Annotated in this window: 63 protein-coding genes (2 of these 63 cut by a window edge); 34 read left to right on the top strand and 29 right to left on the bottom strand. The window is 29.6% G+C overall.

The annotated features are described in order from the left end of the window. A protein-coding gene (locus GYM72_RS09495; protein ID WP_160542934.1) for a 2,3,4,5-tetrahydropyridine-2,6-dicarboxylate N-succinyltransferase crosses the window boundary here: on the top strand, positions 1-584 show its 3' portion. The gene continues 235 nt to the left of window position 1, outside the view; the window shows 584 of its 819 coding nt (coding positions 236-819); its start codon lies off the left edge, out of view; its stop codon occupies positions 582-584. A 14-nt stretch (positions 585-598) separates the two neighbouring features. Further along, on the top strand, positions 599-1,681 hold the full coding sequence (locus GYM72_RS09490; RefSeq protein ID WP_160557758.1) for a glycosyltransferase family 9 protein: 1,083 nt from the start codon (positions 599-601) through the stop codon (positions 1,679-1,681). Here the strand turns inward: GYM72_RS09490 and GYM72_RS09485 are convergent. Next, positions 1,655-2,038, bottom strand: a complete 384-nt coding sequence (locus tag GYM72_RS09485) for a DUF423 domain-containing protein (RefSeq protein WP_160542932.1) — start codon at positions 2,036-2,038, stop codon at positions 1,655-1,657. The genes GYM72_RS09490 and GYM72_RS09485 overlap by 27 nt on opposite strands. 12 nt (positions 2,039-2,050) lie before the next feature. After that, positions 2,051-2,674: an endonuclease III gene (gene nth / locus GYM72_RS09480; RefSeq protein WP_160566196.1), complete on the bottom strand. Its 624-nt coding sequence runs from the start codon at positions 2,672-2,674 to the stop codon at positions 2,051-2,053. A 201-nt stretch (positions 2,675-2,875) separates the two neighbouring features. On the opposite strand from nth, the gene GYM72_RS09475 reads away from it, so the two are divergent. Continuing rightward, positions 2,876-3,361 (top strand): GyrI-like domain-containing protein, encoded by a 486-nt coding sequence (locus tag GYM72_RS09475; RefSeq protein WP_160566199.1) that lies wholly within the window; start codon positions 2,876-2,878, stop codon positions 3,359-3,361. A 32-nt stretch (positions 3,362-3,393) separates the two neighbouring features. Here GYM72_RS09475 and GYM72_RS09470 read toward each other — a convergent pair whose 3' ends face one another. Further along, the gene (locus tag GYM72_RS09470) at positions 3,394-4,263 is read right to left on the bottom strand and encodes an AraC family transcriptional regulator (RefSeq protein WP_220264227.1); all 870 of its coding nucleotides are present in this window, start codon (positions 4,261-4,263) and stop codon (positions 3,394-3,396) included. 171 nt (positions 4,264-4,434) lie between these two features. Between GYM72_RS09470 and hemA the strand changes: the two genes are divergently transcribed. Together hemA and hemC are read left to right on the top strand one after the other, a co-directional pair. Beyond that, positions 4,435-5,688: a glutamyl-tRNA reductase gene (gene hemA / locus GYM72_RS09465; RefSeq protein ID WP_220264226.1), complete on the top strand. Its 1,254-nt coding sequence runs from the start codon at positions 4,435-4,437 to the stop codon at positions 5,686-5,688. Positions 5,689-5,695: 7 nt separating this feature from the next. Then, entirely contained in the window at positions 5,696-6,613 is a 918-nt protein-coding gene (gene hemC, locus GYM72_RS09460; RefSeq protein ID WP_220264225.1) for a hydroxymethylbilane synthase, read from the top strand. A gap of 9 nt (positions 6,614-6,622) precedes the next feature. Here the strand turns inward: hemC and ribH are convergent, their stop codons facing one another. From ribH to GYM72_RS09435, 5 genes are all read right to left on the bottom strand, one after another. Beyond that, entirely contained in the window at positions 6,623-7,102 is a 480-nt protein-coding gene (ribH, locus tag GYM72_RS09455; protein ID WP_220233692.1) for a 6,7-dimethyl-8-ribityllumazine synthase, read from the bottom strand. Next, positions 7,102-7,809 carry a tetratricopeptide repeat protein gene (locus GYM72_RS09450; protein ID WP_160567788.1) on the bottom strand — a complete coding sequence of 236 codons (708 nt, stop codon included), beginning with the start codon at positions 7,807-7,809 and terminating at the stop codon, positions 7,102-7,104. Before GYM72_RS09450 ends, ribH begins: the two co-directional genes overlap by 1 nt. Before the next feature lie 37 nt (positions 7,810-7,846). Further along, complete coding sequence (gene aat / locus GYM72_RS09445; protein ID WP_220264224.1) at positions 7,847-8,509, bottom strand: leucyl/phenylalanyl-tRNA--protein transferase; 663 nt, start codon at positions 8,507-8,509, stop codon at positions 7,847-7,849. 63 nt (positions 8,510-8,572) lie between these two features. Then, entirely contained in the window at positions 8,573-8,962 is a 390-nt protein-coding gene (locus tag GYM72_RS09440) for a DUF3127 domain-containing protein (protein ID WP_105296492.1), read from the bottom strand. Between the two features lie 135 nt (positions 8,963-9,097). Beyond that, positions 9,098-9,934 (bottom strand): flagellar motor protein MotB, encoded by an 837-nt coding sequence (locus GYM72_RS09435; protein ID WP_220264223.1) that lies wholly within the window; start codon positions 9,932-9,934, stop codon positions 9,098-9,100. A gap of 211 nt (positions 9,935-10,145) precedes the next feature. On the opposite strand from GYM72_RS09435, the gene GYM72_RS09430 reads away from it, so the two are divergent. After that, complete coding sequence (locus GYM72_RS09430; RefSeq protein ID WP_220264222.1) at positions 10,146-10,913, top strand: alpha/beta fold hydrolase; 768 nt, start codon at positions 10,146-10,148, stop codon at positions 10,911-10,913. Positions 10,914-11,009: 96 nt separating this feature from the next. Beyond that, positions 11,010-11,339 (top strand): iron-sulfur cluster assembly accessory protein, encoded by a 330-nt coding sequence (locus GYM72_RS09425; protein WP_105296495.1) that lies wholly within the window; start codon positions 11,010-11,012, stop codon positions 11,337-11,339. A 74-nt stretch (positions 11,340-11,413) separates the two neighbouring features. Here the strand turns inward: GYM72_RS09425 and GYM72_RS09420 are convergent, their stop codons facing one another. Next, on the bottom strand, positions 11,414-11,842 hold the full coding sequence (locus tag GYM72_RS09420; RefSeq protein ID WP_160557746.1) for a hypothetical protein: 429 nt from the start codon (positions 11,840-11,842) through the stop codon (positions 11,414-11,416). Between the two features lie 390 nt (positions 11,843-12,232). On the opposite strand from GYM72_RS09420, the gene sufB reads away from it, so the two are divergent. After that, on the top strand, positions 12,233-13,687 hold the full coding sequence (sufB, locus tag GYM72_RS09415) for a Fe-S cluster assembly protein SufB (RefSeq protein WP_220264221.1): 1,455 nt from the start codon (positions 12,233-12,235) through the stop codon (positions 13,685-13,687). 86 nt (positions 13,688-13,773) lie between these two features. On the opposite strand, the gene GYM72_RS09410 is transcribed toward sufB, so the two are convergent. From GYM72_RS09410 to GYM72_RS09400, 3 genes are read right to left on the bottom strand one after another with little or no spacing between them, the layout of a single operon-like run. Next, positions 13,774-14,682, bottom strand: coding sequence for a ferric siderophore ABC transporter substrate-binding protein (locus GYM72_RS09410; protein ID WP_220264220.1), 909 nt, complete (start codon positions 14,680-14,682; stop codon positions 13,774-13,776). A 3-nt stretch (positions 14,683-14,685) separates the two neighbouring features. Next, a complete protein-coding gene (locus tag GYM72_RS09405) occupies positions 14,686-15,090 on the bottom strand; it encodes a biopolymer transporter ExbD (protein WP_160566225.1) in 405 nt (134 codons plus the stop codon). A 3-nt stretch (positions 15,091-15,093) separates the two neighbouring features. Beyond that, complete coding sequence (locus GYM72_RS09400; protein WP_220264219.1) at positions 15,094-15,789, bottom strand: MotA/TolQ/ExbB proton channel family protein; 696 nt, start codon at positions 15,787-15,789, stop codon at positions 15,094-15,096. Positions 15,790-15,923: 134 nt separating this feature from the next. Here GYM72_RS09400 and hisE point away from each other — a divergent pair, with 134 nt between their 5' ends. Then, positions 15,924-16,493 (top strand): phosphoribosyl-ATP diphosphatase, encoded by a 570-nt coding sequence (gene hisE / locus GYM72_RS09395; RefSeq protein ID WP_220264218.1) that lies wholly within the window; start codon positions 15,924-15,926, stop codon positions 16,491-16,493. Here the strand turns inward: hisE and GYM72_RS09390 are convergent. Further along, on the bottom strand, positions 16,490-16,909 hold the full coding sequence (locus GYM72_RS09390) for a dCMP deaminase family protein (protein WP_220264217.1): 420 nt from the start codon (positions 16,907-16,909) through the stop codon (positions 16,490-16,492). The two genes, hisE and GYM72_RS09390, sit on opposite strands and share 4 nt — an antisense overlap. Before the next feature lie 207 nt (positions 16,910-17,116). Between GYM72_RS09390 and GYM72_RS09385 the strand changes: the two genes are divergently transcribed. From GYM72_RS09385 to GYM72_RS09940, 12 genes are all read left to right on the top strand, one after another. Next, positions 17,117-18,433: an OmpA family protein gene (locus tag GYM72_RS09385; RefSeq protein ID WP_220264216.1), complete on the top strand. Its 1,317-nt coding sequence runs from the start codon at positions 17,117-17,119 to the stop codon at positions 18,431-18,433. 553 nt (positions 18,434-18,986) lie between these two features. Beyond that, complete coding sequence (gene trpB / locus GYM72_RS09380) at positions 18,987-20,183, top strand: tryptophan synthase subunit beta (RefSeq protein ID WP_220264215.1); 1,197 nt, start codon at positions 18,987-18,989, stop codon at positions 20,181-20,183. A gap of 3 nt (positions 20,184-20,186) precedes the next feature. Continuing rightward, complete coding sequence (locus tag GYM72_RS09375) at positions 20,187-21,578, top strand: anthranilate synthase component I family protein (protein ID WP_220264214.1); 1,392 nt, start codon at positions 20,187-20,189, stop codon at positions 21,576-21,578. Between the two features lie 6 nt (positions 21,579-21,584). Next, a complete protein-coding gene (locus GYM72_RS09370) occupies positions 21,585-22,136 on the top strand; it encodes a cysteine hydrolase family protein (protein WP_220264213.1) in 552 nt (183 codons plus the stop codon). Between the two features lie 7 nt (positions 22,137-22,143). Then, positions 22,144-22,710 (top strand): aminodeoxychorismate/anthranilate synthase component II, encoded by a 567-nt coding sequence (locus tag GYM72_RS09365; protein WP_160566242.1) that lies wholly within the window; start codon positions 22,144-22,146, stop codon positions 22,708-22,710. Between the two features lie 6 nt (positions 22,711-22,716). Then, positions 22,717-23,715, top strand: a complete 999-nt coding sequence (gene trpD / locus GYM72_RS09360) for an anthranilate phosphoribosyltransferase (RefSeq protein WP_220264212.1) — start codon at positions 22,717-22,719, stop codon at positions 23,713-23,715. Between the two features lie 20 nt (positions 23,716-23,735). Next, a complete protein-coding gene (locus GYM72_RS09355; protein ID WP_220264211.1) occupies positions 23,736-24,167 on the top strand; it encodes a hypothetical protein in 432 nt (143 codons plus the stop codon). A 9-nt stretch (positions 24,168-24,176) separates the two neighbouring features. After that, positions 24,177-24,959, top strand: coding sequence for an indole-3-glycerol phosphate synthase TrpC (gene trpC / locus GYM72_RS09350; protein WP_220264210.1), 783 nt, complete (start codon positions 24,177-24,179; stop codon positions 24,957-24,959). A gap of 16 nt (positions 24,960-24,975) precedes the next feature. After that, a complete protein-coding gene (locus GYM72_RS09345; protein WP_220264209.1) occupies positions 24,976-25,605 on the top strand; it encodes a phosphoribosylanthranilate isomerase in 630 nt (209 codons plus the stop codon). Further along, positions 25,598-26,371 carry a tryptophan synthase subunit alpha gene (trpA, locus tag GYM72_RS09340; protein ID WP_220264208.1) on the top strand — a complete coding sequence of 258 codons (774 nt, stop codon included), beginning with the start codon at positions 25,598-25,600 and terminating at the stop codon, positions 26,369-26,371. Before GYM72_RS09345 ends, trpA begins: the two co-directional genes overlap by 8 nt. 215 nt (positions 26,372-26,586) lie before the next feature. Then, positions 26,587-27,246 (top strand): bifunctional transcriptional activator/DNA repair enzyme AdaA, encoded by a 660-nt coding sequence (locus GYM72_RS09945; RefSeq protein WP_255571496.1) that lies wholly within the window; start codon positions 26,587-26,589, stop codon positions 27,244-27,246. Positions 27,247-27,267: 21 nt separating this feature from the next. After that, positions 27,268-27,642, top strand: a complete 375-nt coding sequence (locus tag GYM72_RS09940; protein WP_303839699.1) for a methylated-DNA--[protein]-cysteine S-methyltransferase — start codon at positions 27,268-27,270, stop codon at positions 27,640-27,642. 52 nt (positions 27,643-27,694) lie between these two features. Here GYM72_RS09940 and rnr read toward each other — a convergent pair whose 3' ends face one another. The 12 genes from rnr to GYM72_RS09275 all read right to left on the bottom strand — a co-directional run bounded on the left by rnr (position 27,695) and on the right by GYM72_RS09275 (position 40,012). Next, entirely contained in the window at positions 27,695-29,848 is a 2,154-nt protein-coding gene (rnr, locus tag GYM72_RS09330; RefSeq protein ID WP_220264207.1) for a ribonuclease R, read from the bottom strand. Positions 29,849-29,960: 112 nt separating this feature from the next. After that, positions 29,961-30,674: an LrgB family protein gene (locus GYM72_RS09325; RefSeq protein ID WP_160542906.1), complete on the bottom strand. Its 714-nt coding sequence runs from the start codon at positions 30,672-30,674 to the stop codon at positions 29,961-29,963. Then, complete coding sequence (locus GYM72_RS09320; RefSeq protein ID WP_160557730.1) at positions 30,671-31,009, bottom strand: CidA/LrgA family protein; 339 nt, start codon at positions 31,007-31,009, stop codon at positions 30,671-30,673. Before GYM72_RS09320 ends, GYM72_RS09325 begins: the two co-directional genes overlap by 4 nt. 180 nt (positions 31,010-31,189) lie before the next feature. Further along, complete coding sequence (locus GYM72_RS09315) at positions 31,190-32,161, bottom strand: Gfo/Idh/MocA family protein (protein ID WP_220264206.1); 972 nt, start codon at positions 32,159-32,161, stop codon at positions 31,190-31,192. Continuing rightward, positions 32,142-33,170 (bottom strand): hypothetical protein, encoded by a 1,029-nt coding sequence (locus tag GYM72_RS09310; protein ID WP_220264205.1) that lies wholly within the window; start codon positions 33,168-33,170, stop codon positions 32,142-32,144. The genes GYM72_RS09315 and GYM72_RS09310 overlap by 20 nt, the downstream gene beginning before the upstream one ends. 14 nt (positions 33,171-33,184) lie before the next feature. Then, complete coding sequence (locus GYM72_RS09305) at positions 33,185-34,852, bottom strand: hypothetical protein (protein WP_220264204.1); 1,668 nt, start codon at positions 34,850-34,852, stop codon at positions 33,185-33,187. A gap of 568 nt (positions 34,853-35,420) precedes the next feature. Beyond that, a complete protein-coding gene (locus GYM72_RS09300) occupies positions 35,421-37,556 on the bottom strand; it encodes a S9 family peptidase (protein WP_220264203.1) in 2,136 nt (711 codons plus the stop codon). Between the two features lie 86 nt (positions 37,557-37,642). Next, complete coding sequence (locus GYM72_RS09295) at positions 37,643-38,125, bottom strand: thioredoxin family protein (protein WP_160567876.1); 483 nt, start codon at positions 38,123-38,125, stop codon at positions 37,643-37,645. Positions 38,126-38,129: 4 nt separating this feature from the next. Further along, positions 38,130-38,498 (bottom strand): DUF4296 domain-containing protein, encoded by a 369-nt coding sequence (locus GYM72_RS09290; RefSeq protein ID WP_220264202.1) that lies wholly within the window; start codon positions 38,496-38,498, stop codon positions 38,130-38,132. After that, entirely contained in the window at positions 38,495-39,220 is a 726-nt protein-coding gene (locus GYM72_RS09285) for a polyprenol monophosphomannose synthase (protein WP_166004943.1), read from the bottom strand. Before GYM72_RS09285 ends, GYM72_RS09290 begins: the two co-directional genes overlap by 4 nt. A 73-nt stretch (positions 39,221-39,293) precedes the next feature. Continuing rightward, positions 39,294-39,569, bottom strand: a complete 276-nt coding sequence (locus GYM72_RS09280; protein WP_220264201.1) for a barstar family protein — start codon at positions 39,567-39,569, stop codon at positions 39,294-39,296. Further along, on the bottom strand, positions 39,566-40,012 hold the full coding sequence (locus GYM72_RS09275; RefSeq protein ID WP_220264200.1) for a ribonuclease domain-containing protein: 447 nt from the start codon (positions 40,010-40,012) through the stop codon (positions 39,566-39,568). Before GYM72_RS09275 ends, GYM72_RS09280 begins: the two co-directional genes overlap by 4 nt. 80 nt (positions 40,013-40,092) lie before the next feature. Here GYM72_RS09275 and GYM72_RS09270 point away from each other — a divergent pair, with 80 nt between their 5' ends. Both GYM72_RS09270 and GYM72_RS09265 read left to right on the top strand, forming a co-directional pair. Further along, positions 40,093-40,878 carry an RNA methyltransferase gene (locus GYM72_RS09270; protein ID WP_220264199.1) on the top strand — a complete coding sequence of 262 codons (786 nt, stop codon included), beginning with the start codon at positions 40,093-40,095 and terminating at the stop codon, positions 40,876-40,878. 218 nt (positions 40,879-41,096) lie between these two features. Next, positions 41,097-41,423 (top strand): YegP family protein, encoded by a 327-nt coding sequence (locus GYM72_RS09265; RefSeq protein ID WP_055425503.1) that lies wholly within the window; start codon positions 41,097-41,099, stop codon positions 41,421-41,423. A 102-nt stretch (positions 41,424-41,525) separates the two neighbouring features. Here the strand turns inward: GYM72_RS09265 and GYM72_RS09260 are convergent, their stop codons facing one another. After that, a complete protein-coding gene (locus GYM72_RS09260; protein WP_220264198.1) occupies positions 41,526-42,710 on the bottom strand; it encodes a pyridoxal phosphate-dependent aminotransferase in 1,185 nt (394 codons plus the stop codon). A 180-nt stretch (positions 42,711-42,890) separates the two neighbouring features. Here GYM72_RS09260 and rlmD point away from each other — a divergent pair, with 180 nt between their 5' ends. The 10 genes from rlmD (at position 42,891) to GYM72_RS09210 (ending at position 52,950) form a co-directional block, all read left to right on the top strand. Further along, complete coding sequence (rlmD, locus tag GYM72_RS09255; protein ID WP_220264197.1) at positions 42,891-44,297, top strand: 23S rRNA (uracil(1939)-C(5))-methyltransferase RlmD; 1,407 nt, start codon at positions 42,891-42,893, stop codon at positions 44,295-44,297. A 2-nt stretch (positions 44,298-44,299) separates the two neighbouring features. Then, a complete protein-coding gene (locus tag GYM72_RS09250) occupies positions 44,300-44,782 on the top strand; it encodes a DUF6452 family protein (RefSeq protein ID WP_220264196.1) in 483 nt (160 codons plus the stop codon). Beyond that, positions 44,748-45,428, top strand: coding sequence for a DUF6048 family protein (locus GYM72_RS09245; RefSeq protein WP_220264195.1), 681 nt, complete (start codon positions 44,748-44,750; stop codon positions 45,426-45,428). The genes GYM72_RS09250 and GYM72_RS09245 overlap by 35 nt, the downstream gene beginning before the upstream one ends. 82 nt (positions 45,429-45,510) lie before the next feature. Then, positions 45,511-46,821 carry a UDP-glucose/GDP-mannose dehydrogenase family protein gene (locus GYM72_RS09240; protein WP_220264194.1) on the top strand — a complete coding sequence of 437 codons (1,311 nt, stop codon included), beginning with the start codon at positions 45,511-45,513 and terminating at the stop codon, positions 46,819-46,821. A gap of 15 nt (positions 46,822-46,836) precedes the next feature. Next, complete coding sequence (gene rfbB / locus GYM72_RS09235; RefSeq protein WP_160566310.1) at positions 46,837-47,889, top strand: dTDP-glucose 4,6-dehydratase; 1,053 nt, start codon at positions 46,837-46,839, stop codon at positions 47,887-47,889. 8 nt (positions 47,890-47,897) lie between these two features. Continuing rightward, a complete protein-coding gene (locus GYM72_RS09230) occupies positions 47,898-48,422 on the top strand; it encodes a hypothetical protein (RefSeq protein ID WP_220264193.1) in 525 nt (174 codons plus the stop codon). A 4-nt stretch (positions 48,423-48,426) separates the two neighbouring features. Beyond that, positions 48,427-49,296, top strand: a complete 870-nt coding sequence (gene rfbA / locus GYM72_RS09225; RefSeq protein ID WP_160557712.1) for a glucose-1-phosphate thymidylyltransferase RfbA — start codon at positions 48,427-48,429, stop codon at positions 49,294-49,296. A gap of 23 nt (positions 49,297-49,319) precedes the next feature. After that, positions 49,320-50,171 (top strand): ABC transporter permease, encoded by an 852-nt coding sequence (locus GYM72_RS09220; protein ID WP_255448843.1) that lies wholly within the window; start codon positions 49,320-49,322, stop codon positions 50,169-50,171. Positions 50,172-50,511: 340 nt separating this feature from the next. Further along, positions 50,512-51,777 carry a polysaccharide ABC transporter ATP-binding protein gene (locus GYM72_RS09215; RefSeq protein WP_220264192.1) on the top strand — a complete coding sequence of 422 codons (1,266 nt, stop codon included), beginning with the start codon at positions 50,512-50,514 and terminating at the stop codon, positions 51,775-51,777. Positions 51,778-51,858: 81 nt separating this feature from the next. Continuing rightward, positions 51,859-52,950, top strand: coding sequence for a glycosyltransferase (locus GYM72_RS09210; RefSeq protein ID WP_220264191.1), 1,092 nt, complete (start codon positions 51,859-51,861; stop codon positions 52,948-52,950). A gap of 20 nt (positions 52,951-52,970) precedes the next feature. Here the strand turns inward: GYM72_RS09210 and GYM72_RS09205 are convergent, their stop codons facing one another. The 3 genes from GYM72_RS09205 to GYM72_RS09195 are packed head-to-tail and all read right to left on the bottom strand — an operon-like array spanning position 52,971 to position 56,349. Continuing rightward, positions 52,971-53,969: a glycosyltransferase family 2 protein gene (locus GYM72_RS09205; RefSeq protein WP_220264190.1), complete on the bottom strand. Its 999-nt coding sequence runs from the start codon at positions 53,967-53,969 to the stop codon at positions 52,971-52,973. 11 nt (positions 53,970-53,980) lie between these two features. Beyond that, complete coding sequence (locus GYM72_RS09200; protein ID WP_220264189.1) at positions 53,981-55,285, bottom strand: nucleotide sugar dehydrogenase; 1,305 nt, start codon at positions 55,283-55,285, stop codon at positions 53,981-53,983. An 11-nt stretch (positions 55,286-55,296) separates the two neighbouring features. Then, complete coding sequence (locus tag GYM72_RS09195) at positions 55,297-56,349, bottom strand: NAD-dependent epimerase (RefSeq protein WP_220264188.1); 1,053 nt, start codon at positions 56,347-56,349, stop codon at positions 55,297-55,299. A gap of 947 nt (positions 56,350-57,296) precedes the next feature. Here GYM72_RS09195 and GYM72_RS09190 point away from each other — a divergent pair. Continuing rightward, positions 57,297-57,671: the beginning of an LTA synthase family protein gene (locus GYM72_RS09190; RefSeq protein ID WP_220264187.1), read on the top strand. 864 nt of this gene lie beyond the right edge of the window; 375 of the gene's 1,239 nt are visible here — the first part of the coding sequence; it begins with the start codon at positions 57,297-57,299; the stop codon falls past the right edge of the window.

Below are 57,671 nucleotides of genomic sequence, written 5' to 3'. Positions count from 1 at the left end.
ATCATGATAAAATTCCTTTAAAAACAGGATATGCTGAAAAAGGAGTTCGTGTAGTACCTCATGCAGTTGCAAGAAAAGGAGCATATATTTCCAGCGGAGCGATCTTAATGCCTTCTTATGTTAATATAGGTGCTTATGTAGATGAAGGTACTATGGTAGATACTTGGGCAACCGTAGGAAGTTGTGCACAGATTGGTAAAAATGTACATTTAAGCGGAGGTGTTGGTATTGGCGGTGTTTTAGAACCTTTACAAGCGGCACCGGTTATTATTGGAAATAATTGCTTTATTGGTTCACGTTGTATTGTTGTAGAGGGTGTACATGTTGATGATGAAGCGGTTTTAGGAGCAAACGTTACCTTAACTTCTTCTACTAAAATAATTGATGTTTCAGGAAGCGAACCTAAAGAATACAGAGGATATGTGCCTCCACGTTCAGTAGTAATTCCCGGGTCTATAACTAAAAAATTCCCTGCAGGAGAATATAACGTAAATTGTGCCTTAATTATAGGAACTAGAAAAGAAAGTACAGACAAGAAAACATCGTTAAATGATGCTCTTAGAGAGCATAACGTATCTGTTTAGATATTAATCATATAGTGAAAGCGCTATTAATACAATATAACAATGTGGGAGAAGTATTACTCTCGAGTGTAATTCCTAATAATCTAAAGAAAATCTATCCGGATATTAAGATAGATTTTCTTTGTTATAAAAAATATATTGGAGTTATACAGAGAAATCCTAATATTGACCGTATAATAGCTATAGATACGGAGCATATACGTTCCGTACTTTTCGTATATAAATATATCCAGTTAGTAAGAAGTGAAAAATACGACATACTTATTGATATGTCGCAGAATTTTAACAGTATCTTGCTAACCTTATTTTCAAAAGCAAAGAAAAAATACAGTTTTTCCAATCCTTTATTGGATAAATTTTATGATAAAACCGTCTCTAAAGTAGAAGAACCAATTACTCAAACGTGTACCTTATTGGAAGATCGTTTAGTAATCTTACAAGAATTTCTAAAAGATAACCCTATACCTATCGATCCATTAGCTAAAATATATCTAGCTGAAGATGAAATTGAGGACGCTAAAGAAAAAATGATAAATGCGGGCATACATTTTAAACGACCGGTTATTATGTTGGGTGTTTTGGGTTCAAACATACATAATACTTGGACGATGGGTAATATGGCAAAACTTATAGATTTTATATGGGCAAATTATAGAGCCGATTTATTATTTACCTATTTGCCTTCGCAGTATAAACAAGTAAACGAACTGCTATCTTTACTAAATTCCAATACCAAAGTATTTGTTCAGCCGGTAGGAAAAACGATACGTGAGTATGCCGCTTTTATGCAAAATTGCACTTTATTTATTGGAAATAGCAGTAGATTTGTAATTACGGCAAAAGCTCTGCAAAAACCTACTTTCACCATTTATCCTCCTTATATCAGTAGAAAAGATATTGCCTGTTATGAAAATACTAACTTACACCAAAGTGTCCATTTACACGACTTTTCTCCCAGGCTATACGAAGACTTTTATCAAAATGAATTAAAAAATGATTCGTCTAAATTTTACTTGATGTTGTCATATGAATTTGTAATAGTAAAAGTTAGAACGTTCTTAAAAGAGCATTTAATTACTTTTAATAAAATAAAATAATAAACAAGCCCACCCTATGATCATAAATGTTCCACCAATAGGAGTTACAGGGCCTAAAAAACGTAAATTGATATTCCAATAATCAGAAAAAGCTAATAGATAAATACTGAAAGAAAATAGAAATGTACCTATAATCATTCCCCATCCGGCCCATTTTTCCAAACCCGAGCTAAACGATAGAGAAAATCCAATAATTAAAAGAGCCAATGCATGATACATTTGATATTTAACACCTGTTTCAAAGCTTACTAATTTTTCAGCTGAAAGCATTTTTTTAAAAGCATGAGCACCGAATGCTCCTAAAATAATGGAAATTAACCCATAAAAAGCCCCTGCAACAAGAACAATATTTTTCATAATTTTAATTAACTAATTTTCTAATAAATATTTGGTTATATAATCTTTTTCTAGATTCCAGCCTCTAGCCGGTGAGTATTCCCGACCGTAAAAAATAATTTGAATGTGTAAGATATTCCATAATTCTTTAGGAAATAATCGTTTAGCATCTTTTTCTGTTTGTTCAACATTTTTTCCGTTGGTTAATTTCCATAATTTCATAAGTCTGTGAATGTGTGTATCAACAGGAAATGCCGGGTGTCCAAAACCTTGGCTCATGACAACGGAAGCCGTTTTATGACCCACGCCGGGTAAGGCTTCTAATTCCTCAAAACTTTCCGGAACTTCACCGTTATATTTTTCTACCAAAATAGTAGAAAGTTTATGGATATTTTTGGATTTAGTGTTCGATAAGCCTATTTCTTTTATATATTCTTTGATTTCCCACTCAGGCAATTCAGCCATTTTAAAAGCATTGGGAGCAACTTTGTAGAGAGCAGGTGTAACTTCATTAACCTTCTTATCCGTTGTTTGAGCAGAAAGTAATACGGAAATTAATAAAGTAAATACATCTTGATAGACTAACGGAGCAATAGGGTTTGGATAGAGCTTGTTTAACTCCGTTATTATGTACTCTACTTTTTCCTTTTGTTTCATTAAAGCATATAAATTATAATCTAAAAATACTAAATTTTAAATTAGGTTGATGTTATAGAGAAATAAAATTTCTATTTGTTTTGAAAATGCAAATAAAAATAAGTCTTATAAGTATATAGTAATTTATTATGTATTTGGATTAAATTAGTTATGATAGAATTAAATTTTCGTACTTATATTAAAATATTTTATCTTTACTATATGGATGTTATACCGAATATTAAAGAAATAGCAGAAAAAAAATTAATAGGCATTTGTAAGTATATGTCTTTGTCTAATAATTTAACCAATGAATTATGGAAAGATTTTATCCTAAGAAAAAAAGAAATAAAAAATATTCATACTGATGAATTAATTTCCATGCAACTATATCCCGTTTCATTTGATTTTAATCCTACAATTAAATTCAAAAAATGGGCTGTTGTTGAAGTATCACAGATTGAGAATATTCCAAAAGATATGGAAAGTTTAATTCTTTCAGGAGGGCTATATGCAATTTTTCATTATAAAGGTTTTAGTGAAGACGATACTATTTTTAGATATATATTCACAAAGTGGCTTCCTCATTCAGAGTATAATGTTGATAATACCCGACCTCATTTTGAGGTATTAGGAAAAAAGTATAAAAATAATGATCCCGATTCGGAAGAAGATATTTATATCCCAATAAAGACAAAAAAAATTTAAAATAAACGGATGTATCAATTATGAAAATATTATTATTTCATCATCCATTGCTTGGGAGTAATTCCATATTTTTTCTTAAAAGCCTCTATAAAATGACTGGGATTTTCATATCCTAAATCATAAGCGATTTCCTGCACCTGTTTAACTTTCAAGTTTAATTTTTCTTTACCAATTTCTAATTTTGTATCCAGTATAAAATGAGAAATAGATTTTCCGTATATTTTTTTAAAACCTTCTTTAATTTTATACTCACTTAAATTAGTAGTTTCAGAAAGTTCTTTTAAAGTAGGTGGAGAAGCTATATTCTCCATTAAGACCTCTTTAATTTCATAAATCTTACGAATGAATTTTTCATCTTTTATAGGTAAATGGTATGAAGAAGTAGAGGAATTTGAAGAAAAATAATAAAGTAAGAATTCATGTAATTTCAATGTCAAATAATGATTTTCAAATTCTTGATCTAAAGTAAAATCTTCAAGTTGTGAAATAATTAACTTTTCTTGGATGCTTAAAGGCTTTTCATGATAAAATTTAGTGTAATTGTTTTGAATGAGTAAAGGAAGTTTATCTTTATGTTTGGAAAAAATATCTTCCAGTTTTTGAATAGCTATTACGAAAATGACCAGTTTTGATTTTTTCGATAAACTGATATTAATAGGAATATCTATTTCAGGATGAAAAAGAAGTAAGGAATTCCCTTCATTCATAACACGTAAAGATTGATTTTTAAAATGAAAAGAGGCTCTTCCTTTAGTACAAAGATAAAATTGCACAAACCGTTTGCCAACAGGTTTGGAAATAGTATCAGTCAGAATAGTATAATTATCTATCTGAGCCATATAAATATCCGATCCAATTTTGTTTTCTCTAATTCTACTTTTAAAGGTATTTTTTAAATCCATTACCAAATTCTTTATCTATCAATTTACAACCACAAAATCATGATATTTATCATGTTAATTAACTATTTAGATTAGTTCTAAAATTGTAAAAATTTACTTTTATAGGTATTTTTTTATAAATATAGGTATTTTCTCCATACATGGACTCATAAATTTGCTTCAACAAAATATATGAAAAAGCTTCAGCCTAATAATATTAAAAACTTTTATGCAATAAGTTTGAGCTTTGTAAAGGCAGATACAGAAATTAGAGGAAAATTTAGTTTTTTTCCTGAATTTGTGGAAGAGTTTTCCAACAAAATTAACTCCCTGTCGGATACTCATATTTTCATACTATCCACATGTAACCGTACAGAATTATATTTTCAAACAGAAAACCCGGATTATGTAATTGATATATTTTGTAAGCAAATAAAAGTAGATTCTGCTGAATTTAGAAAGTATATAACCGTTTATAGAAGAGAAGAAGCCATTAAACATTTTTTAAGAGTTTCAGCCGGTTTAGAAAGTCAAATTATAGGTGATTTTGAAATCATATCTCAAATAAAAACATGGTTTAAAAGATTTAAAAAACATAATTGCACAAATGCTTTTTTGGAAAGATTACTAAATACAGGCATTCAAATCTCAAAAAAAATTAAATATACAACTTCAATAAGTACAGGAGTTACGTCTATGTCTTATGCAGCAGTGCATTATATTTTAACTCATTTCACGCAACTATCAGATAAAAAAATTACCTTGATTGGTACAGGAAAAATTGGTAAAAATACTTGTGAAAATTTAATAAAACATATCAATAATCCTAACATAACAGTACTTAACAGAACCTTTTCTAAAGCGCAAGAAGTAGCCCAAACATTCAATCTAAAGGTGGTAAACTATGAGCAAATGCAAGAACAGGTTATTAATTCAGATATTGTTATTGTAGCAACCGGGGCATCGAAACCTATAATTACAAAAAAAGATTTACACTCTAATCAACCCATAACTTTAATTGATTTATCCATCCCTTCCAATGTTTGTTTATCTGTAAAAGAATATAATCATATAACTTTACTAAATGTTGATGATTTGTCCCAAAAAATCAACGAAACACTGGAACTAAGAAATAAAGAAATTCCTATAGCTGAAGGGATTATAGACGAAATGATAAATGAATTTATAATTTGGTCTGAAAATAGAAAATATGCGCCGATCATTCACGCTTTCAAATCAGATTTAGAGAGAATTAAAGAACATCAATTGAAAACATTAAAAAAAGATCAGATGGTAATTTCTGAAGAAGAAACAGAATTATCAAATCGCATAGTACAAAAAATTACCAACAGACTAGCTAACTATCTTATTACTAACCCTGAAAAAGCAGATGACACCATAAATTTGTTTACGGAAATGTTTCAACTGCAAGAATATAAAGTATAAAATATTTATGAGCCCTATTCGTATTGGAACACGAAACAGCCCATTAGCAATGTGGCAAGCGTTAAAAGTGCAAAAGGAAATTAAGGAATTAGGTTTCCAAGCTGTAATTGTACCCATTACCTCACATGGAGATAAGGATCTCACACAACCTTTGTATCAAATGGATATTATAGGTGTTTTTACAAGAGATTTGGATATTGCACTTTTAAATGATAAGATAGATGTTGCTGTACACAGTCTCAAGGATGTACCCACCTTATTACCAGAAGGAATACATTTATCAGCGGTTCTAGAAAGGGATTATGAAGCAGATGTATTAGTTAGAAATCCGAATAAAATAGACAAACTAAGTTCTTATGAAAATTTATATTTAGGAACAGGCAGTTTAAGAAGGAGAGCCTTTTGGAAAGCAAAATATCCAGAAGTAACATTTGGAAATATACGCGGAAATGTACAAACCAGATTATCAAAATTAGATTCAGAAGGTTTTGATGGAACTATTTTTTCACTTGCAGGAATAAAGAGACTGGGTTTACCTTTGGATTATGAAGTATTGGATTTTATTATTCCGGCTCCGGCACAAGGTGTAGTTGGCATTACCTCTTTGGAAAAAAACAGAGAATTAACAGAATTGGTAAGAAAAATTAATCATAAGGACACTCAAATCTGTATAGATATTGAAAGGGATTTTTTAAATAGCATTGAAGGAGGCTGTACCGCGCCCATAGGAGCTTTAGCCAAAATTAAAAATAATCAAGTATTTTTTAAGGCTGGAATAGTTTCTTTAGACGGAACTAAAAAAGTACTTCTAGATGAAAGTTTTCCAATTTCAGAATCATATGAAAAAGGAAGAATACTTGCCTTAAAAGCTAAAAAAATGGGCGCTGAAGAGATAATAAACGAAATTAAAGCCTATAGAGAATAAGTAATAAAATTACTTATTCTTTAATTCTGCCATTCGTACTGCAACTACCCCGGCTTCTACCCCTTTATTTCCTAATTTTCCACCACTACGATCTAAAGACTGTTGTACATGATCATCCGTAAGTACGCAAAATACCACCGGTGTATCCATGTGTGTATTTAAATACGTAACACCATCCGTAACAGTTTTACATACATAATCAAAATGAGCCGTTTCGCCTCTTATAACGCATCCTATTACAATAACTGCATCATAAAGCTTTGTGTTACATAGTTTGGTTGCCCCGTATACTAATTCAACAGATCCGGGTACGAATATAGAATCAATATCAGATTCTTTAGCACCTAAATCAAGTAAAGTATCAACAGCTCCTTGGTGTAAGTTATAAGTAACTTCAGAATTCCAATCTGAAATAACAATACCGAAACGATAGGCTCCGGCATTGGGTAAATTTTCTTTATTATAGATAGATAAGTTTGTTGTTGCCATTATTGTTTTCCTGTTGCGTATTTAAGTCTTTCGATATATGCGTCTACTTCTCCTGAAGCATCTACATCCGGAAATTTATCTTTAATATTTTGAAAAAATTCTAAGGCTTTTTCGTTTTGGTTTAAAGACATAGCCAATATACCGGCTTTTTTACTGAATTGATAAACAGTGGCTGCATTTGAACTTTCATTAGCAGCTTTAGTCATATAATTTAGTGCTTCATCTGTGTTATTAAGTTCGGCATAAGTATCAGCAATAGCGCCATATTTAACGGCTTTTAAATCTTTGTCAGAAGTATCAAATTGGTTAAAATGGTCCAATGCATTTTGATAGTTTCCTTTTTTAAATTCGGCTATTCCGGCATATAAATGAGCAAATTTTCCTGCTTTTGTAGATCCATATTCTTCAGCGATGTCAATAAAACCGGAAACTCCGCTGGATTTTCCACCTAATGCCTGATCTGATTTTCCTTCATCATATAAATTTTGAGCGTCTACCAGTAAATCGGAGGCCTCAATATTTTTTGGGGTTACTACATAATTATCATAAATAACATATCCTAAAACTGCAATAATTACAATAGCAAAAAAAATACCTATCGGTTTTGCATACTTTTGTAAGAATTTTTCACCATCTAAGGCAGAAGTATTTAAAGAATCTAAAATTTCTTTAGTTGCGTAATTGTGCTTTCCTTTATGTTTTGACATGTGTCTGAATATGTTTTTAGTGCGCTAAAATAGGCATTTATAAATTGAAATCCAAATTTTTAATGGCCTCGCATTCTAAGTAGGTTTTGAATTTTTCCCGTGAGATTTCAACGGCTCCAAGTTGTTCCAGATAAGAAGAATAAATTTGACAATCAATAATTTTATATTGATGAGAATATTTTTGGGTGAAATAGGTAAATCCGCATTTTGAAGCATTACTGATTTTTGAAAACATACTTTCTCCGCAAAATACGGTATGTAAATCTATACCGTAAAATCCTCCCACCAAATTATGGTTTTTCCAAACCTCAACACTTTTTGCCAATCCCCTTTCATGCAAGTTACAATAAGCATGGAACATTTCTTCGGTAATCCAAGTTCCTGCTTGACCTGTTCTTTTAATGGAAGCACATTGTTTAATTACTTCCGGAAAACATTGGTTTTCCGTAAATTCAAAATACTCTTGATTCAGTAATTTCTTAGTTGATTTAGAAATTTTTAAATTTTTTGGATAGAGTACAAATCTGGGATCCGGAGACCACCATTGTATAATTTCCTTAGGATTATACCAAGGAAAAATCCCCGATTTGTATGCCAGAAGTAATCTTTCCGGTGTTAAATCTCCACCTATGGCAAGAAGTCCGCTTTCATCAGCCAAAGAGATATCGGGAAATTCTAATTTTTGTGTTAACCGGTACATACGTATAAAAAAAGCACCTTTTTTAGCGGTGCTTGAATAATTTTTAAATATATGAGTATTTTATTAAAACGGTAAATCATCATCCTCTTCTTCTTGCATACTTGGAGCAGACGGTGCAGGAGATATATGTGCGGAAGGAGGAACCATAGGGTTATCTTGTCCCATTCCGGAAGAAACAGGCATTAATTTTTCAATTCTCCAGCCGGTTATACTGTTGAAATATTTAGTTTCACCTTGTGGATTAACCCATTCACGACCTCTGATATTAATTGATACTCTTACATCATCTCCTACATTAAAAGAATTAATGATATCTACCCGATCTCCTAAAAGCTCAATTAAAATATGCTGAGGATATTGTTCTTCCGTAGTTAACACTACTTCTCTTTTTCTGAATCCGCTATCAAATGTTTGAATATCAGATATTAATTTTATTCTTCCTGCTATTTCCATATCTACTGTTTTTAGTTTAGAATACAAAATTAAAAAATAATTTTCAGCGAAAAAAAAAGATATTACCGGGTTTTTAATAAAAAGAAAAGGATCCCAAAAGGGATCCTCGTATATTGTAAATCAAAGAAAAGTATTTTATTTTACTTTTTGATCCATTAATTGCATAAATTGATCTAGTTTAGGAAGAATTACAATTTCAGTTCTTCTGTTAACTGCTTTATTTTCAGGATTAGTATTAGGAACTTTTGGTTGATATTCTCCGTGACCTCCGGCAAGTAATCTGGCAGGATCCACTCCGAATTGAGTTTGTAACATTTTAACAACTGAGGTTGCTCTCATGGCGCTCAAATCCCAATTATCTCTTATACAACCTGCAGCAGAATTTTTAAATTGATCATTGTCAGTATATCCCTGAACTTGAACATCATAATCTTTGTAATCATTGATAATTTTAGCTACCTTTTCCAAAACATTTTCTGCAGTTGGAAGCACATCATAACTACCGGATTTATAAAGCATTTTATCTGATAATGAGATGAATACCACTCCTTTCTGAACTTGAACGTCTACATCGCTGTCGTTTAAATTATCTAAAGAACGTTTTAATTTATTAGATAAAGCAAGATTTAAAGAATCATTTTTTGCACGAGCTTCTGTCAAACGTTTAATATACGCATTAGATTCATTAATTTGACTAATTAATTTGTCTATATTAACAGTTCCGGCTTTTCCGGTAGCCATACAGTCGGCTAAATTTTGTTGTAATACGTCATTTTGTTTACGTATCAAATTCATTTGTTCTTCCAGTGATTTGTTTCTCTCTTTTAAAGAAGTGATCGAACGATCTTTTTCAACATTTCTTTCAAGACAAGATTCATAATTAGCTTTTGCCTGTTCAAATTCTTTTCTACTTACACAAGACATTGCTAAAAAGCCAACTGAAGATAGCAATGCTAATTTAATAATTTTCATATTTTTTATATTATATATATTTTATTTAAAAATCAGTTTAAACCATCAGTTAAAAGTAAGTCAGTAACCTACTCAGATAAATTTTAATGGTAAAAATAGTAAATTAAAATTAAAAATGGTATAAAAACTGATATAAAAATTGAAAACAAAGGATTCTTAAGTCGCTTTGTAAAAAATTGTACTTTTGTATTAATTAATTGCTTATAACAGTATGCTATACTACAGAGATAAAGGAAAAGGTAAAGTTATAGTTTTTTTACACGGTTTCTTAGAAAATTCAAGAATGTGGAGGTTTTTTCAAAATAATTTATCCAATAAATACAGAGTTATAACCATTGATTTACCGGGCCATGGAAGATCTTCTAAAAAAACAAATGAAGTCAACAGAATGGAAGATATGGCCAAAAAAGTAAACAATGTTTTGGAGCATTTGAAAATAGATGATGTAATAATTATAGGCCATTCGATGGGAGGATATGTAGCATTAGCCTTTGCAGATTTATATAAGTATAAAGTTTCCGGATTGGGATTATTTTATTCTACCACATTACCGGATGATGAAATAAAAAAGGAACAAAGATTAAAAGCTGCCGAAGTAGTGGTTAAAAATCCTAAAGAATTTTTCCGTTTATCAATTCCTAATTTATTTGCTCCTGAAAATGTGCCCCTTATGCAATCAGAAATAAAAATAGCAATTTCTTGGGCTAAACATGCTTCTTTAACAGGGATATCAGCAGCTTTAAAAGGCATGAGGTTACGTAAAGATAGGACGGATGTTTTAAGGAATTTAGACAAACCCATCTTACTCATTTTAGGTAAATATGATACTGCAATTAAAAATTCCGAACTAATAAATAAATTAGAAGGTACAGAACATCTTTCTATATTTGAGATTTCTACTGGACATATGGGAGCATTAGAGGCACCTGAAGAATGCTTAGAAATTATGGAATTCTGGTTAAATCAAAATTTTAATTGATATCATTATTACAATAACTTATATATAGTGTAAAATGAGTAAGAATTATTATTTGTAATTTTGTATTAGTGTAAACCTATTTATTTGTTTAATAGTATGATAAAGGTATCGCAAGAAGCAGAAAAGAAAATCATTGAATTAATGAAAGAAAGTGGTTTTGACAGTACTAAAGATTTCGTAAGAGTAGGAGTAGCAAGCGGGGGGTGTTCGGGATTGTCATATAAGCTGAATTTCGATCACAATCAAAACCCTGAAGATAAAGTCTTTGAAGATAAAGGAATTAAAATATTGGTTGATAAAAAATCCTTTCTTTATTTAGTAGGAACCACCTTAGAATATTCCGGAGGTTTAAATGGAAAAGGTTTTGTTTTTAACAATCCCAATGCTCAAAGAACCTGTGGGTGCGGAGAAAGTTTTGCTGTTTAAAAGATTAAAAAAAGTATTAAAAAACCCTTCTTTTTTAAAGAAGGGTTTTTTATAAAACTATTAATTACTTACACTTATTTATTCATTACTTCAGCAGCCATACTATCAAGCTTTCTTACATAATCATTAAATTTATTTAATTCTTTAGGGTTTGAAGACAATTCTTCAGTTATAATTTTTCTAGTAATAATTAATTTTTGATTTTTCTTGGTAAGTTCTGTGAGTTTGTTCAAATCTTTCACATCAGCAGCATTAATATATTGATCTATATAAGATTTATATTCAATTAAAAAATTTTGAATAATAGCATCAGAAAACTTTGGAATATCTTGATTTAAAATTTCCCTAGCTTTATCTTCTGGGACTTTTATTTCTAAATCTTCATTCAATGCTGGAGTGTTTGGCTGAGTAACTTCTTGAGTAATTGAGGTTTTTTGATTGTTTTTACAAGATTGTAAAGTAATTAAATTAAAAATAATAAAGGGTAAAACTATTTTCTTCATATAAAAATTTATTTTAAGCTAATGTATAAAAAAAATGATTTAAAAATTATATGAAGATATTTTATAAGTTTTTTATGTTTTGTAGTTGTATTTAATAAAAATATTTATATTGTAATATCTAATTTAATATAGAATTTAGCTAATTTATAATTTTAAAATAAATTATCTATATAACTATATATAATAATTATTTTAATTCATGAAAGAAAGATAACACTAAACTTTATTCAATTAATAATATTTACTAAAACAAAAATTGAAATTCCATTATTTAAAAAATCTATCAATGTGTATTTATAATGTTTGATAAACTCAGTATTTTTGCACATAGAACCAATCTAAGTTTAATAAAGATAGCTGAGCTGTCTTCTAATCAAATCAATTGATAAAATGAGCAGAGCAAAATATACAGAAGAAGAATTACGGTTAGACCTTGAACAAAAAGATTATGAATATGGTTGGACCACGGATTTGGAATATGAAGATTTCCCTACCGGATTAAATGATGATATAGTTCGTGAAATTTCCAAAAGAAAGAATGAACCGGAATGGATGTTGGAATGGAGATTAGACTCTTTTAAATTATGGAAAGAAATGAAGGCTCCTCATTGGGCTAATGTTACTTTTAAAGAGCCTGATTTCAATAGTATAAAATATTATGCGGCACCTAAACAGAAAAAAGAATTAACGAGTTTAGAAGAAGTAGACCCGGAATTATTGAATACTTTTGACAAACTAGGCATTCCGTTAGAAGAACAAAAAAGATTAACAGGAGTAGCAGTAGATGCGGTAATAGATAGTGTTTCAGTTAAAACAACCTTCACAGAAACATTGGCTGAAAAAGGAATTATTTTTTGTTCTATTAGCGAAGCCATTCAAAATCATCCGGATTTAGTTAGAAAATATTTAGGAAAAGTAGTGCCTAAAAGCGATAATTTTTATTCTGCTTTAAATTCGGCAGTTTTTTCAGATGGTTCGTTTTGCTATATACCAAAAGGAGTGAAATGTCCGATGGAACTTTCTACCTATTTTAGAATTAATCAATCCGGAACCGGTCAATTTGAAAGAACACTTCTAATAGCCGATGAAGGAAGCTATGTTTCCTACTTGGAAGGATGTACAGCACCTCAAAGAGACGAAAATCAATTACATGCAGCCGTGGTTGAATTAATCGCTTTAGACGGAGCAGAAATAAAATATTCAACCGTACAAAATTGGTATCCGGGAGATAAGGATGGTAAAGGAGGTATTTATAACTTCGTAACCAAAAGAGCTCTTTGCGAAAAAAACGCTAAAATTTCTTGGACACAAGTTGAAACGGGTTCTGCTGTAACATGGAAATATCCATCCTGTATTTTAAAAGGAGATAATTCAATTGGAGAATTTTATTCAATAGCAGTAACTAATAATTTTCAACAGGCAGATACAGGAACAAAAATGATCCATATTGGAAAAAATACACGATCAACAATTATATCAAAAGGAATTTCTGCAGGTAAATCACAAAACAGCTATCGAGGATTAGTTAAAGTTTTACCTCAAGCAGATAATGCAAGAAATTTCTCTCAATGTGATTCTTTGCTGATGGGTAATAATTGTGGAGCTCATACTTTTCCCTATATTGAAATAAAAAATAAATCTGCCCAAATGGAACATGAAGCCACAACCTCCAAAATAGGTGAAGATCAGATTTTTTATTGCAACCAGCGAGGTATTGATACGGAAACTGCAATAGCTTTAATTGTTAATGGATTTAGTAGAGAAGTACTTGATAAGCTTCCTATGGAATTTGCAGTAGAAGCAAAAAAATTACTGGAAATTTCGTTAGAAGGTAGTGTTGGATAAAAGCTTTGGATAAATATATTGTTCAGTAAAAAAAACTTTCTATACCATAGAAAGTTTTTTTTATTTGGTTATTTTTTCAACTATTTTTAAAAATTGATTTTATACGTGCCGGTTACCGATCGAGTACCTGCATTACCTTTTACGTACTGTTTAATCCATTTAATGCCTGTATTCAATAAACAAGTGTTATTTATCCCTGATTTTCGACTAACTGAAATAACGTTTCCATTTTTATCAAGAGTATAGGAAAAAATAATAGTTCCGGAACCATTGCAATTATGTTCGGGAACTTTTCCGCCTCTTCCCATAGTACCCGGAATGAAGCTGACTAATTTTCTTCCGTTTCCAATACCCTCGCCACCGCTTCCGTTGCCTCCTGTTTCTACTCCTTGGTTTTGACCCGGTCTTCCTCCGTTCCCTTCACCGGTGGAAAATGTCCCTGTTCCTTTACCTTTTATTAAATTTCCTAGAGCGGCATTTCCTTTGGGATTACCTCCTGCAGAACTCTTATTTCCTACACCTGCTACTGTTTTGGATTTAGTTTTATTTGGGATAGTTTTTGAGTTAATTTTAGTTACAGGTTTGGTTTTATCCTTTTTCTTAATTACCGTTTTTTTAGCAGGTTCGGGAACAATATCTTTTGTTTCGTTCTGATTGGCTAAAATAGGTTTGTTTTCTTCTTCTTGTTTTGAATCTTGGGAAGATTTATCTTCAAGATTTGTTACTGATTGTACTTCTCCACCTTCACCCGATAAAACATCTTGATCAATAGGCTCTTCATCCCCTAAACCCACTTCATCAGTTCCAAAATTAGCACCCATATCATCCATATCAAAGTCAATATCAATATAAGCAGGGGGAGTCATAGTTAAAAAAACGGTTTTATAAGTTAAAATAAATGATAATATGACGACTGAAATTATTAGAGTAATAATACCGCTAATTAACTTCTCCTTTTTATTATCATAATACTTAATTTTATAACTATCAATCATAGCTTATTTTTCCTCTTGGGTATGCGGATTCGTCGCAATTAAAACTTTGTATTTATTTCTATTGGCAATATCCATTAAAAAAACAACATCTTTGTGTAAAGCCTCTTCATCTGCTGCAATAACAAAAGTAGGAGATGGATTGGCGTTAAATATAGTTTTTAAGGTGGGCTCGATTTCGTTTTTAGCTATTAATTTTTTATTTAAAAAATATTTTCCATCCATAGAAACCCCTATATAAACTCTTTCAGCAGGCATTTCCTGACCTTTGGCAGTTGGCAATTTTATATTTAAAGCAGACTGATTTGCAGATGCAGTAAGCATAAAAAATGTAAGCAATAAAAATATTACATCTGTTATGGATGCCATGCTGAATTCCGGAGTAACTCTATTTCTACTTCGTAATTTCATAAATTAATGAGTAACAGGTTTGTTTAATATATCCAGAAAATCAATAGCGGTAAGCTGTAATGCATGTACACTTCTATCAATACGAATAACCAAAATGTTATAGAATAAATATGCCAATAAACCAACAATTAATCCCGCAGCAGTATTTGCCATGGCAGAATAAATACCACCGGCTAACATTTGAGCGCTGGCTTGATCTTGTGCGCTGGTAGCAAAGAAAGCAATGATCATTCCGATTACCGTACCCAAAAAACCTAGCATGGGAGCGGCTCCTGAAATAGTACCTAAAACACCTACATTTTTTTCCAATTCAAAGATTTCCAACTGAGCTGTGTTCTCTATAGCATCACTAATATCCCGAGTAGGTTTACCAATTCTCATTAATCCTTTATAAAGCATTCTTCCTTCAGGAGTATGAGTTCTTTTGCATAGATCTAAGGCTGCGTTGATATTACCCTGATGAATAAGATCTTTAATATCATTAAGAATGGAAGAATTTTTATTGGAAAACTTTTTTAAGGTTAGGAAACGTTCAACGAAAATATAAAGAGAAAGCATGAAAAGTAAGAAAAGGCAGATCATTACAAATATACCTATAGGCCCTCCATGTGTAAACATTTCTAAAAGGGAAAATTGTTTTTCATTAATTTCTCCACTTTGTGCAAGTATTTTTTCTGCGGTCTTTAAAGAATCATTCATATAAATCCTTTTTTGTATAAAAGTTTTTTAAATTATTTGTGCAAAGGTAGGAATTATTGTTAGTCTTTTCTTAAATATAATCATATAAGATTTGAAGTAAAATGGTATCTTCGCGTTGTTAATTCTTAAAATGAATGAGAGATACTAACACTAGTAAAGGAAAAGAATTTATAGCTGTCATTCAGGATAATAAAACAGGTAAGGTTTTAACATCCGGTCAATGCACCTATGCGTTGCTAAAAAAAACTCAGGCAGAAAAAAAAATTTATTTAGTTGGTGATTCTTTTGATGATTTATACACAGCAGAAGAATTTTTATGGAACAAAGATAAGACTGTAATATTAATCAAAGTTAAAACCAACAAAGATTCAGATAAATATTTACCAACAACTGATTTCTTGGAAGAAAATAGAAATTCCTATTCCTATTTAAGTATTTTAGAAAAAAAAATAGGAAAAAGCATTAAAGGAGAAAAGCAAAATACACATATTACTACTGTTTTAAAGAAAGGTAAATCCAAAATTGCGCAAAAATTTGGAGAAGAAGCAGTAGAGTTGGTAATTGAAGCAGCTAAGGAAAACGATAAATTATTTAAAGATGAAGCCGCAGATGTTTTTTATTATTATCTGATATTGTTGCAGGAAAGAGGATTTTTACTAGACGATATTTTAAAGCAATTAAAGCTACAACGAAGAAAAATTTAAAGTTCTTCCTCCTTAATCTGTTCAATTTCGATTCCTGCCTCCTTTAAAAAATCAATGCCACTCGTATCAGAATATTCATTGATATATACCAAACGCCTAATACCTGCCTGATGAATCAATTTGCTGCATTCGCGACAAGGAGAAAGTGTAACATAAAGAGTAGCTCCTATGCAGGATTGTGTAGATGCAGCCACTTTAAGGATGGCATTAGCTTCAGCATGCAAAACATACCATTTAGTAGTTCCCGTTTCGTCTTCGCATATATTTTCAAAACCTGTAGGAGTACCATTATATCCGTCAGAAATAATCATACGGTTTTTAACAATTAAAGCTCCTACCTTCTTTCTTTCACAATAAGATAATTTACCCCATTCTTGAGCCATGCGTAAATAAGCAATATCGTATTTTGTTTTCATAAGCTAAAAATACATTTTTTACTAAAAGACTTAACTAATTTATTGATACTTTTTTATTTTTTTAACAGTTATTAAAAAGGGAAATACAGGTATATAAAAAAAGTATTTATTAATAATTTAAATTATTTGGAATAATTATTGTCATAAACAAAAGATAAAATATGTTATAATTAAATAATAATACATTTAACACGGAAAAATTTTGTTATGGAAAATCTATTAGATTCATTAAAGAAAATTATTACACCCGAAGCTGTTTCTAATTTATCTTCTGAATTGGGAGAAGATACAGGAAAAGTTACATCAGCAATAAAAACAGCCGTTTCCAGTTTATTCGGTGCAGTTCTAGAAAAAGGTAATGATAATAAGTTAGAAAATATATTGAAACAAGCGGGAAATATTCCTTCCATTTCTAATGTAAAAGGATTGTTTTCTGGACAAGCAGATGCTGAAACACAAAAATTAAGTTCAGGCTTTTTAAATAATCTTTTTGGGGATAAATTAGGAAATTTTTCTTCTCTGATATCTTCTTCATCCGGCTTAAAAAGTGAAAGTACCACCAAACTAATGGGAGTTATATCACCATTAGTAGCAGGATTTTTAGGGCAAAAGTTATTAGCAGGAGGAAATTTCAAAGGCTTATTAGGACAGATAAATTCAGAAAAAAATGGTTTTTTATCTTCAATACCTTCAGGTTTAGCCGGAATTTTAGGAGTTTCTTCAATTTCAGGGTTAGGAGATTCTTTTTTCAATAAAGTTTCATCTCAAACTAAAGAAACTGCAGAAAATATAAAAGATAAGGTTGAAGACACTTATCATGAATATAAAGATAAAATGGATAATCATTCAAATTTAGGATGGTTAAAATGGTTAATAATGTTGTTAATTGTGGGTATTCTAATCATTTGGTTATTTTCTAAAAATGGATGTTCTAAAGGGAAAGGTACAACAGCTCCGGTAAACGATTCCATCCAAAAAGTAGAGCCTAATTCAAATAATAGAGACACAGTTTCAGCTAATAGTACTAATCCAACAGATCATAAAATAAAAGAATTACTTCCGATTACGTTGCCAAGCGGAACAGTTATCAATGCTTTTCCCGGAGGAATTGAAGACAAAATGGTCAATTTTTTGCAATCCGATGAATATAAAAATGCTACCAATGACGATTTAAAAAATAAATGGTTTGATTTCGATGCCATCAATTTTGAATTTGGAAGCGGAACAAAATTAACGCCTGAATCTGAAACACAAGCAAAAAATATTGGAATTATACTTAAAGAATTTCCTGATGCAAAAGTTAAAATTGGAGCTTATACCGATAAAAAAGGAAATGACCAAGATAATTTAAAATTGTCACAAGAAAGAGCAAATACTGTAAAGGAAATTTTTATTAAAAATGGATTTGGAGACCGAGTTGATGGTGCTGAAGGATATGGTTCCAAATTTGCTACAGTTGATGCAAACGCTTCCGATGAAGAAAGAGCTAAAGACAGAAGAATTTCTTTACGTTTTGAAAAATAAAATTTAGACAATTAATTTAAAAAAACTATTATATAACTGTAGCAATAGGATAAATAAGTAAAAATCTAAGAAATAAAAGTAAAACCTTAAGAATTCTATTCGTAACCCATTCTTTATTTTATATATATGAATGGGTTTTTTCTTTTTATTTAGTTCTTGTAATTTAAGAATAATATCTAGTATCTGTAAGCTCAGCGCATAGTTAAATAGTCAATTTAAATGCATTGCAAGAACAGAATATATAAAGTAAAGCACACTATTTAATCACGCTCATAATTAAATAATAATCTAAATATAAATTAAAGAAAAACATAAAATCGGTTGAAATATTTTGTATTATTAAAAGATAATTAGTATTTTTGTTAAAATAATTAAGTAAAGTGAAAACAATATTTTTAAATAATATATCTTGGTGGTGGTGCTCTCAGCTTCAATAGCCGTGGGCAGTAAGGTATATTATTTTAAATAAAATAGTAAAAGAATAAGAAAACCTACCGTGTTCACGGTAGGTTTTTTTGTTTTTTAAAATGATTAATTACGTAAAATGAAAAAAATGAAGCATACATATAGTGTAGACCAAGAAGGTTACTATGGAGAATTTGGAGGAGCTTATATTCCTGAAATCCTTTATGAAAATGTGGAGATTCTAAAAAACAATTATTTAAAAGTATTAAATGACCCAAAATTTCAAAAAGATTACCACGATTTACTAAGAGATTATGTTGGAAGGCCCTCACCTTTATATTTAGCAAAAAGACTGTCTCACAAATACGGCTGTAATATCTACTTAAAAAGAGAAGATTTAAATCATACCGGAGCGCACAAAATCAACAATACAATAGGTCAAATATTATTGGCGCAAAGAATGGGTAAGACCCGAATCATAGCTGAAACCGGAGCGGGTCAACATGGAGTTGCCACGGCTACAGTTTGTGCTCTAATGAATATGAAATGCGTAATTTACATGGGAAAAGTGGATGTGGAAAGACAAAAGTTGAATGTTGAAAAAATGCAAATGTTAGGAGCAGAAGTACTACCCGTGACGAGTGGAAATATGACCTTAAAAGATGCTACTAATGAAGCAATTCGCGATTGGTGTTCTAATCCGAAAGATACGTATTATATTATAGGTTCCACCGTAGGACCTCATCCTTATCCGGATATGGTTGCTCGTTTACAATCAGTCATCAGTGAAGAAATTCGCAAACAACTGTTAGAAAAAGAACAAAGAGAAACCCCCGACTATTTGATAGCATGTGTAGGAGGAGGAAGCAATGCTGCCGGAACCATCTATCATTTTTTAAATGAACCTTCGGTAAAAATTGTCTTAGCTGAAGCAGCCGGAAAAGGATTAAACTCCGGAGAATCTGCTGCGACGATCCATTTAGGAAGATTAGGAATCATTCACGGAAGCAAAACATTACTCATGCAATCAGAAGATGGACAAATAGAAGAACCGTATTCTATATCGGCCGGATTGGATTATCCGGGAGTTGGTCCCCTTCATGCCCATTTGTCTAAAACCAAACGTTCGGAAGTTCTGGCAATCACAGATGAAGAAGCTTTAGATGCAGCCTTTGAATTAACAAGATTGGAAGGTATAATTCCCGCCATTGAGTCGGCACATGCCTTAGGGGTATTGAAGAAAAAGAAATTTAAAAAAGAAGATATTATTGTGATCTGTCTATCGGGAAGAGGAGATAAAGATATGGAAACATACATAAAAGTTCAGAAAAAACGAAACGAATAAGATATGAAAATACAGGTAAAAACAAAGAAATTATTAGCAGACCTACAAACTCCGGTAGGAATATATTTAAAAATAAGGGATGCTTTTCCCGAATCTGCTTTACTCGAAAGTTCTGATTTTCATGGTGGAGAAGACAGCTCGTCTTTTATTGCGATGGATCCTTTAGCTAAATTTAAAGTTAAAGACTATGAAATTACAACGGAAATAAACGGGCAAACTAAAATCAAAAATTTAGAACAACCTTTAGTCAACGAATTGGATGATTTTATTAAAAGCTTTCAATTACAGGGAGAGAATCCTGCTAAAATTAATGGTTTTTTTGGATATACTTCCTATGATAGTATTCAGTATTTTGAATCGGTTGATCCTAAAAATAAAAAATATGAAAATGCGGATATTCCTGAAATATTTTACATTTTTTACCGATTTATATTAGTTATTAATCATTTAAAGAATGAATTAACCATAGTTGAAAATATTCCCGAAGGGGGAAAATCAGATATTCATCAACTAGAAGCCTTATTGCAAAATAATAATTTTGCTTCCTATAATTTTAAGATCAAAGGAGAAGAAAAAAGTTTTATTTCCGATGAAGAATATATTGAGTCTGTAAAAAAAGGAATTGCGCATTGTAAAAGAGGAGATGTCTTTCAGATTGTACCTTCACGGTGTTATTCACAAGCATTTACTGGCGATGATTTTAAAGTATATCGAGCATTACGATCCATTAATCCGTCTCCCTATCTTTTTTATTTCGATTTTGGTTCTTTTCGAATATTCGGATCATCCCCCGAAACGCATTGTAAAATATATAAAGGACGAGCATATATTGATCCTATAGCCGGAACTTATAAAAGAACCGGAGATGATGAAAAAGACAGAAAACTTTCAGAAAAACTCTTACAAGATGAAAAAGAAAATGCAGAACATGTTATGTTGGTAGATTTAGCAAGAAATGATCTGAGCCGAAATTGCCATGAGGTCCAATTAGAATTTTTTAAACGAGTACAGTATTTTTCACATGTGATACATTTAGTTTCTCGTGTGAGTGGAATTGTGGATGAGAATAAAAACAGTATTTCCGTATTTGCAGATACATTTCCTGCAGGAACCTTATCCGGAGCTCCCAAAGTTAGAGCCATGCAATTGCTGCACGATATAGAAAAACATATGCGGGGAATATATGGAGGATGCATCGGGTATATTGGTTTAGACGGAAATTTAAATCAAGCAATTACCATCCGGTCATTTTTAAGCAAAAATAATGTATTGTATTATCAAGCAGGGGCGGGCGTTGTATCCAAGTCAAATCCCGAAGAAGAGTTAAAAGAAGTAAATAACAAGTTAGGAGCGCTTAAAAAAGCAATTGATCTGGCAGAAATTTTAAAAAATTAATTATATATGAAAGCTTTACTTATTATCGATATTCAAAATGACTATTTTGAAGGAGGAAAAAATCCTCTAAATAATTCTATACAAGCTTGTGAACAAGCAAAAAACATTTTAGAAAAGTTCAGAAAAGAACAATGGCCGATAGTCCATATACAACATGTATCTTCAAGGTCGGATGCTACTTTTTTCCTTCCTCATACTCAAGGGGTAGAAATACATTCCCATGTTAAGCCGAAAGACGAAGAAAAAGTCATCATCAAGAATTTTCCAAATAGCTTTATAAATACAGATCTTCAAGATACTTTAAAGAAACTTAAAGTTGATGAACTTGTAAATTGCGGAATGATGACCCATATGTGTGTGGATGCAACTACAAGAGCAGCAAAAGACTTAGGTTATACTTGTACTTTGATAGGCGATGCTTGTGCAACCCGAGATCTTGAAATTAAGGGAGAAAAAATACAAGCTAAAGAAGTTCAAAATTCATTTTTAGCAGCCTTAAGTTATTACTATGCCGATGTACAAACGGCTAACCAATTCTTAAATTCATGTTCTAAGTAAATATACAATGAAACTATTGGTTTTAGATAATTATGATTCATTTACCTATAATTTGGTTCACTTAATCAAAGAATTGAATTATACGGAAGTAAATGTATTTAGAAACGATCAAATCACGGTATCGGAAGTAGCAGACTATGATAAAATAATATTATCACCGGGCCCGGGAATACCTTCCGAATCAGGAATATTGCTCTCATTAATCAAACAATATGCTCCCACTCATTCCATTCTGGGGGTGTGCTTAGGAGAACAAGCTATAGGAGAAGCTTTTGGTGCTAAATTGACCAATTTGGAAGATGTGTATCATGGAGTTGCAACGAAAATAAGAATAATAGATGAAGACTATATATTCAAAGGTATTTCTGAAGAAATGGAAGTTGGGAGATACCATTCGTGGATTGTAGATAACCAAAATTTTCCGGATGAACTTCAGATTACGGCCGTTGATCATGATAATCAAATTATGGCTATAAAACATAAGCATTATGATGTCCACGGAGTTCAGTTTCATCCTGAATCCATACTTACCCCGAAGGGCAAAAACATTTTAAAAAATTTTTTAGAAAATTAAGTTGATATGAAACAACTATTAAACAGACTCTTTGAGCATCAATATTTAAACCGAGAAGAAGCGAAAGAAGTATTGACTAAAATGGCCGCGAAAGAATATAATGAATCTCAGATTGCCGCTTTTATAAGCGTTTTTCTTATGAGAAATATTAGCATCGATGAATTTTTCGGTTTTAGGGATGCCCTTATGGATTTATGTACGGATGTTTCATCATTAGCCGCATATGATCCTATAGATATCGTAGGTACGGGAGGGGATAATAAAAATACGTTTAATATTTCTACTCTTTCTTGTTTTGTGGTAGCCGGTGCCGGATATAAAGTTGCAAAGCATGGAAATTATGGTGCAACTTCTGTTAGTGGAGCTTCCAATGTGATGGAACAACACGGAGTTAAATTTACTGCAGATATCAGTAAACTTGAACGATCATTAGATCAATCCAACCTGGCCTTTTTACATGCTCCTTTATTCAATGATGCCATGAAGGTGGTAACACCCATAAGAAAAGCATTAGGAGTTCGTACATTCTTTAATATGCTGGGACCTGTAGTAAATCCAATAAAGCCTAAAAGGAATGTATTAGGAGTCTTTAACCTTAAAATGTCTCGTTTATATTATTATATCTATCAAAATACCGATTGTAATTATACGGTCGTACATAGTTTAGACGGATATGATGAAATATCCTTGACCGATAATTTTAAAGTGGCTACCCATTTAGGGGAACATATCTATTCTCCCGAAGATATCGGTTTGGAAAGATGTACGCAACCGGAATTGGACGGAGGAAAAACACCAGAAGAAGCTTCAAAAATTTTTGATAGCGTATTAAATAATCAAGCAACCAAAGCCCAAAAAAATGCTGTGATAGCTAATTCGGCATTTGCCATACACAATATAAATCCCAAATTAACTATTGAAGAATGCATCAATCAAGCGAGAGAATCTTTGGAAAGCGGAAAAGCGAAACAAACTTTTCAAAAGTTTTTAAGCCTGAATAATTAGGTTTAATAAGAATAAAAAAGATGAAAAAATTAATACTTATAACATTTATCTTGTGGAATCTTGTATCCTATTCTCAAATAAAAGAAAGAGATCAAAACTTAATTGGATTTTGGCAAGGTATAGAAAAAGGAACTCGAGAAGGAGGAATACGTAACTATTGGATTAAGCAACGGAATATTGACGGAACTTTTCTTTTGTTGAAAATTCAATTGTTGGGAGGAACTGAAGAAAGAGCAATTGTAGATAAAGGGGAATGGTGGACGGAAAAAGGTAATTATTATGAACTTCATTTTACTAGTAAAACAATTGATACCTATTTTTATTATTTTCCTGATCAACAACAAGTTCAGTTTAGAAGAGGACAAATAAACGGAGATTCTGTTGATTTAGATGATGAATTTGTAGAAAAAAAAGTAGTTGATGAGGATAGTAACTCATTCATTGAACCATAAAAGAAAAATATGCCTACTATTTTAGATAAAATTATTGATTGTAAAAGGATTGAAATTGAAAAATCAAAAAGGAAAATTTCAATTAAAGATCTGGAAAATAAAATACAAAATGTAAAGAAAAGACAATCGTTTAAAGAATCCATACAAAGATCTTCAACCGGTATAATTGCAGAATTTAAACGTCGATCTCCCTCGAAAGATTGGATATTTAAAAATGCAAAAATAGAACAAATTATACCTCTTTATTCTGAAAACGGAGCAAGTGCTATATCCATTCTCACCGATACTGATTTTTTTGGAGGTAATTTGCAGGATTTGGTTAATGCAGAAGCCATTACACAAACTCCCCTTCTTCGTAAAGATTTTATGATTGATGAATATCAACTTTTTGAAGCTAAGGCTTACGGTGCAAGTGCAATATTGTTGATAGCCGCTGCTTTAACTGTTGAAAAAACTAAAGAATTGGCAAAACAAGCTAAAAATCTTGGATTGAATGTGTTGTTGGAATTGCATCATGAAAAGGAATTAGATTATATTAACGAATGGGTAGATGTAGTAGGAATTAATAATCGTAATTTAAAAACCTTTGTTACGGATGTACAAGTTTCATTTGATATGGTTAATAAAATACCCTCGGAGTTTTTGAAAATTTCTGAAAGTGGAATATCTTCTTCTCAAACCGTAAAAGACCTAATGCTAGTCGGATATAAAGGATTTTTAATGGGTGAAAATTTTATGAAAACGAATAATCCCGGTAAAGCTTTACAAGATTTTATTGAAGAACTTACATAATCATACCAATTAATAGATGAAAATTAAAGTTTGTGGGATGAAATATCCTGATAATATTGAGCATCTTTCTCTAGTACCTATAGATTATATGGGATTTATATTTTACCCGAAATCCTTACGTTATATAGATAAGATACTCCCCGAAACCATTCTTTCACAAACTAAAGATATTTTGAGGGTTGGGGTCTTTGTTAATGAAAAAATAGAATTGATTTTCCATAGGATTGAAAAATATAAGTTGGATGTTATCCAACTTCATGGATCGGAACATCCAAAATATTGTTCAGATCTCATAAAAAGTTTTCCTAATATAAAAATAATTAAGGCTTTTAATGTATCATCCCCTAATGATTTGCACAGTACAAAAGAATATAACTCAGTTTGTGACTTCTTTCTGTTTGATACTAAAAGCACGCAATATGGAGGCTCAGGGAAAAAGTTCGATTGGTCGTTGATGGATTTTTATACAGGTGAACTTCCTTTTTTTTTAAGTGGAGGTATTTCAATGGAAGATGTAGGTAAAATTAAAGAAATAAAGCATCCGAAATTATATGGTTTGGACTTAAACAGTAAGTTTGAACTAGAACCGGGAAGAAAAAATATTGAATTAATAAAAGAATTTATAGAAGAAATAAACTATGAATAGAATAAAGCAATTATTTAATAAAAAACAGAAAGACATTCTTTCCATTTATTTTACGGCCGGATATCCGAATCTTGCCGATACAGGTAAGATCATAAAAGAGCTTGAAAAAAACGGCATAGATTTAATAGAAGTGGGTATACCCTTTTCAGACCCAATGGCAGATGGACCGACCATTCAGGAAAGCGGCACGTTGGCCTTGAAGAATGGAATGAATTTAAAATTGCTTTTCGAACAAATTAAAGAAGTGAGAAAAGAAGTTGAATTGCCGTTACTATTAATGGGATATCTAAATCCTATTATGCAATACGGAATTGAAAATTTTTGTAAAAAATGTAAAGAAGTCGGTGTAGATGGAGCAATTATACCTGATTTGCCTTTTAATGATTATAGTACAAAATATAAATCGATTTTTGAAACTTATGATATAAAAGTTATAATGCTTATAACTCCCGAAACATCAGAAGAAAGAATTCGCTTGATTGATGAAAATACGGATGGATTTATATATATGGTTTCATCTGCCTCAACAACGGGAGCGCAAAAAAGTTTTGATGATAAAAAAGTAGAATATTTTCAAAAAATTAATTCGATGAAATTGCGTAATCCTCGTTTAATAGGGTTTGGTATTTCTAATAAAGCTACTTTAGAAGTCGCACAATCTTATGCTAACGGCGCTATCATTGGAAGTAAGTTCATTACCTTGTTAAAAGATAATAATTCAATAGAAAAAGCGGTTCAAGAATTAAAAAACACTTTAAAAACTTGATGGGTTTTTTAGTTTTTAAGTTTTTGGTTAATACTCTTTATCTTTTCATGGAAAAAATATATGTTCATTTTTCGGTTGCAGTACAATCTTCGCCTGAACTAATTTTAACGAAAAATTATTTTAAAATATATTTTTAACTAGTCAGTCTATTTCTGTTTATCCTTATAATAAAGGGATTTATAGAGAAAGCGGGTAGATTAAAAAATACTTTTTCCATGGATCAAAAAAAAATATTTTACAAAGCCTTATTAGAAAGGGATAGTTCATTTGAAGAAACTTTTATTGTTGGTGTTAAAACTACCGGTATATTTTGCCGTCTTACCTGTTCAGCACGAAAACCTAAATTTGAGAATGTTGAATTTTTTTCTTCAACTAAAGAAGCTTTAAATAAAGGATATAGAGCATGTAAAATATGTCATCCTATGGAAAGGAATGGTGAGACGCCGGAATATATTCATAAATTATTACAACATTTGGAAGACAACTCCAATATTAAATTAAAAGACTTTGATATAAGGAATTTTGGAATTGAGCCAATAAAAGTTAGAAGGTGGTTTCTTAAAAATCATGGAATTACTTTTCATATGTATCAAAGAATGTATAGAATAAATGAGGCATTTAAAAAATGTAAAGAAGGTAATAATATCACACAAATTGCCTATGACTCAGGATTTGAATCGTTGAGCGGATTTAATGAAACTTTTAAAAAAATAACAGGAATTACACCTAGAATGAGTAAAGAAAAACAATTAATTAATCTTACCCGCTTGGCAACCCCTTTAGGTACTATGATTGCTTGTGCCTCAGATAAAGGCATATGTTTATTGGAATTTTCGGATAGTAAAATGTTAGAAAGAGAACTACAATTAATATGAAAGCTTTTTAATGCTTCAATTGTGCCAAGTGAAAATAGTTTATTTAAACAATTAAGGCAACAATTAGACTCACACTTTGAAGGTACTTTAAAAGAATTTACAGTTCCTTTAGACTGGGTTGGTTCTGATTTTCAAAAAGAGGTATGGAAGGTCCTTCTTCAAATACCTTACGGAAAGACTTCAACTTATGCCATTCAAGCAAAACGTATCGGTAAGCCCTCTTCTGTTCGAGCGGTTGCAAATGCTAATGGTATGAATATGATTTCTATATTGGTTCCTTGTCATAGGGTCATTGGTTCGGATGGATCTTTAACAGGTTATGGAGGAGGACTGTGGAGAAAGAAAAAATTATTAGAGTTAGAAGCAAAAGGTTCGTTACAATTAAAATTGTTTTGATATTAGCAAAAAAACAGACTATATAGTATAATTGGTTAGTAATTTATTTTTATCAATTCTCAATAAGCTCAAAATCTAATTGTTTCTTTTCAAGATTAGCTTTTATAACTTTAATAAATACAGTATCTCCCAACTGATATTGATTGCCGGTTCTTTGTCCTATAATAGAATAGGTCTTTTCATCATAGCGATAATCATCATCCCGTATATCTCTTGTTTTAATCATTCCTTCGGTTCCAAATTCTTTAATTTCTACATAAATACCATATTCGGTTACTCCGGTGATTACTCCCTCAAAAGATTCACCTAAGTGTTTTTCCATAAATTTAACCTGCATATATTTAATACTGTCTCTTTCAGCATCGGCGGCTAATTTTTCCATATTGCTGCAATGTTTTGCCATATTCTCGATGATTTCTTTGTTTGCAGACGGTTTTTTGTCTATAAAATCTTGTAAGAGACGATGGGCAATTACATCTGGATATCGGCGTATGGGAGAGGTAAAATGACTGTAATAATCGAAAGCTAAACCATAGTGACCGACATTTTCGGTTGAATATTTTGCTTTAGACATAGTACGGATGGTTAGCGTTTCAATCATATTTTCTTCGCCTTTCCCTTTTACGTCGGCAAGTAATTTATTAATGGATTGATAGGTTTTATTTTTATTAGTTATATTTATATCATAACCCAAAGTATTCACAAATTGTTTAAGAGAAAGTAATTTTATCGGATCCGGGTCGTCATGAATTCTATAAATAAATGTTCGATCGGTTGGATTTCCTTTTTTATTGGTACTAACATATTCGGAAACTTTTTTATTGGCCAGGAGCATAAATTCTTCAATTAAATGATTGCTGTCTTTTCCAATTTTAAAATAAACTCCTACGGGATTTTTATTTTCATCTAAATTAAATTTTACCTCTATTTTGTCAAAAGAGATTGCTCCTTTGTTCATTCGATCTTCTCTAAGTTGCTTTGCCAAATTATTAAGGGTGTGTATTTCTTCTTCAAAATCGCCCTTTTTTCCCTCGATAATCTCTTGAGCTTCTTCATAAGTGAATCTTCTGTCTGAATGGATAACCGTTCGTCCAAACCACTGTTTTTTTACTTGTGCTTTCTCATCCAATTCAAATACGGCGGAAAAAGTATATTTATCTTCTTTAGGACGTAAGGAACAAACATTATTGCTTAAAACTTCAGGAAGCATTGGAACGACTCTATCGACTAAATACACGGAAGTTCCTCTTAAATAGGCTTCTTTATCTAATAGGGTTCCCGTTTTTACATAATGGGAAACATCTGCGATATGAATTCCGATTTCCCAGTTGCCGTTGTCTAACTTTTCGATAGAGAGTGCATCATCAAAATCCTTAGCATCAACAGGGTCAATGGTAAATGTAGTGACAGTACGCATATCTCTTCTTTTAGATATTTCATCCTCTGATATGCGTATATCAAGTTTTTCCGCTTCTTTTTCAACTTCATAAGGAAATGTATAAGGTAACCCATATTCACTTAAAATAGCATGAATTTCGGTTTCATTTTCTCCCGGATATCCTAATACTTCAACAATAGATCCCGTAGGACTGTCTTCTTTATCTTGCCAATCGAGGAGTTGAACCACTACCAGTTGACCGTTTTTTGCGCCGTTGAATTTATCTTTTGGTATAAAAAAATCAGTGTGAACGGAAGGTTTATTAACTACTGCAAATCCAAAGTTTTTGTTCGGAGAATATTCAAATTTTGCAACAAATTTTGTTTTGTAACGTTCCAGGATTTCAATAACTTCTCCTTCCGGTTTTCTGTTTTTAAATTGATGGACTATAGCTTTTACCATGTCATTTTGTAAAGCTTTTCCTGTTTTTCCTTTCGGTATAAAAATATCTTTTTCAAGACCGTCAACAATTAAATAGGCATTACCATTCTGACTGAAATCAATTTTTCCGGTAACGGATTCTTTTATGGAATTGATTTGATATTTTCCGGTTTTTATTTCTGTCAGTTGTTTTTCAGAAACCAAACTTAAAAGTCCTTGTATTACAAATTCCCTTTGTCTGGGATTTTTGTAATCCAATATTGTGGATATTTGTTTATAATTGTATTGTTTATTCGGGTTTTTTATAAAGATGTTAAGTATATTTCTTTTTAAATTTCGTAGTTTCTCTTTATGTTTAGTAGAAATTATTCTCTTTTTCTTAGTCATAATATATTTTAAAATTTATTTAAATATTCGCCTATTTCATAAAAACTTATCAGATAAATTTATAGTAATAAGTAATTATTTATTGTTACAAAAAGTTAACCACAACGAATATTTATCCAATCGAATTTAATAGTTGGATTAAATACGGAGTTAGTATAGGAGCAAATATAGCAGTTAATACACCATTTAAAGCCATTCCAAGTGCTCCGTAAGCGCCAAATTTTTCGCCATTTTTAACAATTTCCGCCGTACCTATAGCATGAGAAGCAGAACCCACAGCTATTCCGATTGCTTTGTGATCTTTAATTCCTAATTTAGTTAGGAATCCCCATCCGAAAAGGGCACCGACAAATCCGGTAATGAAAACAATCGCAATAGTAAGAGACGGAATACCTCCCAGTCCTTTAGATACCTCCATTGCAATAGGCGTTGTTACAGATTTTGGAGATAAAGAATAAGCTATAATGTCTGAAGCGCCTAGAATTTTTGCTATAACAACCACGGAAATAATTCCCGCAAGACTTCCCGCTATCATAGCGATAAAAACTCGTATATAACTGCCTTTTAAATGTTTTATATACAAATATAGCGGTAGACCCAAAGTTACCACGGATGGTCCCAGCCAAAAAGAAATTAAAGAGGTATTATTGTTATAATCTTCATACGAAGTATGTGTCACTTTTAAATAGACAATCAATAAGATTATAGAGGTTATACCCGGATGAAGTATTTTATATTTAAATTTAGTAAACAACAAATTACATAACCAAAAAACCAGTAAGGTTAACGTTATATGAAAAAGAGGAGTATCTAAAAATTCCTTCATTCTTTTTTCTTTCTAATAAGTAAACTTACAGTTAATAACACGATAAAGGTACTAAGTATAATGGATATTAAAATTGCTAACCATTCCTTAGATATTAGGTCCCATTGGGAAGCTAATCCAACCCCTAAAGGTATAAATAAAATCAGCATATTATTTAAAAAGAAAGTAGCCACTTCTTTTATATCTTCCACTTTTATGATATTCAATTGTAAAGACACAAGTAATAACAGCATGCCTATTATGCTTCCCGGTATCTTAATTTGCAGGATGAAAACTAGTAATTCACCAATAAAATACAACAGTAATATAATTCCTAATTGTGAAATTAATTTCATATAGCAAAATTACTATATTAAATACAAATCAAATATTATTTTTCATAAGATATTTAATGAAAAAAATAATTTATAAGTAAAAATTTAGATTTTGATTTGTATTTTGATAAAATTACAATTAAATATTTTATATATTGGAAATAATTCTTCCATCACTAATTTATAAATAAGCCTATTTGTTTAAGCTAAATAGCTAGACGCTTTATCAATAAAATCAATAGTTTCAATCGAATTTTCAGCATCTAAACGAGATGAGGTTGAATTTTTTAACGAGTGTACTATTTCTTTATATAACAATTTATGAAGCGGTTCCTGATGCAAATCAATACCTTCAAGCAAGCTCTCTTTTACATTATAATGTACTAATTGATCCAAATATTGGCCACCAATTTTTATTGTTCCTTTTTCTGCAATAATAGTTATTGATGATTCAAAGTTTTTTTCGTAGGTAGAGATGGTGTAACACATACTTCCCAGGGTCTTTCTCGATTTAAATTGTAAAATTCCACTATCGGGGAATTCAATTACGTTTTGATGCGTATAATTGGTAGTTAAATTGTTTATTAATTCAATTTTTCCCAACAAATAATGTATTATGTCTATGAAATGGGAAAATTGCGTAAACAGTATTCCTCCATCTAACTGTTTTGTTCCACGCCATGAATCTTTTTTATAATAGCGGTCATTTCTGTTCCAAAAACATTCAATATTTATAAGAAAAATTTCACCTAAATAATGATTGTCAATTAAATTTTTGACGTGGTTTATTATATGTGAAAAACGTAGTTGCAGAGAGGTGAATAATCGAACATTATTATTCTTTGCAATAGTAATTAATTCTTCAATTTGGAATTTATGAAATGTAATGGGCTTTTCCACCAACACATTTTTAGATAATTCCAGGATTTCTTTCGTTTGTTTATAATGGTAACCGTTGGGTGTAGCAATTATATACAAATCAATATCAGGGAAAATACTATGGCATTCTGATATACTTTGAAAAATAGGGATATTTATATTTTCCAAAACAAAATTATCCGTATCTATAAAAGCAACTACATTTAAATTTTCATTATGTGATATATTTTCAAAGTGTATTTTTCCTATATTACCAAGACCAATTATTACAGTATTAAGAATTTCTTTTTTCAAATTTGTTTAAATATTTTACAAATTGAATAAATAATAGAATTGATATAGCAAATAATAATCCATATAAAGAATAAGAAGAGATTCTTCCTTCTGTAATTAATGTTTTATTTATTACTTTTTGTGGCTCAGAAATTAATGTAATTACTTGAGATAACTTCACTCGTTCTAGTTCTAAATCGGCTAATTTTTTTATAAAATCCGTTGATTTATTTAAGAGATCTGTTTCAACATTATTTTTATTTTCCGCACTAAAAGATAATGAAGAAGAGGTAGGAATATTTGAAATATTTCTTTTAGCTATAGATAATAATAGGGTATCAATTAGTTTTAATTCTTTCTTAGATTGTTCAATTTTATAATCTATAGATGTGATTTTAGCATTTCTACATTGTTTGAAATATGGATCATTCTCAATTGGAACTAAAATTTTATCTTTAAGTTCCTTAGATGAAAGCTCAACTGAAGAATTTATATATATTTTTTGATAAGGATAATCTGTATTATTAATATTCTTCCTAAAATTTTCAATTAACTCTTTAGTAAAAATAGTATCAATTATATTGACATTTTCTGAATTATTGCTGAATTTTTTAACTGTACTATAAAAAACAGCTAAATCATTAGTAAACGATTTTATAGGATATACATTAATTTTTTTAATACCTTTAAAAAAAGTAGCTTCATTACTTTTTGCTTGTTCATTATACGAGTTAATTAATTGATATAATGAATTCGTACTATTATAGTTAGGTTCTACAATCATTTCATAATCATAAGAAGCTGGTAAGATTTCTTTATCAAAATATCCTACTATTCCAAAAATAATAACAGTTATAACAATAAATATAATATTTCTTTTTATTAGGATAAAAAAACTTAAAATAGTATTAAAAATATATTTAAATATTTCACCTGTAAAGAATAGTATTTTTTTTATTATATTTTTTATAAAATTTAAAAAATCTAAAACGGTGGTTTCTTGATTTAAATTTTGATTTTGTTTATCCATATATTAAGTGTGAATTAATTTTTATAATTTAAAATTTGCTCAAGTATCTTTTGAGTGATCAAATAAGTAGGTTTTACACCGGTTAAGCCCAATCCTCCTGATGCTAAAGTGCTTCCGGTTTCTAAAGGATTATCTGAGGCATAATAGGCATATCTTAATTTTACATTTTCGCCAATATGTTTTCGTATTTTAGATGCCACTTGAATAGCTTTTTGATAGTGAGCTCCTTCCATTTCTAATCCGATGGCTTTCCAAGATGTTTGCATAAAATAAGTTAAAACATTTTTATTTTGTAAGGAAGTGCCTAATACAGTAATCATAGCTCCTTTATAAGCATTAATATTATATCCTTCAAAATCTTTTAAAGAAAGTTGATTATGAAAAGGATAGTTATCTGCTGTCCCTTCAAAAATATGGGCAGCTGGAATCATAATATCGCCTTTATTTCCAACTAAAATTCCGGCTTTACCTAAGATAGATATTGAGTCAACATTTAGATTTAATTTTTCTTTCGCATTATTTATTGGCCTCAATAATTCGTCCATTATCTCAAAAGCCTGTTCTCCGAAAGCATAATCGTAAACAATTAAAATGTCTTCTTTGTTTACGTTTTTAATATTTTTAAAGGGGGTGTTTTTAAAATTTATTTTAGATAGATCAAAGATTTGAACGTCTATATTAGATCCGCTGGTATCTTTTATATATATCATGCCATTTTTTTGAGCATAATTTCTTACAGAATCAACTAAATCTAAATTTTTGCTTAAATCTTCATACATTTTTAATTCTTCATCTACGTGAAAAGTCTTATTTAAAGAATCAAAGGCATATAACATGTTTTTCACACTATGCATATTGGAGCTTATAATGTGAATTTTTTTATTTATTAGCTTATTTTTAACTAAAGTTTTTTTAACATTTTCCGCCCATTTTTCACCAAATAAATGATGACCCACTCTTTCCTTCAAAATGGAACTGAAGAATATTTCTCTTCTTCGAATTCCTAATTCGTCTTCTTTGCTTACTCTTCCTAAATTGTAAATAATCTTTATAAAACGGTCAGGATCATTTGTTTCTTGAAAGTTTTTATAAGCAGTAATTACTTCATCAAAGCTTCTGCCCAACATGGTGGCTATATGAGCTAAAATTACCTCTCTTTCTTTTCTTTTTAAAGGTTCAGAGCTTAAGGCTGCATTTTCAACAGATATCCAGATTCTTCCTACTTTTCCGTTAAAATCATGGGTTCTTTTTCTAATTTTATCGGCTTCATTGTATAAAAACGTAAGGTGGGTTAGTATATCATAAATTTCAGATCTTCCTAATAATACTTCAATGTTCATTTGGTGCTCATCCACCCGATAACAAGTTCTCCTTCTTTTTTTAGGATAAATCGGAGTAAAAGATGATTTGTCTAACCCTTCATTGGAGGTTAAAAATATAAATGAGCATTCTTCAATCCCTTGGGGGAGTCTATCTAATACATAGTTGAGCCCATTAAGTTCTACTTTATCCGGATCTGCTATTGATCCGTATATTTCTGGATTTAATTTTAAAAGATAGTTTCTGAGCTCAAGACCAGACGTTCCAGTTGGTTTAAAACCGCCTCGGTTAAAAAGATGACGCATGGTAATATATAATCTTTCAATTACATCTGTCGATTCTCTGGCTTTATATATTGTCATCCTTAAAATTTTAGCAAAGATAATATTTTCTTTTATTCAAAATAAAGAATTATACATTTATTAGCCTTGAATTATAAGACAATCAATATATTTTTAATATAAATCCAAATAAAATATTTAAAAAAAAGGTATTATTAGTATAATAGTATTAAAATAAACACTGAATTAGAAAATAAATTTGAATCATATTATTATTTTGTTTAAATAAAAAAAATTATAAAAGAAATATTATATTATTAATATAAAAAAAATTAATATTTTAATTATATAAAATATTATTAATACTATACTTTCTCAAAAATAAAGCCAAAATATTAACTTGAATTTCTTTTTTATGTTTTTATAAAAATTTATATATTATATTATCACGTCATAAAAAAGTCTATATTACTCTGTTAATGTAGATTTTTGTCGATTTTAAATATATTTAATTACTGAATAATAGTATTTTCTTTATTTATAGTAAATAAAGTATATTTTATTAATTACAAAGAATTTTATTCAATACAATTTAAAGAAATACTAAAAACATATATGTATCAACAATATATGTCAATTTAAAAAATTCTTATAAATTTGATTTAATGTAATCAGTCATTTTTTGATATAAATGATATCGAGTATTTCCGCCATAAATTCCATGATCTTTATCAGGGTAAATAGCTGTATCAAATGGTTTTCCATTTTCAATAAGAGCTTTGATCATTGCTGCAGAATTTTGAAAATGTACATTGTCATCTGCCGTTCCATGAATAATTAAAAATTTACCCTGTAAATCTTTTGCAAAGTTTATAGGTGAATTTTCGTCATATCCTGTTGGATTTTCTTGTGGAGTTTGTAAAAATCGTTCGGTATAAATAGTATCATAGAATCTCCAATTGGTTACCGGCGCAACAGCTATTCCCATTTTAAATAATCCATTAGACTTTGTCATACATAGAGAAGTTAAATAACCTCCAAAGCTCCAACCCCATATTCCAATTCTGTTAGAATCGATAAAGGATTGGGCTTGCAACCACTTTGCAGCAGCAATTTGATCTTCAAGTTCAAGTTTACCTAGCTGTTTATATGTTGATTTTTTAAAGTTTTCCCCTCTTCCACCGGTTCCTCTACCATCAACGGAAACAATTATATACCCTTCTTGCGCAAGCATTTGGTGCCACCAATAATTGAATGAATCCCAAGAATTGGTTACCGTTTGAGATCCGGGCCCTCCATATACATACATTAAAACAGGATATTTTTTATCAGGATTGAAATTTATAGGTTTAATCATGTATGATTTCAACTTAATCCCATTTTTAGTAGGAATTTCAATAAATTCTAATTTTTGAATTTCTTTCATATTGGCATAAGATACTAAGGACGAATTATCTTCCAGAGTTTTTAATATAGATCCGTTATTGTTCCTCAATGTAAATACAGGAGGTGTATTTGCTGTACTAAATTGATCGATGAAATAAGAAAAATCAGTACTAAAAGAGGCATTATGGGTTCCTATTTCATCTGTTAAAATTTTCTGTTTACCGGTTTTAATGTTAACGGAGGCAACTATCCTATTGTTAGATCCTTTTTCATTGGATTGAAAGTATATGAGGGAATTTTTATTATCCATTCCATAAATCCGAATTACGTCCCAATTCCCTTTGGTTATAGGTTTTATTAATTGTCCTTTAGCATTATAAAGATATAAGTGATTGTAGCCGCTTTTTTCGGAGTTTAAAACAAAATTTCCATCGGCTAATAAATTAATATAAAGTTTGTCAGTGTCAATCCAAGTAGTGGATGTTTCCGTTACTAATAATTGAGTGTTAAGATTTGCCGGGTTTATTTTTAAAACAGTAATTTTATTTTGAAAACGATTGGAAGTTATTGCGAATAAATCTCCATTGGGTGAGAATTTACTATTTATAATATAATAGTTTTCGTAGTTAGATAAAGAAACCGTATTAATTTCTTTTTTATCTAAATTATATAACTTTAAGGTAACAATAGAATTGTCTTCTCCAGCTTTTGGATATTTATAAATGAAATGATCGGGATACAAAAAGTTTTCATATAATGGAAAATCAACTTCTTTAACATGAGATTCATCAAAATGTATAAAGGCAATATTTTTTCCGTCCGGCGACCATTCAAAATTTCTGACATGAGCAAACTCTTCTTCATAAACCCAATCTGAAATTCCATTTATGATTTTATTCTTTTTTCCATCATGCGTAACTTGTGTTATTTGCAATGAGGGAAATTCTTGATAATAGATATTATTTTCATAAACAAATGCTATTTTAGAACCATCAGGAGAAAAAATAGGTTCTTGTATGGGCTTTTTGTTAAAAACCTCAAAAAATGATTGGGTTTTTATGTTATACAGAGTATAAATTACCGATTTTGAGCGTCGATATATTGGAAACGATTTATTTTCTAAAAGTAAATAATTTTCATCGTTATTAAATAAATAATCGGAATAAGTGCCCGAAATGATCGTATTTATTTTATCAAAGGTTTCATAGGAATATTTTTCAATACCATTTTTAGTTAGAATAGTATATTCTTTACCATTTTTTAAAGATTTTATTCCTGAAATGGTTTTTGGATAAAATTTACCGCTCCATATTTCTTCTAATGTTATTTTTTGAGCATTAATATTTACTACGAATATGCATAAAATTATAGATAACAATATACTTTTATCAAATCTCATAAAGATCATTTTTAAAATTTAGAATAATAAATAATAGCTTTTATTAGCTAACCTACGCTTTTAATAACAAACGAAAATACCTTCAATTAATTATTGAAATTGGGATCAAGGGCTTTAGGAGACCAATCATTTAAAAATTTTTCAACTTTTTTAACATCATATCCTGAATTGTTGTCTTCTAAAAAATCAGACTGCTGCGTATGAATTCTTTCACCTTTTTCATTTAAGATTACAAATACTGGAAAACCAAAACGTTGAGGATATCCTAACTTGGCTAAAATAGACTCATTTTTATTTTCTTTTGAATAATTTAAATGATATACAATATAATTTTCCGTTAAAATATTCTTTATAGCCTCGTTATTTTGAGTTAGAGTATTGAATCGAATACACCAGATACACCAATTCCCACCGATTTGAAGCAAAATAAATTTTTTTTCTTTTTTAGCTTCACTAATACAAGAATCAATTTTTTGTTGAGCATGATCATCAGGATTATATATTTTTTTATCTTGTGAAAATACCATTGAGACAAAAAATATACATAGAACTAAAAATTTGATTTTCATTTTATCAAGGGTTTTCGGGTGATTCTTCTTCTTTTAATTGTTGTTGCTGATCTTTAGATAATTTACTTTTAAGATTATCAATAACTTTATCATATATATGCTGTAAAGCATTTACATCTGTATAGTAATATATGTAACTGTTTTGAAAAATTTCTTTAGTGGTATGATGAGCCTTAAATATAGAAACGTATGTATCAAAAGCAGTTTCTTGATCCAATGGAAGATTGGTAGGAGTTTGTTTATATAAATATATGTCACTTAAAATAGCAATCATATCCTTTTTAGAGAGCAGATGATCAGGTTTTTCAAGCGGATGTTGGCATGAAAAAAACATTAAAGACAGACTAATAAATATATATAAATAAAGCCTCATAATCTTCCTAATAAAGACATAAATTTCATTTTAATTACTCCGAAAACAGCTTCACTGATGATGGCTCCACTCATTTTCGATTTTCCTTTAGTTCGGTCTGTAAATATAATAGGAATTTCAACAATTTTAAATTTTTTGCAATACGCGCGAAATTTCATTTCAATTTGAAAGCCATATCCTACTAATTCCACTTGATCTAGAGGTAATTCCTCCAATACTTTTCTAGTGAAACATACAAAACCGGCAGTAGAATCGTTAATGGGCAATCCGGTAATCAAACGCACATATTTAGAGGCAAAAAAAGAAAGTAGCACCCGATTCATCGGCCAATTAACTACATTAACTCCCTGGCAATAACGAGAACCAACAGCTAAATCTGCTCCATTTTTACAAGCCCGATACAGTTTAATTAAATCATTCGGATTATGTGAAAAATCAGCATCCATTTCAAAAATATAGTCATATCCCTTTTGCAATGCCCATTTAAAACCATGGATATAGGCTCTTCCCAAGCCATTTTTAGTACTTCGAACTTCTAAAAAAAGACGATTGGAATATGTTGGAATTAAGTCGGCAACCTTCTCTCCAGTGCCATCAGGAGAAGAATCATCTACAATCAATATATCGAAATCCTCTTCCAGGCTAAACACACATGAAATAATATCTTCAATGTTTTCAATTTCATTGTATGTAGGAATTATGACTAGTTTTTTATCGGACACAGTATATTGTTTTTAATAAAGTAAATTTATGTTTCTAGCAACACTAGCAACAAAGGTAATCCAAAATTATAAGTTAGTTGGATAAAAAATAAGAAAACACGAGTTCTCTATCAGTTTCTTTTTCAGCTTCTTCAAATAAGGCAATTAATTGTTTAAACTTTTGGAGTTTATCTAAATCTAAGTTTTGAAAAATAATTTTTACAGGCAATTCAATAATACCGGTAAGCGTATCCCAAAGTCCGTCCAAGTTATTAGCCGTATGAGAATCAAGACCAAATTTTTTTTGAAAAACTCGGTAAAATTTAGGTAAAGAAGAAATAGAGACAAAATCAAAAGAAACTGTTTTCATCTTTGTTGAAAAGTCTTATAATGGTCATAAGTTACAAAAATTAGTCCATCATTCGAAAAAATAATACGGTCAGTTCCTCTCATTCCGCATTTATAATTCAAATCGGCTTCCGTCCATTTTCTTCCCTTTTTGAACGGAATTTTATTTTCTCTATTTTTAAATAAATCCCCACCAATTATTTTTCCCGGAAGAATTTGACATAAATTACCTTTTTCAGGTTTCCAACCGGCTTTACGCGCATCTAATCTTTTAATATAATAATTTGGTAAGGAATGGTGTATTTTTATATAATTTATAACAATATCTTCAGAACTTAACTGTTCTATATTAAATTGTTCAAGATTTAATTTTTTAGTTGAAAGGTTATAACTAAGGATTAAGGAAATTATTACTAAAACACTAAAGAAAAGACTATAAAAAAAGGATTGTTTTTTAATTTTCATGCTAATAATTCAAATATAAGTAATAAAATTATCTAAATAATGAATAAGTTTTTTTACTTTTGCCAAATTTCTTTTATATCATGTATATAGAAAGTAATAAAAATCCAAAAATAAAGAATTTAGTAAAATTATTAGAAAAAAGTAAAGAAAGGAAAAGTCAAAGGAAATTCATTGTTGAAGGCAAAAACGAAAATTTTTTTGCCTTAAAAAATGGTTTTGTTCCTATTGAATTTTACGTACAACCACATATTTTTCAAGATTCTATAACACTTCCTTCTTCCGCTATCAAATATGAAGTATCACAATCTGTTTATGATAAGATAGCTTATAGGAAAATATCAGAAGGCATACTAGGGGTTTATGAATATAAGAACTATGAATTAGACCAAATAAAATTGCCGGATCACCCATTAATCCTGATTATTGAATCAATTGAAAAACCGGGTAATCTTGGGGCAATATGCAGGTCAGCAGATGCGTTTGGTGTAGATATGGTTGTAGTATGTGAAGAAAAAGCAGATCTATATAATCCCAATGTAATACGTTCATCAGTAGGAAGTTTTTTTAATATTCCTATTATATCAGCTAAAAACACAAATATATATGATTTTCTTATAAAAAAAAATATACCGATTTATGCTACTTATATGAATGAATCTTCTAAAATTATACAAAATGTTGATTTTACCCAATCAGCTGCAGTTATATTTGGAACCGAGCATTCAGGTATTTCATATTTTTGGAAAGATAAAATGAAAGAAAATATATTAATACCTATGAAAGGACAAATAGATTCATTAAATGTAAGCAATGCAGTTGCAATAGTTTGCTATGAAGTGGAAAGGCAAAGAATTATGTCAAACTAGCACTTATGGAAATAATATTTACAAACTTTATGTGTATTATGTCATAAAAATATATTATTCTTGTTCTTTATTAATTAGAACTTATATCTTTGTATGAAATTATTTAGAAAAGGAGAACATTATTACTCTATTATTTGTTGAAAAAACAAGAATACTGTAATTAGTTGGATAAATAACACTAAAAAGCTTAATAAAGTAAGACTAAAATTTGTACAACTATGTTTGAAATTTTTAAAGACAAATCAGGTGCTTTTCGATTTAGACTGAAAGCGAAAAACGGGCAGATTATCCTGGCAAGTGAAGGATATACCCAAAAAACAAATTGTCAAAAAGGCGTTAGTTCTGTAAAGAGAAATTCTAAAAACGAAGATCGTTTTGAATTGAAACAGTCCACTAACAAAAAGTGGTTTTTTAACTTAAAGGCCGGTAACGGACAAATAGTAGGAACCAGTGAGCTTTATGACAATGAAACTAATGCTAAAAATGGTGTAAAATCAGTAATGAACAATGCCCCGACAGCAGAAACCGTTGATTTATCTAAATAGATAAATTAACTGAAGCCTAATAAATTAGGTTTGAATATTTACTAAAAATAAAAGCTGTGAATTTTCACAGCTTTTATTTTTTATAAATAAGAAATAATTATTTTACGATAAGATATTTTTAATTCTTTTTAAAGCTTCAATAAGATCTTCTTCAGAAGCCGCATATGATAACCTTATGCAATTACTGTCTCCAAAACATACACCACCCACTGTAGCTACATGTGCTTTTTCTAATAATAATAAAGCAAAATCATCGGAATTTGTAATATTATGTCCTTGAATAGTTTTCCCAAAATAAATAGATACATCAGGAAAGAAATAAAATGCTCCGGCCGGTTTATTAACTTTAAATCCCGGGATTTCATGCAGCAAATTGTATACGAGCTCCCGTCTCTTTTTAAAACCGTCAATCATATAATTAATAACCGAAGGATCAGCTTCTATAGCTGTTATAGAGGCTTTTTGAGCAATACAATTTGCCCCTGAGGTCATTTGTCCTTGAATTTTATCACAAGCATCAGTAAGCCATTTTGGGCCTCCTAAATATCCAATTCTCCAACCTGTCATAGCATATGATTTGGAAACTCCGTTAATTGTTACAGTCTGATCAAAAACTTCAGGAAATTGAGCTATACTTTCGTGTTTTCCTTCATAATTTATATATTCATATATTTCATCAGAAATAATAATTACGTTAGGGTGCTTTTCCAATACCTTAGCTAAGGCATATAATTCCTCTTTAGTATAGACAGTTCCCGAAGGATTACATGGAGAACTGAATAAAAACGCTTTGGTTTTTGGAGTTATAGCATTCTCAAGCTGTTCGGAAGTGATTTTAAAATCAGTGTCAATGGTAGTAGTTACCACAATATTTTCCCCTCCGGCAAGTTTAACCATTTCATAATAACTTACCCAATAAGGGGCAGGAACAATTACTTCATCTCCATCATTAATGATCGAAAGCAACACATTAATAATAGACTGTTTTCCTCCGGTGGAAACAACTATTTGATCAGGTTTATATTCTAAATTATTGTCTCTTTTAAATTTATTAGCAATAGCTTTCCTTAATTCAAGATATCCGGGAACGGGGGTGTAGGATTTAACACCATCATTAATCGCTTTGATGGCAGATTCCCTTACAAATTCAGGAATTTCAAAATCAGGCTCTCCCAAAGTTAAACTAATAACATTGATTCCTTGAGCTTTTAATTCTCGAGCTTTGTTAGACATTACAAAGGTTTGAGAATAGCTAAGACGATTAACGCGATCGGATAATAAATTCATTGTGGACTAATTAATTTTGTATTGTTTTTCAAAACTCAAAAATACAGTATTTTTTTAGATTAAAATAGTTTTATAAGATAAAAATATGCAGGGTATTCAGTTCAAAATCAGTAAATATAAACTCTTTTTATAGAATACATTTTTTGTGTATTTTTGTAATCTTATTTTATATTCTGTAGTTTGAGAAGAAAAAAAAATATACAAATCCCCAATTTAGAACTTACTACTGCCGGAGCTAAAGGGGTTGCGATAGGAAAAACTGAAGAAGGAAAAACAGTATTTGTAGGATATGCTGTACCGGGAGATGTAGTTAATGCCCAAGTTATTAAGTCTAAAAAAAATTATTACGAAGCTAAAGTTTTAGATTTTATTAACTATTCTTCTGATCGAGTGGATCCCGAATGTATGCATTTTGGAATATGCGGAGGTTGTAAATGGCAAAATCTTTCTTATGAAAAACAATTAGAATATAAAGAGAAAGAGGTTTACAATAATATAAAAAGAATTGGAAAAATTGATAATTTTCAAGAATTAACCATTGTCCCTTCGACGGATAAGTATTTCTACAGAAATAAAATGGAATTTTCCTTTTCGAATGCTCGATGGTTGACATCTGAGGAAATACAATCCGATATAGATATTGAGGATAAAAATGCGTTGGGTTTTCACATACCTCAACAATGGAATAAAGTGTTAGACATTAAAGAATGTTTTTTACAACAAGAACCTTCAAATAAAATCAGAAATTCAATTAAAGCATTTGCTTTAAAGCATAAGATGGAATTTTATGATTTTAAAGAACAAAGCGGATTTCTTAGAACATTAATGATTCGTTCTAACTCTAAAAATGATCTAATGGTTTTGTTACAGTTTTTTAGAGAGGATGAGCAAAATATTAGCAAAATGTTGAACTATATTCGCGAAGAATTTATTGAAGTAAAAACGATTCTTTATGCAATAAATTCTAAAGGAAATGACAGCTTATATGATTTGGATGTTAAAATATTCCATGGAAATGGTTTTTTAACGGAAGAGATAGAAGGACTAAAATTTAAAATTGGACCCAAATCATTTTTTCAAACTAATTATAAACAAGCCGTTAAATTATACGAAATAGCAAGAGATTTTGCAGATTTAAAAGGCGATGAAGTAGTGTATGATCTTTATACAGGAACAGGGACCATAGCGCAATTTATTTCTCGTAAAACAAAAACGGTGGTCGGTGTAGAAGCGGTACCCGAGGCAATAAAAGCTGCGAAAGAAAATGCTGAATATAATAATATTAAAAATTGTCGTTTTTACTGTGGAGATATGAAAGATATATTCACGGAAGAATTTATTCATGAAAACGGTCATCCGGATATTATCGTTACCGATCCGCCGAGAGAAGGAATGCATAAAAATGTAGTAGACACTATATTACGCATAGCCCCTCAAAAAATAGTTTATGTAAGTTGTAATTCAGCAACACAAGCTAGGGATCTGGAGTTGATGAAAGAAAAATACGAGGTTGTAAAAGTTCAAGCTGTAGATATGTTTCCACAGACTTATCATGTAGAAAGCGTTGCGCTTCTTAAACTAAAATAAAAATGTTTCAAAAAAAAATAAATATACTATTCGTCCTATTCTTTATAGGGTTACTCGTTTTTTCCTGTGTAGATGATGATGTTTGCGACAAAGTTACTACACCGAGATTGACTATACAATTGGATAGTCTAGGTAGTAAATATAAGAAACCCCGATTATATGTTGACAGGAAAATGCCGGATGGTTCTGTACATTCTGAAGGTGTCTTTCTTGGGAAAGACAGTATTCAATTACCTTTAAATTCTTTATCCGATGAAACTGTTTTTTATTTATACGATACACTGCATACTCCGGATTCAAGTAAAAATATTATTACAATAAAATACTTGACTGATCAGCAATTTGTTTCAAAGGCATGTGGATTCAAGGTAACATTTAATGAGGTGACTTATGATGCAACTGCGCTTACAACTATAAAATCCATAACAGGTCAAACTAATCAAATTTATAATGAATCCACTACGAATTTACGTATTGCTTATTAGTGTATTTCTGGGGATATATGCTCATTCCCAAACTAAAAGCAACGATTCTATCCCGGTAAAAAACCCAAAGCATCAACTATTTATAGGAGTGGATTTATTAAATCCGGTTGCTGGTTTTTTTGCAGATAAAAAAAATTATAGTAGTTTTATTGCTTATAAAATTAAAAATAGGTGGTTGGCTGTTGCCGAAGTAGGATATGAAAAAAATATTTATAATAAAAATAACTGGAATATAGATGCAAAAGGAGTTTTTGGAGAAATAGGAATAAATTATATTTTAACTAACAACTATGAAAAATCAGGCGAAGGGTTTTATATAGGAGGAAGATTTGGCTATTCCCCCTTCAAGCAAAATGTAAAAAAATATCCTCTTAAGGGAATGAATCCCGAAGGACAAATACAAATAATTGGAGAAGGTTCTTTACCAGAAGCAAATGTAAGTTCCGGCTGGATAGAAGCAGTAGCTGGAGCTAAAGTTCAAATTGGAAACTCACCTTTTTATATTGATTTCATGGTTCGTCCGAAATTTCTATTGTTTTCCAGCAAACAGAAAAATGTTGATAATTTAGTTATTCCCGGGTATGGGAAAGATAAAGGATCGGCAAATATATCTCTTTTCTGGGGAATATCCTATAAATTATTTTAATCCTATTGAAAACCTATAGTATTACTAATAGATAAAATAATTAATAAAATATAAATTATATTTTTGTAAAATATTTAAATATATGAATATTACAATTGTTGGTACAGGATATGTAGGACTGGTTTCAGGAACATGCCTTGCAGATTTGGGACATAGTGTACATTGTGTTGATATAAATGAAGAAAAAGTTACCTTGATGAAAAATGGGCAAGTACCTATTTATGAGCCACAATTAGAAGAAGTATTTCTGAGAAATATAAAAGGAGGCCGTTTGTTTTTCACCACAGATTTGAGTGAAGCAATGCGAGTTTCAAATGTAATATTTTTAGCCTTGCCAACTCCACCGGGAGAAGATGGCTCAGCGGATCTATCTTACGTACTGGAAGTTGCCGGTCAAATAGGATATCTAATGACTGAATATACCTTAATTGTAAATAAAAGTACGGTTCCGGTAGGTACAGCAGAAAAAGTCAAAAACCTGATAAAATCAAAAACTCAAGTACCTTTCGATGTGGTTTCAAATCCGGAATTTTTACGAGAAGGATACGCTGTGGAAGATTTTATGAATCCTGAAAGAGTAATTGTGGGAGCCGGTTCACAGAAAGCATTTGAAATAATGGATAAAATTTATTTGTCCTTAACTAATGCCGGTGCTAAAATGATAAAGATGGATGAAAAATCTTCTGAGTTAACAAAATATGCTTCAAACTCTTTTTTAGCCACTAAAATCACCTTTATGAATGAAGTAGCTAATTACTGCGAAAAAGTAGGAGCAGATGTTGATAAAGTAAGATTAGGTATGGGGTCGGATGAAAGGATCGGAAATCGATTTTTATTTCCGGGTGTAGGATATGGAGGGAGTTGTTTTCCCAAGGATGTAAAAGCTTTAATTAAAAGCGGAAAAGAAGTTGGATATACTTTCGAAATTTTAGAATCTGTAGAAGAGGTAAATCAAAGACAAAAAACCATATTAGTACCCGAAGTCGAAAAATATTTAGGAGATTTAAAAAATAAACAAATAGCAATTTGGGGGTTAGCTTTCAAAGAAAATACGGATGATATTCGGGAAGCTTCCTCACTTGAAATAATCGATATGCTTCTGGAAAAAGGAGCAAAAGTTAAAGCATACGATTCGATTGCCGTCAATAATGTAAAAAAAATATTAGGCAATAAAATAGAGTATGCCAACAATATGTATGATTGTGTTGAAGGTGCAGATGCATTAATTATTGTAACAGAGTGGGGTGAATTTAGAAATCCTCATTTTGATATTTTGGAAAAAAAGATGAATAATAAAGCTATTTTTGATGGAAGAAACCTTTATAATCTAGATGAATTACAAATTCATGGCTTTTACTACAAAAGTATTGGAAGAAAATTAATAAATGGATAGATAATTTTTAAATAAATGAAAAAATTAATAATTACAGGAGGTGCCGGATTTATTGGATCTCATGTAGTCAGAAGATTTGTAACTCAGTATCCGGAATATAAAATTTTAAATTTAGATGCATTAACTTATGCCGGTAATTTAGAAAATTTAAAAGATATAGAAAATAAGCCTAATTATCAATTTTTAAAAGCTGATATAACTAACGAAGAACAAATAAAAGAAATATTTGCAGAATTCCAACCAGATGGAGTAATACATTTAGCCGCTGAATCTCATGTAGACAGATCTATAACTACACCTTTAGAATTTGTAAAGTCAAATGTTATTGGAACAGTAATCCTTTTAGATGCGGCAAAAAGAATTTGGAATAATAATTTTGAAGGTAAAAGATTTCATCATGTATCTACTGATGAGGTTTACGGTTCATTGAATGAAGCGGGTTTTTTTACAGAAGAAACTAAATATAATCCTCATTCACCATATTCAGCATCAAAAGCATCTTCAGATCATTTTGTAAGAGCATATGCAGATACGTATAATTTACCTGTAATTATAACAAATTGTTCAAATAATTATGGGCCTAATCATTTTCCTGAAAAGTTTATTCCATTATTAATCAATAATATCATTAATAAAAAACCTTTGCCGGTTTATGGCGATGGCAATTATACGAGAGATTGGCTATATGTAGTCGATCATGCCACAGCTATCGATCTGGTTTTTCATAAGGGAAAAAACAAAGAAAATTATAATATAGGAGGATTTAATGAATGGAAAAACATTGATTTAGTTCACTTATTATGTAAATTAATGGATAAGAAACTAGGAAGAAAAGAAGGAGAAAGTGCTAAATTAATATCTTTTGTTAAAGATCGTCCAGGGCATGATCTACGTTATGCTATTGATGCCACTAAAATAAACAAAGAACTAGGATGGAAGCCTTCCGTTAATTTCGAAGAAGGACTAATTAAAACTATAGATTGGTATATGGAAAATCAAGATTGGTTAAATCATGTCACAAGCGGGTTATACAGAAAATATTATGAAGAACAATATGATTTAAATTAAAATCTGTTATGACTAAAATAAGTGTATTTATCTTTTCGTTGATAATTTTAGTATGTTCATGTACGCAAAGTAAGGAAAGTAATAAACAAACAACGAATACCTATCAAAAAGAAGGAATATCAATTAATTTACCTTTATATTGGAAAGTGAAAAACGACTATTTCAAAGAGGGTAACAGGTATGTAGAAATAGACAAGTACACCAATTACAAAGTAGAAAGTACCATTGCAATTAGCATTTTTAATAAAAAATTATCTGCCGACTCATTACTAAGTGATCAGATCAATCAACTTAAATATTTTTATCAAAAAGTAGGCTTTAAAGTTATAAGCAAAAATAAATCAACCCATATTGGTAAATTTGATTGGATAACTGCCAATTATGAAGCCGATGATACTAAAAACAAGGTCTACGGAGAAATAGGGGTTACACACTATGAAGATAAAACAATTATTTTACAGATAGTTGAAGATAAAAATAAAAACGATAGGTCGGATTTTAATGTTATGTTTAATACATTTATAATAAAATAATTATATGAAAGGAATTATATTAGCAGGAGGATCTGGAACCAGGTTATATCCGCTAACTATAGCTGTAAGTAAGCAACTTATGCCCGTTTATGATAAGCCCATGATCTATTACCCATTATCTGTTTTAATGGATGCAGAAATTAAAGATATTTTAATTATTACCACTCCTAACGATCAAGAAATATTTAAAAAATTATTAGGAGATGGATCAGATTTTGGATGTAAGTTAACTTACGAAATACAACATAAACCTAATGGTTTAGCCCAAGCCTTTGTGATAGGTGAAAAATTTATTGGTGATGATTCGGTGGCATTGATATTAGGGGATAATATTTTTTATGGAGCAGGTTTAAGTCAGTTATTGAGATCTAAAACTAATCCAAAAGGAGCCATTGTTTTTGCCTATCATGTTAATGATCCGGAAAGATATGGAGTTGTTGAATTTAATGAAGATATGAAAGCTATTTCCATAGAAGAAAAGCCATTGAATCCAAAATCTAATTATGCAGTTCCGGGATTATATTTTTATGATAATAAAGTAGTAGAAATAGCTAAAAAATTAAAGCCATCAGCCAGAGGAGAGTATGAGATAACAGATGTGAATAAGATGTATTTAGAAAATGGAGAGTTAGAAGTGGGCGTAATGGATAGAGGTACCGCCTGGTTGGATACGGGAACTTTTGATTCTTTGCATGATGCCACTGAATATATTCGAGTGATAGAAAAAAGACAAGGTATTAAAATCGGATGTATAGAGGAAACCGCTTACAAAAGGGGGTTTATTTCAAGAGAAAAATTATATGAAATTGCAAACAAATATGGAAAAAGTGGATACGGAGAGTATCTTAAAAACATAACTTATTATAAACGTTAGTATTTTTTAGTTAAATGGAAAAAATGCAAAAATGGACAGAAGAAATAAGCGCAAATCATTCCCTGTTTGATTTTAAATTAGGAGAGGTTTGGAAATACAGGGATTTATTAGCTCTTATGATAAGAAGAAACTTTGTTGCAAATTATAAACAAACAGTTTTAGGTCCGCTTTGGTTTTTTATAAATCCAATTTTTACTTCTTTAATGTTTAATGTAGTTTTTGGTAACATTGCAGGAATATCAACTGATGGAATACCAGGAATATTATTTTATTTATCTGGATTAACATTATGGAATTATTTTCAAGACTGTTTAACAGGAACATCTTATGTTTTTAGAGATAATGCGAGTATTTTTGGAAAAGTTTATTTCCCTAGATTAGTTATGCCTTTATCTATTATTATAGGAAATTTGCTTAGATTTGGAATTCAATTTTTATTGTTCATAATTTTTTTAATTTATTTTTTAATAAAGGGTGTTCAGATAAATATCAATGGTTATGCTTTATTACTTCCATTTCTATTAATATTAATGGCTGGTTTAAGTTTAGGCTTTGGTCTAATTATTTGCTCTATGACTACAAAATATAGAGATTTATCTTATTTATTATCTTTTGGTGTTTCATTACTTATGTATGCAACTCCAATTATCTATCCCATATCTATAATATATAAAAAGCTTCCTGAAAAATTTCACTTTTTAGCAATGATTAATCCTATTTCACCTATCATTGAAGCTTTTAAGCATGGTTTTTTAGGAGAAGGAATCTTGAGTTGGGGTGGTTTATTATATAGTACCATATTTACATTTTTTAGCATATTTATTGGAATAATAATATTTAATAAGGTGGAAAGGAGTTTTATGGATACTGTTTAGTATTAATATCTCTAAAATAAATCTATTTATTATTATTTAGAATAACTTCTGTGAATAACAATAAAAGACTCTAGTTTGAAAACATGTTTTTATTAAAATATTTATCTAAGAAACGATGTGAATAATCCTTTCATTTACCTATAGTTTACATAATACTATAAATGTCTACTATATTAAAACTGTTAATTTTATATATAAATTAAATACAAAGAAAAATGTATATAAAAATTGGGTCTATGTACATTAATAAAATTGTATAATATGATTAGTACAAAAAAAGACTAAAATAATTGTAATAGGATATTATTAAGTAATTAAAAAAATATTTGTCAACATAAATATGGATTTAGCGATCAAAATTGAAAATATATCAAAACTATATAGATTGGGTCAAGTGGGTACTGGATCTTTACAACAAGATATCAAAAAATGGTGGTGGAAAACAATGGGAAAAGGAGATCCTTTTTTTAAAGTAGGTGAAGTTAATGATAGAACATCTAAAGGGAAGTCAGATTATGTATGGGCTTTAAAAGATATAAATTTTGATGTAAAACAGGGCGAAGTATTAGGAATAATAGGAAGAAATGGAGCAGGAAAATCGACCCTATTAAAAATATTATCTAAAACGACATCACCAACTTCAGGTATAATTAAAGTAAATGGTAGAATTGCATCCTTACTTGAAGTGGGAACAGGATTTCATCCTGAATTAACCGGTAAAGAAAATATTTTTTTGAATGGAGCGATATTAGGTATGACTAAGAAAGAAATACGCTCAAAATTTGATGAAATAGTAAATTTTTCAGGAGTTGAAAGATATATCGATACACCAGTTAAAAGATATTCTTCTGGAATGTATGTGCGTTTAGCATTCGCTGTAGCAGCACACTTGGAGCCTGATATTTTGATAGTGGATGAGGTATTAGCAGTAGGAGATGCAGAATTTCAAAAAAAATGTTTAGGTAAAATGAAAGATGTAAGTGTAAACGACGGTCGAACAGTATTGTTTGTAAGCCATAATATTGCAGCAATTAAAACTCTTTGCACTCAAGGTGTTGTTTTACAAAACGGTACTGTTTCATATTCTGGAAATACCTTAGATGCAGTTGAATATTATCAGAAATTAACAAATATTATATCAAGTATAGATCATAAGGGAGATATAGAATCTGCACCAGGAAATCAAAATATTAAAATACTAAAATTTAACACTCAACCAATTAAAGGTAATTATTTAACAATCTCTTCTGGTATAGAATTTGAATTAACATTTTATAACTATAAAGCAGAAATTAATTTAGATGTAATATTTGAATTAAAAAATTCAGATGAAATAACAATATTTCATACAGGAGAATTAATAACAACAAATAAAAATTCTAGAAGAGGTATCTATAAAGTTAAAGGACAAATCGAAGAAAACTTACTTAATGCTGGAACATATACATTTAATTTAATTTTTTCTGAAAACCAAAGATATAAGCTTTATAGTCAAAATGAAGTAATACAATTTGAAATTTTAAATGAAACTATAGGATCAAATAGTAATACATTACCGGGTATTATAAGGCCGAATTTAAAATTTTCAAATAAATTTTTTGATTAGTATAATTTAAATTAACACTATTAAAACTATTAAAATAGATAATGAATAAACTTGTTTTTTATAAATAAGTTTAACAAACATATGTATAAAAATTCAACAACTAATCTAACTACTCATATGTCATTTTTGCCTTTAGTAACCATTATCGTGCCTACTTATAATGTTGCAGATTACATTGAAAATGCAATTGATAGCTTATTATATCAAACCTATACTAATTTAGAAATAATTATTGTTGATGATTTCTCTACAGACGATACTCTAAAAATTATAAAAAACAAGTATTCGAAAAATAATAAGATAAAAATATTTGAAAATAAAAAGAATTTAGGTTCATCTTTTACTCGTAATATAGGCATACAACAAGCTAAAGGAAAATATATTGCTTTGTTAGATGCCGATGATTATTATGTCAAAGATAAAATTAAAAAACAGGTTCAATTAATGGAAGCAAATCCAGATATAGGTGTTTGTTCTTCTTTTTTACAATGTTTTGGTTTGCAAAATAATATAATTGAATTTAGTGTTAATCATTCAGATATTAAAGATAATCAATTATTGGGCTGCCCTGTAGCTCAACCCGCAACTATGTTTAGAACTTCAATTCTAAGAAAATATGATTTATATTACAATGAAAATTTTAGGTTAGCACAAGATTATGAATTATTTGTAAGAATGTTGGAATTGAATATACAATTCATTTCCATTCCTGAACCCTTAGTATATTATAGAATTTCTGGAAATCAAGCTTCTTTTGTTATGGATAAGGGAAAAATGATACGCAACAAGGAGCAATGGGAAGTTTCAAAAAAAATCCATTATAAAGTATTAAATAAGTTAATAAATGAAAAGTCTGAATTATACAATATAAAATGGGTTGATGCTTTATTGGCTCATCAAGTCTTACGTGAGTTTGCAGATTTAAAGCCATTTATAAATTGGGCAAAAAGACTTATAGAATATAATGAAAAAAAAGGGAGTCCATTTAGTTCGAAATTTTTAGAGAAAACTTATAAAAAAAGTGTGGCCGGTTATTTTCTAGCTCAAAAAGAGTTATCTTGGAAAATTCTTTATCAGTATCTGACGGTTTATCCTGATATTGAAAGCACTAAAATGAATTTTTTATATCAACTTAAATATATAACAAAGTGCTTATTTTTTTTAAAACACTAAATTATAATTTGGTTTACTTTTTATTTTCTTTCATATCGCCATTTAAATAATTTATACCCATAATTTACAGGTAAATTTTGAAAAATATTTTTTTTCTTTACATCTATAGTAAACAAAGAAGAAAAATAATCAAGAATTTTTAAACTTGGTGATTTTTTTAAACGTGAGTAATTATGTTTCCAATAGTCTATATCTTTTCTCATTACTTTATATTGCATAGTAAGAGCTAATTCTTTAAATTTAATAATATGGTTTAATATATATTTCTTTCTTAAAGAAGATTCTTTGTAATATTCTTCAGCCATACGTTCTAAAATCGTATGAATGTTTTCAAAGTATACCTTTTTCTTATTAAAAATAATAGAATCTCTGTGAAGATTATATTTATAAGTTATTTTGTTAACAAATGCTATACTATCCAATCTAAGAGCTGTATGAAAAGACCATAATTCATCTTCTGCATATAAGCCGTTAGCAAAGTAAATATAATTTTGTTTTAAAAAATTTAATTTAATAAGTTTATTCCAAGCAGAAACTGCCCATTCTCCCTCACAAAAATATTTTAAAATGGTATCATTACTAGTAAGAAAATTCAGACTATCATTGAATTTGAAAATTGGATATTCAGAATTAGAAAAAGTATCAATAGCAGTTATTTGTCCAATGGTCATAGTTGCATTTGTTTCATAGGCTTTTAAATATAATATTTCAATGCAATCGCTCGTAATTTCATCATCTCCATCCATAAAAAAAATATATTCTCCCTTAGCATTGTCAATACACGTATTTCTTGCAGCAGCAGCACCGCTATTCTCATTATGCTCAATAATTCGTATTTTATCAGGAAATACATTTTGAATGTTCTTAATAATTTGTATGCTATTATCTTTCCCCCTGTCATCAACTATCAAAATTTCAATATTAGGATATGTTTGATTAAGTACAGAATTAATGCAACGTTCTATATATTTTTCGCATTTATAAACTGGGATAGAAATAGTTATTAAAGGATTTTTCATGGTACAAATTTTTAAAGACGTTTATCAACCATTTCTTTGCCAAAGAATGATTTACAATCATAAATGAAGGAATTTTTTTTCAAATATTTTTTTAAATTAAATTTTTTAAAAATATTATGAGAAACAGCTAAAATAATTCCATCATATACTTGATCTGGTATAGTGTTTATGTTTTTTAACCCAAATTCTTTTTCAACGTTCTCAGAAATAGCAATTGGATCATAAACCCAAACGGAAATACCGTATTCATTAAGTTGATAAACAATATCTATAATTTTACTATTCCTAATATCGTTACAATTTTCTTTAAAAGTTATTCCTAAAATTAATACTTTAGAATTGTTTATTGTAATATTCTTTTTAGCCATTAACTTAATAACTTCAGAAGCAATATAATGAGGCATGGAATCATTTAATTTTCTCCCTGCAAGTATAATTTCTGAATGATAACCAATTTTCATAGCCTTTTGGGCTAAATAGTAGGAATCTACTCCAATGCAATGGCCTCCGACTAGCCCTGGTTTAAATGGTATAAAATTCCATTTAGTTCCGGCAGCTTCTAAAACTTCTGTAGTATCTATTTCTAATAAATTAAATATTTTTGCCAGCTCATTAACAAAAGCGATATTTATATCTCGTTGAGCATTTTCAATTATCTTAGCAGACTCTGCCACTATAATACTACTTGTTTTATACGTGCCAGCAGTAATAATTGATGCATACAAGTTATTTACAATGTCAGCAATATATGGAGTTGAACCAGATGTAATTTTTTTTATTTTAGATAAAGTATTAATTTTATCTCCAGGATTAATTCTTTCCGGAGAATATCCTGCGAAAAAATCTAAATTATATTTTAATCCAGATATTTTTTCAATAATAGGAATACATTCTTCTTCAGTACAGCCTGGGTAAAATGTAGATTCATAGATAACTATATTTCCTTTTTCAATTACCTTACCTATAGTTATATTTGCTGAATTTAAAAAGCTCAAATCTGGCTTGTTAGATGAATCGACTGGAGTAGGTACTGTAACGATATATATGTTGGAATCACTTATGTCTTGTAAATTTGTTGTAGGATAAAATCCGATATTATTTTTAAAGCTGTTTGTAGAATTCACTAATACTTTTGATATTTCTTCTGATGCTATTTCTAATGTTATATCCTTAAAATTCATTAATTGAGAAATTCTTTCAGATGATATATCATAACCTATAACCTTATATTTTTTAGCAAATTCAATAGCCAAAGGTAGCCCAACATATCCAAGACCGATTATACATATCTTAATATCTTTAAAGTAAGACAGCATGATTATTTCAATTATATAGAATAATAATTTCTATACCATGTAATAAAATTTTTAATTCCATCATTGACGGAAACCTCAGGTTTATAATCTAATGTTTCAATTAAGTCAGTAACATCAGCATATGTAGATGGGACATCACCGGGTTGTATAGGGAGTAAATTTATGATAGCTTTTTTATTTAATTTATCTTCAATAGTTTTAACAAAAGTCATGAGTTCTACAGGCTTACTATTACCTATATTATAGATCTTATATGGAGCTTGAGAAGAAGATGGATCAGGATCCATTGTGTTCCAATTTTTATTTTCTTTGGGCGGATTGTCATTTACTTTTACGATACCTTGAATAATATCAGATATATAAGTAAAGTCCCGCTTCATGTTACCATAATTATAAATATTTATTGGTTTATTTTCTAAAATGGCCTTGGTAAAAATAAAAAACGCCATATCAGGTCTCCCCCAAGGACCATATACAGTAAAAAAACGTAATCCAGTTGTGGGAATACCAAATAGATGGCTATAGGTATGGGCCATTAACTCATTACTTTTCTTACTAGCAGCATATAAACTAACAGGATGATCAACATTATCTTTAGTAGAAAAAGGTTGTTTGGAATTTAATCCATATACACTTGAACTACTGGCGAAAGTCAAATGTTTTACGGGATAATTTCGACAGCATTCTAAAATATTAATAAAACCAACTATATTAGAATCAATATAAGCATTAGGATTTATTAATGAATACCTAACTCCTGCTTGAGCTGCTAAATTAATAACGTAATCAAATTTTTTTTCAGCAAATAAATGTTCTAATTTAATTTTGTCTTCTAAATTGAGTTTTATAAAAGAAAGATTGGGATGTTTAGCGCTTACAATGATTTTATTATATTCAAATTCCGAATTGTTAAAACCTAATTCAACAAGTCTTCCATATTTTAAATTAACATCATAATAATCATTAATACTATCAATTCCAATTATCTCATCTCCTCTTTTGGCTAAATACTCAGCTAAATGGTACCCAATAAACCCTGCTATTCCAGTTATAAGGATTTTCATCTACTTAAGATAATTATAATCTTTACAAATATAAATAATATTGATTTAATTAAATTTAATTAAAAATAGTATGTTGAAATGAATATTCTCTATAAAGTGATTTATTCTATGATAAACATAGTAAATATTAAAAGTTCCTTATATTATGTTGTGTAATATAATAAATTATATTATAGACAAAAAAATTTTTAAAAAATTTTTTTAAATAAAAAATCTTATATAATGTATTTTGTATATTTTAAATACATAAATACTAAATTATTTATACCAATGTTTAGTTGGTTAAAAAAATTAACTATATTTGGGGAGAAGATGAAATTTTTGAAATTATATTAAAATATGATACAAATAATATTGTTCATTTTACCTGCTTTTATATCTGTATCCTTTCTTGAATATTTATTAAACAAATCAACTAATTTTTATATATATATTAAAAGAGCTATTATTTTTATTAACGTAATAAATTTTATGGTTATTGGAAGCTTTTATTTTTTAACCAATATAGATTTGTCTTTAGAAGATAAAAGTTTATATACAATAGGTTTTTGTATAAAATATTTATTATTAGCATTAATATTTGCAATATTAAATTCAGTAATAGCTTATGTAATAATTAAAAAAGTTAAGACAATTTTAGTTTTTAGAGGAAAATAATGTTTAAAACATTTAAAAAGCTAGTACAAATATTTTCATATATCACCATATTTATTTCTATACTTATATTTAGTACAGCAAATTGGATTATTAATAATTTTAATGGGGTTGTTTTTGAACAACTATGGTTTCATATAAATGTCCGTGATTATAATCCCAATCATGAATATATATTAAAATTAATTACAAAGTCTTTAATTTTTTCATCAATTGTAGTTATATTATTAATAATTCTATCTACAAATTTTTATAAACCTAATAAATTATTTTTATATATAAGAATTTTTAAATTGAAAAATAAGTTTCAATTATATCCTATTGTTTTTTTAAAAAACTATAGGAATGTATCTATTTTTTCTTTTATAACACTAACGATATCTATATGGTTTTTTGCTACACATATAAAGGTAAATAACATTTATAATTATTTTTTTAAAGAAACAGATTTTTATAATGAAGAATACATTAATCCTAAAAATGTAGACATTAAAATTCCTAAAAATTCCAATAATTTAATCCTCATTTATTTAGAATCAATCGAATCAACAATGCAATCAAAAAAAGAAGGCGGTTGTTTTGATACAAATTTAATACCCGAATTAACCAAGTTGGCTAACGAAAACCTAAATTTTAGTGCAACAAAAAACGTTGGGGGAGGTATTCAA

Origin of the sequence: Apibacter sp. ESL0404 (assembly GCF_019469245.1) — a bacterium.
Classification (GTDB): domain Bacteria; phylum Bacteroidota; class Bacteroidia; order Flavobacteriales; family Weeksellaceae; genus Apibacter.
The sequence above is the reverse complement of the archived record's forward strand: the minus strand, read 5'-3'. Positions and strand labels throughout refer to the sequence as shown.

What these genes read in the sequence shown, in the direction of transcription:
- GYM72_RS09320 (WP_160557730.1), bottom strand. Translation starts at nt 31,009, where the DNA reads ATGAAATTAATTTCACAATTAGGAATTATATTACTGTTGTATTTTATT.
- GYM72_RS09410 (WP_220264220.1), bottom strand. Translation starts at nt 14,682, where the DNA reads ATGATTGATAGTTATAAAATTAAGTATTATGATAATAAAAAGGAGAAG.
- GYM72_RS09400 (WP_220264219.1), bottom strand. Translation starts at nt 15,789, where the DNA reads ATGAATGATTCTTTAAAGACCGCAGAAAAAATACTTGCACAAAGTGGA.
- GYM72_RS09195 (WP_220264188.1), bottom strand. Translation starts at nt 56,349, where the DNA reads ATGAAAATCCTTATAACTGGAATAGCAGGGTTTATTGGGTACCATTTA.
- rfbA (WP_160557712.1), top strand. Translation starts at nt 48,427, where the DNA reads ATGAAAGGAATTATATTAGCAGGAGGATCTGGAACCAGGTTATATCCG.
- GYM72_RS09370 (WP_220264213.1), top strand. Translation starts at nt 21,585, where the DNA reads ATGAAAGCTTTACTTATTATCGATATTCAAAATGACTATTTTGAAGGA.
- GYM72_RS09220 (WP_255448843.1), top strand. Translation starts at nt 49,320, where the DNA reads ATGCAAAAATGGACAGAAGAAATAAGCGCAAATCATTCCCTGTTTGAT.
- trpB (WP_220264215.1), top strand. Translation starts at nt 18,987, where the DNA reads ATGAAGCATACATATAGTGTAGACCAAGAAGGTTACTATGGAGAATTT.
- rnr (WP_220264207.1), bottom strand. Translation starts at nt 29,848, where the DNA reads ATGACTAAGAAAAAGAGAATAATTTCTACTAAACATAAAGAGAAACTA.
- GYM72_RS09365 (WP_160566242.1), top strand. Translation starts at nt 22,144, where the DNA reads ATGAAACTATTGGTTTTAGATAATTATGATTCATTTACCTATAATTTG.
- hemA (WP_220264226.1), top strand. Translation starts at nt 4,435, where the DNA reads ATGAAAAAGCTTCAGCCTAATAATATTAAAAACTTTTATGCAATAAGT.
- GYM72_RS09270 (WP_220264199.1), top strand. Translation starts at nt 40,093, where the DNA reads ATGTATATAGAAAGTAATAAAAATCCAAAAATAAAGAATTTAGTAAAA.
- sufB (WP_220264221.1), top strand. Translation starts at nt 12,233, where the DNA reads ATGAGCAGAGCAAAATATACAGAAGAAGAATTACGGTTAGACCTTGAA.
- GYM72_RS09250 (WP_220264196.1), top strand. Translation starts at nt 44,300, where the DNA reads ATGTTTCAAAAAAAAATAAATATACTATTCGTCCTATTCTTTATAGGG.
- trpA (WP_220264208.1), top strand. Translation starts at nt 25,598, where the DNA reads ATGAATAGAATAAAGCAATTATTTAATAAAAAACAGAAAGACATTCTT.
- GYM72_RS09295 (WP_160567876.1), bottom strand. Translation starts at nt 38,125, where the DNA reads ATGAAAATCAAATTTTTAGTTCTATGTATATTTTTTGTCTCAATGGTA.
- GYM72_RS09325 (WP_160542906.1), bottom strand. Translation starts at nt 30,674, where the DNA reads ATGAAGGAATTTTTAGATACTCCTCTTTTTCATATAACGTTAACCTTA.
- aat (WP_220264224.1), bottom strand. Translation starts at nt 8,509, where the DNA reads ATGTACCGGTTAACACAAAAATTAGAATTTCCCGATATCTCTTTGGCT.
- GYM72_RS09405 (WP_160566225.1), bottom strand. Translation starts at nt 15,090, where the DNA reads ATGAAATTACGAAGTAGAAATAGAGTTACTCCGGAATTCAGCATGGCA.
- GYM72_RS09200 (WP_220264189.1), bottom strand. Translation starts at nt 55,285, where the DNA reads ATGCTGTCTTACTTTAAAGATATTAAGATATGTATAATCGGTCTTGGA.
- GYM72_RS09420 (WP_160557746.1), bottom strand. Translation starts at nt 11,842, where the DNA reads ATGAAGAAAATAGTTTTACCCTTTATTATTTTTAATTTAATTACTTTA.
- GYM72_RS09305 (WP_220264204.1), bottom strand. Translation starts at nt 34,852, where the DNA reads ATGACAATATATAAAGCCAGAGAATCGACAGATGTAATTGAAAGATTA.
- trpC (WP_220264210.1), top strand. Translation starts at nt 24,177, where the DNA reads ATGCCTACTATTTTAGATAAAATTATTGATTGTAAAAGGATTGAAATT.
- GYM72_RS09375 (WP_220264214.1), top strand. Translation starts at nt 20,187, where the DNA reads ATGAAAATACAGGTAAAAACAAAGAAATTATTAGCAGACCTACAAACT.
- GYM72_RS09440 (WP_105296492.1), bottom strand. Translation starts at nt 8,962, where the DNA reads ATGGAAATAGCAGGAAGAATAAAATTAATATCTGATATTCAAACATTT.
- GYM72_RS09430 (WP_220264222.1), top strand. Translation starts at nt 10,146, where the DNA reads ATGCTATACTACAGAGATAAAGGAAAAGGTAAAGTTATAGTTTTTTTA.
- GYM72_RS09435 (WP_220264223.1), bottom strand. Translation starts at nt 9,934, where the DNA reads ATGAAAATTATTAAATTAGCATTGCTATCTTCAGTTGGCTTTTTAGCA.
- GYM72_RS09470 (WP_220264227.1), bottom strand. Translation starts at nt 4,263, where the DNA reads ATGGATTTAAAAAATACCTTTAAAAGTAGAATTAGAGAAAACAAAATT.
- nth (WP_160566196.1), bottom strand. Translation starts at nt 2,674, where the DNA reads ATGAAACAAAAGGAAAAAGTAGAGTACATAATAACGGAGTTAAACAAG.
- GYM72_RS09260 (WP_220264198.1), bottom strand. Translation starts at nt 42,710, where the DNA reads ATGAATTTATTATCCGATCGCGTTAATCGTCTTAGCTATTCTCAAACC.
- GYM72_RS09485 (WP_160542932.1), bottom strand. Translation starts at nt 2,038, where the DNA reads ATGAAAAATATTGTTCTTGTTGCAGGGGCTTTTTATGGGTTAATTTCC.
- ribH (WP_220233692.1), bottom strand. Translation starts at nt 7,102, where the DNA reads ATGGCAACAACAAACTTATCTATCTATAATAAAGAAAATTTACCCAAT.
- GYM72_RS09280 (WP_220264201.1), bottom strand. Translation starts at nt 39,569, where the DNA reads ATGAAAACAGTTTCTTTTGATTTTGTCTCTATTTCTTCTTTACCTAAA.
- GYM72_RS09345 (WP_220264209.1), top strand. Translation starts at nt 24,976, where the DNA reads ATGAAAATTAAAGTTTGTGGGATGAAATATCCTGATAATATTGAGCAT.
- GYM72_RS09355 (WP_220264211.1), top strand. Translation starts at nt 23,736, where the DNA reads ATGAAAAAATTAATACTTATAACATTTATCTTGTGGAATCTTGTATCC.
- hemC (WP_220264225.1), top strand. Translation starts at nt 5,696, where the DNA reads ATGAGCCCTATTCGTATTGGAACACGAAACAGCCCATTAGCAATGTGG.
- GYM72_RS09475 (WP_160566199.1), top strand. Translation starts at nt 2,876, where the DNA reads ATGGATGTTATACCGAATATTAAAGAAATAGCAGAAAAAAAATTAATA.
- GYM72_RS09390 (WP_220264217.1), bottom strand. Translation starts at nt 16,909, where the DNA reads ATGAAAACAAAATACGATATTGCTTATTTACGCATGGCTCAAGAATGG.
- GYM72_RS09230 (WP_220264193.1), top strand. Translation starts at nt 47,898, where the DNA reads ATGACTAAAATAAGTGTATTTATCTTTTCGTTGATAATTTTAGTATGT.
- GYM72_RS09240 (WP_220264194.1), top strand. Translation starts at nt 45,511, where the DNA reads ATGAATATTACAATTGTTGGTACAGGATATGTAGGACTGGTTTCAGGA.
- GYM72_RS09385 (WP_220264216.1), top strand. Translation starts at nt 17,117, where the DNA reads ATGGAAAATCTATTAGATTCATTAAAGAAAATTATTACACCCGAAGCT.
- hisE (WP_220264218.1), top strand. Translation starts at nt 15,924, where the DNA reads ATGAGAGATACTAACACTAGTAAAGGAAAAGAATTTATAGCTGTCATT.
- GYM72_RS09300 (WP_220264203.1), bottom strand. Translation starts at nt 37,556, where the DNA reads ATGAGATTTGATAAAAGTATATTGTTATCTATAATTTTATGCATATTC.
- GYM72_RS09205 (WP_220264190.1), bottom strand. Translation starts at nt 53,969, where the DNA reads ATGAAAAATCCTTTAATAACTATTTCTATCCCAGTTTATAAATGCGAA.
- GYM72_RS09310 (WP_220264205.1), bottom strand. Translation starts at nt 33,170, where the DNA reads ATGGATAAACAAAATCAAAATTTAAATCAAGAAACCACCGTTTTAGAT.
- rfbB (WP_160566310.1), top strand. Translation starts at nt 46,837, where the DNA reads ATGAAAAAATTAATAATTACAGGAGGTGCCGGATTTATTGGATCTCAT.
- GYM72_RS09450 (WP_160567788.1), bottom strand. Translation starts at nt 7,809, where the DNA reads ATGTCAAAACATAAAGGAAAGCACAATTACGCAACTAAAGAAATTTTA.
- GYM72_RS09275 (WP_220264200.1), bottom strand. Translation starts at nt 40,012, where the DNA reads ATGAAAATTAAAAAACAATCCTTTTTTTATAGTCTTTTCTTTAGTGTT.
- GYM72_RS09210 (WP_220264191.1), top strand. Translation starts at nt 51,859, where the DNA reads ATGTATAAAAATTCAACAACTAATCTAACTACTCATATGTCATTTTTG.
- GYM72_RS09245 (WP_220264195.1), top strand. Translation starts at nt 44,748, where the DNA reads ATGAATCCACTACGAATTTACGTATTGCTTATTAGTGTATTTCTGGGG.
- GYM72_RS09265 (WP_055425503.1), top strand. Translation starts at nt 41,097, where the DNA reads ATGTTTGAAATTTTTAAAGACAAATCAGGTGCTTTTCGATTTAGACTG.
- GYM72_RS09425 (WP_105296495.1), top strand. Translation starts at nt 11,010, where the DNA reads ATGATAAAGGTATCGCAAGAAGCAGAAAAGAAAATCATTGAATTAATG.
- GYM72_RS09215 (WP_220264192.1), top strand. Translation starts at nt 50,512, where the DNA reads ATGGATTTAGCGATCAAAATTGAAAATATATCAAAACTATATAGATTG.
- GYM72_RS09945 (WP_255571496.1), top strand. Translation starts at nt 26,587, where the DNA reads ATGGATCAAAAAAAAATATTTTACAAAGCCTTATTAGAAAGGGATAGT.
- trpD (WP_220264212.1), top strand. Translation starts at nt 22,717, where the DNA reads ATGAAACAACTATTAAACAGACTCTTTGAGCATCAATATTTAAACCGA.
- GYM72_RS09290 (WP_220264202.1), bottom strand. Translation starts at nt 38,498, where the DNA reads ATGAGGCTTTATTTATATATATTTATTAGTCTGTCTTTAATGTTTTTT.